This is a genomic window from Streptomyces sp. NPDC101191, from assembly GCF_044767915.1.
GTDB lineage: Bacteria > Actinomycetota > Actinomycetes > Streptomycetales > Streptomycetaceae > Streptomyces.
Map to the genome: position 1 here is coordinate 1,023,764 of NZ_JBIWOU010000002.1, position 54,575 is coordinate 1,078,338.

Consider the following 54,575-nt stretch of genomic DNA (forward strand, 5'->3'; position numbering starts at 1 on the left):
TACGCGGGTTCGGGCGGCGAGGCCCGGCCGGGGGCGGCGACGGTGGTGCTCACGGGCGGGGTGCGGACGCCGTCGGACGCGCTGGTGGGGCCGGTGGCCGACCAGGCGATCCGTTCGCTGCACTTCGACGCGCTGTTCCTCGGGGTGCACGGCGTCTCGGTGGAGGCGGGCCTGTCGACGCCGAACCTGGCGGAGGCGGAGACGAACCGGCGTCTGCTGTGCTCGGCGCGGCGGGTGGTGGTGGTCGCGGACCACACCAAGTGGGGCACGGTGGGCCTGAGTTCGTTCGCGACGCTGGACGAGGTGGACACCCTGGTGACGGACCGGGGGCTGTCCCTGCCGGTGCGCGAGGAGATGGCCGAGCACCTGCCGGGACTCGTGGTGGCGGGCGAGGAGGGCGCGGACGGCGCCACGGAGGAGGCGGAGTGAGCCGTTTCCGGGTGGAGCGCGCCGTGGGCCTGCCGCCCGCGGAGGTGTGGCGGCGGCTCACGGACTGGCCCGCGCACGGCGCCCAGGTGCCGTTCACCCGCACCACGGTGCTGACGGCGGGGCCGTCCGGCGTCGGGACCCGGTTCTCGGCACGGACGGGTCCGGGCCGCCTCGCGTTCGAGGATCCCATGGAAGTGGTGCGGTTCGAGCCGCCCGAGCCGGGCCGGCCGGGCGTGTGCCGGCTGGTGAAGCACGGCCGGGTGGTGCTCGGCTGGGCGATGTTCGAGGTGGCCGGTGAGGGCTCGGGGAGCCGGGTCCGGTGGACGGAGGAGCTGCGGCTGCGGGGCGTGCCCGGGCTCTTCGACCCCGTCCTCGCGGCCGCGGGGCGCGTGGTGTTCGGCCGGGCGCTGGACGGACTGCTGCGCAACTGACGGTTCGTCAACTACGGTGTAAGGGACCACGATCCGTCCGACGGAAGGTACGGCCCATGGCACGCCGACTCCGGCCGGTGGAGCTCGACTTCACCGACTCCGCGCCCCTGCGCCTGGTGTTCAGCACCGAACTGGCCGCTCCGCCCACGGCCGTCTACCGGTCGCTCGCGGTCGAGCTGGCCAGCACGCCCACGTGGTTCACGGCCGTCACGGCCGCGGCGCCGATCGACGGCGGCGCCGGCCGGACGATACGGCTGCGGGGCGGGGTCGAGTTCCGCGAGACGATCCTGGCGACCGACCCGGCCACCCGCTACGCCTACCGGGTCGACGAGACCAACGCGCCCGGCTTGTCGGCCCTTCTGGAGGAGTGGGCCCTCTCCCCCGCCGGGGCCGGCACGCAGGTCCGCTGGACCATGGCGGTCGACGGCAACGGCCCCTGCCGCATGGCGATGCGACTGGCCCGGCCGGGCGTCGGCCGGTCCTTCCGGGGCGCGATGCGCAATCTGGACCGGCGGCTCACTCCGGCCAGACTCCCGTCGCCAGGAACCGGTCGATAGTGGCGGCGTACGGCGCGATGTCGAGGCCCTGGGAGGCCAGCCAGTCGTCGGAGTAGTACTTGTCGAGGTAGCGCTCCCCGCCGTCGCAGATCAGGGTGACGACGCTGCCGCTGCGCCGCTCGGCGACCATCTCCGCGACGATCTTCAGCGCGCTCCACAGGCCGGTGCCCGTGGAGCCGCCCGCCTTGCGGCCGATGGCGCCCTCCAGGGCGCGGACGGCGGCCACGCTCGCCGCGTCCGGCACCTTCATCATGCGGTCGATGGCGCCGGGGACGAAGCTCGGCTCCATGCGGGGCCGGCCGATGCCCTCGATCCGCGAGCCGCAGTCGCTGGCGGCGTCCGGGTCGTGGTGGGTCCAGCCGTCGAAGAAGCAGGAGTTCTCCGGGTCGGCGACGCAGACGCGGGTGTCGTGCTGCATGTAGTGCACGTAGCGGGCGATGGTCGCGGAGGTGCCGCCGGTGCCGGCCGTGGCGACGATCCACGCGGGCTCCGGGTAGCGCTCCAGCTTCAGCTGCTCGTACATCGACTCGGCGATGTTGTTGTTGCCGCGCCAGTCGGTGGCCCGCTCGGCGTACGTGAACTGGTCCATGTAGTGGCCCCCGGTGCGCGCGGCGAGCGCGGCGGCCTCCTCGTACATGGTGCGCGAGTCGTCCACGAAGTGGCACTGGCCGCCGTGGAACTGGATCAGGCGGCACTTCTCGGGGCTGGTCGTGCGGGGCATGACGGCGATGAAGGGGACGCCGATGAGCTTGGCGAAGTACGCCTCGGAGACGGCGGTCGAACCGCTGGAGGCCTCGATGACGGGGGCGCCGGGCCGGATCCAGCCGTTGCAGAGGCCGTAGAGGAACAGCGAGCGGGCGAGCCGGTGCTTGAGGCTGCCGGTGGGGTGGGTCGACTCGTCCTTGAGGTAGAGGTCGATGCCCCAGCTGTCCGGAAGCGGGAAGCGCAGCAGATGGGTGTCGGCCGAGCGGTTGGCGTCGGCGTGGACCTTACGGACGGCTTCCTTGAGCCAGGAGCGGTACTCGGTGTCGCTGCGGTCGACGTCGACGGTGGCCATCGGGCTTGCGGTGCTGGTCATGCGTGCGTGCCTCTTCTCGTGCTGCCCAGGGGGTTGCCCACGGGGGTGCCCACCCTTCGACAATACCGCTCTCACCTGGGCAAACGTTCTCTTTGGGGGGCCATAGGGATCCCTTGCAGACGCCCCGTGGGGATCCCTCGCAGACGGCGTGGGCAGGGGGTGGGCAGGCCGTTTCCGCGCCTTCTTCGGAGCGCGTCCCGCGCGCTCGCGGCGCCGGTCCGGCGAGGACCGGGGCGTCGCCTCCCGGTGCGGCTCCCCGGACGGATCCCGGTGCACGTCGGGCGCTGTTGCGGTGCCGTTCTGGTGCCGCGGCCCCGGGCCCGGCACACTGGGGACAGGCAGCCTGCGCGAAGGGGGCGGAGCACCATGACGGAGCCCGAGTTCACGGCCACCGGGGTACGGATCGACCGCTGGCCGCGGTCGCTCACCCGCGCGGGCGAGGTCCGCATCGAGGACGGCCGCCTGTCCCTGCTGACCAGCTACGGCAGCGAGATCGACAGTGCGCCGCTGGGCACGGTGCGGGCGGGCCGGCCCTGGTTCGCGAAGCCGGACGAGGCGGTGGCGACGGTCAACGGCACGCGCTACCGGATTTCGGGCTCGGGCCGGCTGCTCGACGTCCTGAAGAGGGCGACGACGAAGCCGACGCCACGGCCCTGAACCGACGTCCGGCACGCCCCCGACCTGGGGCGCGTCGCCGCGAGTTGCAGCACTGTCACCCCTGGTTCACCCTGGAACCACCTCACCGAGGGTTTACCGGCGGTGACGCTGCGAACCAGCCACCGTCCTGCTACACCGCATGACAGATCCGAATCTCCGTCTTCTTGACCTACTTCGGGGAGTCGCAGCCGTGATCAGCGAGCCCAGCAGGTATTGCACGGTGGAGCTCCAGGCCCTGCCGTCGCGGATCGGTCAGGTCCGCAGAATCGTTTCGGCGCATCTGCGCCACTGGCAGCTCGACGCCTTGGTCGACCATGCCACGCTCGGTGTCACCGAGCTCCTGACCAACGTTCACCGGCACGCCCAGCCCGACAAGATGTGCACCGTCGAGGTGGAACTGCTGCTCGACCGTCTCACCGTGTCCGTCCGCGACAACGATCCGCGGATACCGGACGTGCCCGAACCCGACGACGCGGACCCCGAGTTCGCCACGTCGGGCCGGGGCCTCGCCATCATCCAGGCGATGAGCGAGAGCTGGGGCGTCCGCCCGCACGGGGACGCCGGGAAGGCGGTCTGGTTCACCCTCCAGGCGCCGCCCTCCCCCGTCGCCGTCGTCCCCCACGCCCTCACGGCGTACGGCGCCACGACCGACGGCCCCCTCGTGGGAGCGGGCCGTGCGGGCGGACCGAGTCTGGTCGACTCGCTGGCGGGCTGACCGCGTCGGACCCCGGATCCGATCCTCCGGATCCACGATCCGACGGGCGGCGCCGTGCCCTCACTCCGTCGCGATGGCCCGCAGCACGTCCAGGCGGGCCGCCCGCCGGGCCGGGCGCCAGGCGGCGACCGCGCCCGCGGCCAGGCCGATCAGCGCGACGGCCGCCAGCTGGACCGGAGGCAGCGCGAAGCTGAACGCGCCGTCCGAGGCGCCGTCGGAGGCGCGCACCAGGACCCAGCCGAGGAAGCCGCCGAGCAGCAGTCCGCCGGTGGTGCCGAAGGCGGCGACCAGCACGGACTCCCAGCGGACCATGGCCCGCAGCTGGGACCTGGTCTGGCCGACCGCGCGCAGCAGGCCGAGCTCGCGGGTGCGCTCGTGGACGGCGAGGGTCAGCGTGTTGGCGATGCCGAGCAGGGCGATCAGCACGGCGAGGGCGAGCAGCGCGTAGACGAGCGTCAGCATCATGTCGATGCCGGCCGCCGAGGACGCCGCGTACTCGTCGCGCGTCTGCACCTCCGGACTGCCGTACCGCGCGGCGACGCCTTCGACGGCCGCCTTGCCCGCGTCGGCCGCGACGCCGTCCCTGAAGCCGACGGCGACGAGCCGGTCGGTGTCCTGGGTACGGTGCGGGGCCCAGGCCTCGCGGGTCACGACGTAGTCGCCGGCCAGGTCGGCTCGTTCGTACACGGCACGGACGGTGAAGATGCGCCGGGTGCCGTCGGTGAAGGCCAGTTCGGCCGTCCGTCCCGGCGTGAGCCCGTAGCGCTCGGCCTCGTCGTCGGCGACCGCGATCCCGTTCGTACCGAGCCCGGCCAGCGAGCCGCGTACGGCCCCGAGGTCGAAGGTGCGGGCCAGCGCGACCGGGTCGGTGACGGTGAGGGCGCGGCCCCGGCCGTCGACCTCCGCGAGCCCCTTGCCGAGCCCCACGGCGGTGTCCACCTCGGGCAGCTCGGCCACGGCGGGGGCGAGGCGCGGGCTGAGCCCACTGCCGCCCGCGCCGAACGACGGCGCGCTGACGGCCACGTCGCCCGCGAAGGAACGGGAGACCGTGTCGTCCATGGTCGCCTTGAGCGAGGCGCCGAAGACGGTGAAGAGCGAGACGACGGCGACACCGATCATGAGCGCCGTGGCGGTGGCCGCGGTCCGGCGGGGGCTGCGCAGCGCGTTGCGGCGCGCGAGCCCGCGGTTGGCGCCGCGCAGCGGACCGCCGAGGACCCGGATCGCGTACGAGGAGGCCACCGGGCCCAGGACGACGAAGGCGGCGAGGGCGAGGACCGCGCCGGTCCCCGCGAGCCACAGCGACGGCGTGGCCAGGACGCCCACCAGGACCAGGCCCACGGCCAGGGCGAGGAGTCCGGCGCCGGCCGCGGTACGGGTGCGGGAGGCGGCCGGGTCGTCGACGGCGGTCTCGCGCAGCGCGGCGAGCGGGGCGGTTCGCCCGGCCCGGACGGCGGGGAGCAGGGCCGAGCCGACGCAGACGGCGAGCCCGACGCCGAACGGCAGGGCCAGCGAGGCCCCGCTGATCACCAGGTCGCCCTCGGGGAAGGCGAAGCCGACGGCCGGGAACAGGGCCTGCAGCCCGGCCGCGATGCCGATGCCGCCGAGGAGTCCGGCCGCGGAGGCGAGGACCGCGACGGCGACGGCCTCGGCCAGCGTCATGGTGACGACCTGGCGGCGGGCGGCGCCCAGAGCGCGCAGCAGGGCGTTCTCACGGGTGCGCTGGGCGACGACGATGGCGAAGGTGTTGTGGATGGAGAAGACGGAGACCAGCAGGGCGACCCCGCTGAACACCAGCAGGAAGGTGGTGAACAGGGTGAGGAAGCGGCCGGAGATCATGTCGTTGCTCTCGTCGGTGGCCTGCTGTCCGGTGATGGCCTCGACGCCCTCGGGGAGGGCGGGGCCGAGCGCGGCGACCAGTTCGCCCTGGGAGGTGCCGGGGCCGGCCCTGACGAGGATGTCCGTCGCCCCTCCGGCCTTCGGGGTCAGGTACTTCTCGGCGTCGGCGCGGGTCAGCCCGGTGTAGGTCACCTGCCCCATGCCGTCCGCACCGCCGAAGGTGGCGAGGCCGACGACGGTGACCCGCAGGGGGTCGGGGGTGCGCAGGACCGTGGTGGAGCCGAGGGTGAGGCCGCCGGTCTCGGCGGCGCCCCGGTTGACGACGACCTCGCCGCTCCTCTGCGGGGCGCGGCCCTCGGCGAGGGCGTACGGATTGAGTTCCGGGTCCTGGATCCAGTTGCCGGCGAGCGTGGGCGGCCCCTTGCCGCCGATCGGCCGGCCGTCGGCGCCGACGAGCTGGCCCGCGCCCTCGACGCGGGGGACGGCGGCGGCCACGCCGGGGACCTTCGCGAGGCGCTCGGCGAGGGCTGCGGCGACGGGGCTGCGGGTGCCCTGGCCCTCCCCCGCGACCGTCACCACGCTCGTGCTGCGCACGACGGCGTCCGTGCCGCTGTTGGCGTTGCCGAAGAGCGTGTCGAAGCTGCCCCGGAGGGTGTCACCCATGACCAGGGTGCCGGTGAGGAACCCGACGCCGAGCAGGACCGCGGCGAAGGTGCCCAGGAAGCGGCGCCGGTGGGCGCGCAGGGAGGCGAGGCCGAGGCGGAGGGTGCTCATGTTCACCGCTCCCCTTCCGTGGTGCCGGCTCCGGAGCCGGCACCGGCTCGGGCGGTGGGGCCGGCCTCGGCCTCGGATCCGGCTCGGGCGGTGGAACCGGCTCGGACGGTGGACCCGGTTTCGGCCGCGGCTCCGACTCGGACGGTGGACCCGGTCGCGGTCCCGGCTCCGGCACTGGCACTGGCACTGGCTCGGACGGTGGACCCGGTCGCGGCGGCGGCGCCGGTGGGCGGGATGTCCTCGCTCCTGCTGTCGAGCGATTTCATCCGGTCCAGGACGAGCTCGGCCGTCGGCCGGAGGAGCCGGTCGACCAGGCGCCCGTCCGCGAGGAACACGACCTCGTCGGCATGGGCGGCGGCCACGGGATCGTGGGTGACCATGACCACCGTCCGGCCCGTCCTCCGTACCGTGTCGCCGAGCAGCCGCAGCACTTCCTCGCCCGAGCGGGAGTCCAGGTTGCCGGTGGGTTCGTCGGCGAAGACGACGTCGGGGCTGCCGGCGAACGCGCGCGCGACGGCGACCCGCTGCTGCTGGCCGCCGGACAGCTCGCTCGGCCGGTGGTGGAGCCGGTCGCGCAGCCCCACCGTGTCGACGACGCTGTCGATCCAGGCCCGGTCCGGGGCGGCGCCCGCCAGGTCCAGGGGCAGGGTGATGTTCTCGGCGACGGTCAGCGTCGGCAGCAGGTTGAAGGCCTGGAAGACGAAGCCGATGCGCTCGCGCCGCAGCAGGGTGAGGCGCCGGTCGTCGAGCGCGGACAGATCGGTGTCTCCGACGAGGGCGGAGCCCGAGGTCAGCGTGTCGAGCCCGGCGGCGCAGTGCATGAGGGTCGACTTGCCGGAGCCCGAGGGACCCATGATCGCGGTGAAGCGGCCGGCCGGGAAGGCGACGCTCACCCCGTCCAGGGCCCTGACCTCGGTGTCCCCGCGGCCGTAGACCTTGACCGCGTCGACGACCCGCGCGGCGGCCGGCAGCTCTGTGGTGGTGGTCATCGGCGGCGCCCCTTGTCATCGGTCCTGCGGCCGAACTGCTCCTCCAGGACGGTCAGCCGCCGCCAGTACTCGTCCTCGTCGATCTCGCCCGCGGCGAAGCGGTGACCGAGCAGCGCGATCGGCGATTGCTCGTCGACGCGTGGGGCGCCGGGGCCGCCGAAGCCGCCAAGGCCACCGTGCCGGCGCCGGCCGAAGCGGCGCAGGGCGGTGACCACGGTGACGATCACGACTGCCCAGACGAGCGGGAAGAAGAGGATCCACGGGCCGGGACCCGCGTGGGCCAGGGTGTTCATCGTCGGTCAGCTCCTCTGGTGGTGGATGCTTCGAGACTCCTCCGACGGGGGCCCCGAGTCGTCGTACGGCCAGCGGCTTCGCGCGTACGCCGGCGGGAGTAGGAAGCCGGCCCGGCACCTGCTCCTCGACGTTGTACCTACTGGTATGTACAGTGATCCACATGAGCGCGAACGCGTCCGAGCGACTGATCGAGGCCACCCGCGAACTGCTGTGGGAGCGGGGTTACGTCGGCACGAGTCCCAAGGCGATCCAGCAGGCGGCCGGGGTGGGCCAGGGCAGCATGTACCACCACTTCGACGGCAAGCCGGACCTCGCCCTCGCCGCGATCCGGCGCTCCGCCGACGAGCTGCGGGCCGCCGCGGAGCGGGTGCTCGGCGGAGAGGGATCGGCGTACGCCCGGATCGAGGCGTATCTGCTGCGCGAGCGCGACGTGCTCCGCGGCTGCCCCGTCGGCCGGCTGACGATGGACCCCGACGTCATCGCGAGCGCCGAGCTGCGCGCCCCGGTCGACGGGACGCTCGACTGGCTGCGCCGCCGGCTCGCCGGAATCGTCCAGGAGGGCCTCGACAGCGGGGAGTTCACCGGTCCGCTGAGCGCGGACGAGCTGGCCTCGACCGTCGTCGCGACGGTCCAGGGCGGCTATGTGCTGGCCCGCGCCTCCGGCTCCCCCGCCGCCTTCGACACCGCCGTGAGCGGTCTGCTCGCCCTGCTCGCCCCCCGTACCGCCCGCTGACGCCCCGAGGAGTCCCGCTCATGCACGCCATGCAGTACGACATCACGCTGCCCACGGACTACGACATGCGGATCATCCGCGAGCGGGTGGCCACCCGGGGGCATCTCCTGGACGCCTTCCCGGGTCTGGGCCTCAAGGCGTACCTCATGAGGGAGCGCGCGGACGGATCCCCGGTCAACCAGTACGCGCCGTTCTACCTGTGGGCCACCGCCGCCGGGATGAACGCGTTCCTCTGGGGCCCCGGGTTCCAGGGCATCGTGAACGACTTCGGCCGGCCGGTCGTCCAGCACTGGACTCCCGTCGCGTACGAGGAGGGCCCGGCGACCGCCGCTCCCGCGCGCACCGCCACCCGGCACCGGCAGCACCTGCCCGAGGGCGCACCGCCCGCCGAGGCGGTCACGGAGGCGCTGGCCCGGCACACCCGCGAGGCGACGGCCGACGGCGTGGTGGCGAGCGCGCTCGCCGTCGACCCGCGCCACTGGGAGCTGCTCACCTTCACGCTGTGGGCGAGCCCGGAGGCGCCGGCCGCGGCGGCCGCGCCGGGCGAACGCTTCCAGGTGCTGCACGTGTCCCAGCCGGGCCGGGCGGGGTTGCCGGCGGGCCGGCTGTGGTGAACGGCGGTGGAGAGGGAGCCGGTGGGGCCGGTGGTGCCGGTTCGGCGCGAGGCGTGGTGGTGACGGCTCGGCGCGAGGCGCGGTGGTGACGGCTCGGCGCGCTCGGCAGGGTTGACGGCTCGGCACACGTGGGCGGCAGGTCAGCGCGCGTGGCCGGCGCCGGGTCGGGCCGGGCCGGGCGGGCAGAGGGTCGGCGCGTGGACGCCTTCGGCTCGGCCCGGGCGGGCAGAGGGTCAGCGCACGTGGCCGGCGATGACGCGGGCGCAGTCCAGGGATTCCGTACGGGAGGTGTCGACCTCCAGGTCGTAGACCACGCCCTCGTGGACGAGCTCCGCCTGCTGCGCGGCCATGCCCGGTGTACGGTCGCCGCGGGCGATCTCGCGGCCGGCGGCGACCGCGCTGTCGCAGCGCACCCCGACCCACAGCACGTCGATGCCGTCGAGGACCTTGCGCCAGCGCTCCTGCGAGGCCGCTCCGCCCAGGAACACCTCGTCGACGACGATCCGGGCGCCGGCCCGGGCCATCGACGCGATGCCCTCCAGCCAGGCCGCCTCCAGGGCACGGAACTCCGCCCCGACGGTCACGCCGCCGTCCTCCCCGAACTCTATGCCGCCGTCCCCGTCCCGCAGCTTCGCGGGCAGCGCGTCCACGAAGTCGTCGACGCCGAAGGCCAGCCACGGGTCCGGGAGCACGGCCTGCAGACAGCGCACCATGCCGGACTTACCGGAGCTGGAGCCGCCGTTGAGAATGATCATTCGGGTCGTCACCGCGCCAGAGTAGGCGGCGCGGTCACGGCTCGCACCGGGATTTCAGCTCACCGGCACCAGGGTCAGATACGCGATGCCCAGCACCGAGCGGTAGCCCAGCCACTGGGAACGCTGGCGGTCGACGCGCGCGCGGGTCTCCGCGGCGAGAGGGTGGTCCGGGTGGGCGGCGAGCCAGACTTCGACGTCGTGCCGGTAGCCCGACTCGAACTCCTCCCACTCCTCCGGGCTCGCCGTCTCGATCCAGGCGGGCCGGAATCCCGCCTCGATCGCGAGGTCAACCAGGCCGTCGAGCGTCAAGTGGTCGTCGACACGGGCACCGGGCCACATCCGGGCGAGTTCGGCATCCGTGGGCGTGTGCTCCCAGAATCCCTCACCGAACAGGACTCGGCCCCCGGGCCGTACCAGACGGCGCAGTTCGCGCAGGACGACGGCGGGGTCGTACGGGAGGTCGGGGTCGCACAGCGCCTGCCCGGAGCCAAGGCACAGGACGGTGTCGGCGGGGCCGCGGGTCGTCCCGAGCCCGGACTCCTCGACGTACACGACCCGCTCCGCGAGCCCGCGTTCGGCGGCGAGGCGGCGGCCGAGGGCGAGGTCGTCACCGTTGATGTCGATACCGAGGCCGCCGGCGCCGGGCGCGGCGTCGAGCACGCGCAGCAGCAACTCGCCCCATCCGCAGCCGATGTCCAGCACCGAGCGGGGCGAGGCGGCGGCGAGCCGCGCGACGACCCGGCCGGCGCGGTCCTCGGAGAGCGGACCGTGGAAGACGAGTCCGGAACCGAGGCGCGGCGGAAGATCGGCGGTGCCGGACGAGCCGGATGATCCGGTGGTGGCGGCGGAAGAGGTCGGGGCGGAGCTCGTCTCGGTCATATGGTCGGACCCTAGTCGGCTGCGGGCGCCCCGCCCAACGCATTTAGCGGATCGTCGAGGACCGGCTGCCAGGCGAGTTCGGCGGCGCCGACCAGGCTGTTGTGGTCCAGGGTGCAGGGGAGGATCGGCACGCCGCCGCTGCGGCCCCACAGGCTGCGGTCGGCGACCACGGCGCGCAGCCGGCCCGGATCGGCGTCCAGGAGCTCGCGGTGAAGGCCGCCGAGGATGATCCGGTCGGGGTTGAGGATGTTGACGAGCCCGGCAAGACCAAGGCCGAGCCGGTCGATCAACTCCTCGGTGGCCGCACGCACTCCGGGGTCGTCCGGGTGGTCCCGGAGCAGGTCGCGGGCCTGCTGGAGGAGGGAGACCTCGGGGCCGGGCGCGCGGCCGGCGACGGTGAGGAAGGCGAGCGGGTCGGTCTCCACGTCGAGGCAGCCGCGGGAGCCGCAGTGGCAGGGACGCCCCTCGGGGTTGACCGTGAGATGGCCGACTTCGAGCGCCAGCCCCGAACTTCCGGTGTGCAGGCGCCCGTCGAGCACGAGCGCGCCGCCGACGCCGCGGTGGCCGGTGGCCACGCACAGCAGGTCCCTGGCGCCGCGGCCGGCGCCGTGGCGGTGCTCGGCGAGGGCCGCGAGGTTGACGTCGTTGCCGGTGAAGGCGGGCCCTTCGATGCCTGCGGCGCGGACCTGCTCGGCGAAGATCTCGCGGACGGGCGCGCCTGCGGGCCAGGCGAGGTGCAGCGGGTTGAGGGCGGTGCCCTCGGGCTCGGCCACGGCTGACGGCGCGGCGAGTCCGGCGCCCACGCAACGGCGCCCGCTGGCGCGCAGCAGCGCGGCCCCGGCCGCGACGACCTCCCCGAGGACCTGCGCGGGGTCGGCGGAGACGGTGACACAGCCGGGTGCGGTGGCCTCGATGGTGCCGCCGAGCCCGACGAGCGCGGCACGGAAGCCGTCGGCGTGGACCTGGGCGGCGAGGGCGACGGGTCCCTTCTCGTGTACGGCGAGGCGGTGCGAGGGACGGCCCTGCGAGCCGGCGGCCGCGCCGGGATTGGAGTCGACCCGGATGAGCCCGAGCGCCTCCAGCTCGGCGGCGACGGCTCCGGCGGTGGCCCGCGTGACCCCGAGCTCGGCGGTCAGCACGGCACGCGTGGGCGCCCTCCCGGTGTGCACCAGCTCCAACGCGGGTCCGAGCGCGCTGCGCCCCCTGTCCAGCCGTGTGCGGGTCGTCGTCGCCTTGCCGTTCATGTGGGCGAGTCTCCCATGATCGGCCCACCCCAGGCTCCGGGCACCCGGCTTTGGCCGGGTCCGGTAGCGGGGGTGGCCGGGTCCGATCGCGCGGGTGGGGAGGCCGGTCACGGGCGATGGACAGGTGCGGTAGCGGGGGTGGCCGGGTCCGATCGCGCGGGCGGGCAGGCCGGTCACGGGCGGCGGGCAGGCCGGTCACGGGCGGTGGACGGGTCCGGTCACGCGCGGTGGCCGAGTCCGATCGCGTGGCGGGCAAGCCGGTCACGGGCGGTGGACGGGTCCGGCAGCGGGGTGGCGGGGTCCGATTGGGCGGGTGGGCGGGTCCGGTCACGGGCAGTGGCCGGAGGTTGTCCCGGGTGAGCGGCCGGGAACCGGGCGCGGTCGGCGGCCGGCAAGGCCGCGGCAGGTGGCTGGGACCGGGCGCTGTGGACGGCCGGGCAGGGCCGCGGCAGGTAGCCGGGACCGGACGCGCTCGACGACCATCGGCAGGGCCCGCGGTGGTAGCGGGGCCGGATGTGCTCGACGGCCGGCAGGACTGCGGCAGGTGGCTGTACCAGACACGCTCGCCGACCGGCAGGACCGGCAACAGGCGGCCGGGCCGGACGCGGTGGATGCCCGGGCGTCGCGTGGTCGACGGCCGGATCCGGTTACGGGAGGACGGGTCCCGCTTGCTGGGACAGGCGGCTCCCGGGAGCGGGGAGGGCCTGCACCCGCGACCGGAAGGTCCATGCGTGCGGGGAGCCGCCCGCCGCCGGGATCGCCGGCTCCCGCGGGAGCGAACCGCCCGCCGCCGGGCCTCTCGGCTCGCCCGCCCCGCCGCGGGCCCCTCGGCTCGGCCGCCTCCCCGCCGGATCACGAAGGCCCAGCCGCGCCGAGGCATGGCCCCTCCGAGACCCAGCCCCGGGCCTCGGCCGCAGGTGCCGGTCGCGGGCAGGGCCCTCCGTACGGACCCCTGGGCAGCCCGCTGTCCCCTCCCCGGGAGCGCGAGCCACGGGCCACCACTGGGCGCCGCAATCCGTGCCGGGCCGACGGCCCGCCCGTACCCCCGCCTTGAATCCGACGCCCCCGCACCCCTATCCTGAGTTTGTGCCGCTACTAAACAAAGTACGGACGGCCGCCGTATCAGGGGGATCCCGCGGAGACACCGCTTCCCTCTCCCTGGCCCGCCTCCGCCTCGCCCTGACCCTGTTCTTCGCTCTCGACGGCTTCCTCTTCGCCGGCTGGGTGGTCCGCATCCCCGCCATCAAGGAGCAGACCGGTGCCTCCGCCGGCGACCTCGGGCTCGCACTGCTCGGGGTGTCCGCGGGTGCGGTGGTCACCATGACCCTGACCGGGCGCCTCTGCAGGCGCTACGGCAGCCATCCGGTCACCGTCGCCACCGCCGTCCTGCTCTCCCTCTCCCTCGCCCTGCCGGCACTGACCCGCTCCCCGCTCGCCCTCGGGCTGGTCCTGCTGCTCTTCGGTGCCGCGTACGGCGGGATCAACGTCGCCATGAACAGCGCCGCCGTCGACCTCGTCGCCGCACTCCGCCGGCCCGTCATGCCGAGCTTCCACGCCGCCTTCAGCCTCGGCGGCATGCTCGGCGCCGGTCTCGGCGGGCTCGTGGCCGGAAGCCTCTCGCCGACCGTGCACCTGATCGCCCTCACGGGCGCCGGGCTGCTCCTGACGGCCGCCGCCGGCCCCGTACTCCTCCGGCACCCCTCACCCGCTCCGCCCGAGCAGCTGCGCGCCGAGGCCCCGGGCGAACGGCCCGCCGGGTCACGCCGGGCCGTTCTCGTCTTCGGCGTGATCGCGCTCTGCACGGCCTACGGGGAGGGCGCGCTCGCCGACTGGGGCGCTCTGCACCTCGCGCAGGACCTGCACGCCCACCCGGGCATCGCCGCGGCCGGGTACTCGCTCTTCGCCCTCACCATGACCGCCGGCCGGCTCTCCGGCACCGCTCTGCTCGAACGGCTCGGCCAGACCCGCACCGTCGTCGTGGGCGGCCTCACCGCCGGCGCGGGCATGCTGCTGGGGGCGCTCGCTCCCACCGTGTGGGCCGCGCTCCTCGGCTTCGCCGTGACCGGCCTCGGGCTCGCCAACATCTTCCCCGTCGCCGTCGCCCGCGCGGGCGCACTGGCCGGTCCGAGCGGCGTCGCGACCGCCTCGACCCTCGGCTACGGCGGCATGCTGCTCGGCCCGCCGTCCATCGGCTTCCTCGCCGACTGGTTCTCGCTGCCCGTGGCCCTCACCACGGTCGCCGTCCTCGCCGCCGGCGCCGCCGCGATGGGCTACGCGTCCCGCAACACCGGCGTGCGCGGCACGAGTTGAGATCGGCCCAGGCACTGGCGCGTCGACCGGGGCGCGCCGGTCCGCGCGAGGCCACCGCACGGGCGGCACGCGATAATCCGACACCATGGACACCTTGAGCATCGACACGCACATCGACGCGCTCGACGCGGCGGGCAAGGCCCTCGCGGACGCCGCCGCCACGGCCGGGCCCGACGCGAAGGTCGTGACCTGCCCCGGCTGGCAGGTCCGCGACCTGCTGCGGCACACCACGATGGTGCACCGCTGGGCCACCGCCCACATCGCCGAGGGCCACGCCTCCCCCCAGCCCGACGGGGGTGAGCCCGACCTCGACGGCGACGAACTCCTCACGCACTTCCGAGAGGGGCACAGCCTGCTGGTCGACGCCCTGCGCGCCGCTCCGGCGGACCTGGACTGCTGGACCTTCCTGCCCGCGCCCTCGCCGGCGGCGTTCTGGGCGCGGCGCCAGGCGCACGAGACGACCGTGCACCGGGCCGACGCCGAGTCCGCGCTCGCCGCGGGCCCCGGCCCGGTCGACCCGGCGATCGCCGCCGACGGCGTCGACGAACTCCTCGCTGCCTTCCACGCCCGGGACCGCAGCCGGGTGCGCTCCGACGTGCCCCGTACGCTCCGGGTCCGCACCACCGACACCGGCGACGTGTGGACCGTACGGCTGTCCCCGGACGCACCGCGGACCGAGCGCAACGCGGACGGGCCGGCCGACTGCGAGATCAGCGGACCCGCCGACCGGCTCTACCTTGCGCTGTGGAACCGCCTGCCGCAGGAGGCCGTGACGGTCACCGGTGACACGTCCCTGGCCCGGCTGTGGCGGGAGAACTCCGGCATCGTCTGGTCGTAGGCGCTCCGGTCCGCCCTCCGGGTGACCGGCTCAGCCCAGCCAGCCAGGGCGCACCAGGCCCGACTCGTAGGCGAGGACGACGAGTTGGGCCCGGTCCCGGGCGCCGAGCTTCACCATGGTGCGGCTCACGTGGGTCTTCGCGGTGAGGGGGCTGACGACCAGGCGGCGGGCGATCTCCTCGTTGGACAGGCCGATGCCGACCAGGGCCATCACCTCCCTTTCCCGCTCGGTGAGTTCGTCGAGACCGCCGGCCCGCGCGGGCGGCTTCGAGCGGGCCGCGAACTCCTCGATGAGCCGCCGGGTCACCCCGGGCGACAACAGCGCGTCACCGGCCACCACCGCGCGCACGGCGCGCAACAGCTCCTCGGGCTCGGTGTCCTTGACGAGGAAGCCGGAGGCGCCGGAGCGGATGGCCTCGAAGACGTACTCGTCGAGTTCGAAGGTCGTCAGCATGACCACCTTGACCGCGCCGAGTTCCGGGTCGGCGGTGATCAGACGGGTGGCCGCGAGACCGTCCAGGTGCGGCATCCGGATGTCCATCAGGACGACGTCGGGGTGCAGTTCGCGGACCTTCGCCGCGGCCTCCTCGCCGTCCGCCGCCTCGCCCGCCACCTCGATGTCCGCCTGCGCGTCCAGGAGCGCGCGGAAGCCGGCCCGTACCAGCGACTGGTCGTCGGCCAGCAGGACCCTGATCAGGGGAGCCGCCGGGTTCACGGGCCTTTCGGGGCTCTCGGGGCTCTCGGGGCTCGCAGGGCTGTCGGGGCTCACGAGGACTCCTCCGGTCGTGCGGCGGGCGGTTCGGCGTTGCGTGGACCGGGCCCCTCCCGCCGTACCGGCGGTTCCTCCGCCCTTGCCGGTGTCTCCCCCGGCCGTGCGGACGGCTCCTGCGGCCGCACGGGGAGCACCGCGTGCACGCGGAAGCCGCCGTCCGGCCGGGTGCCCGCCTCGATCGTGCCACCGAGCGCGGCGGCCCGCTCCCGCATTCCGGCGAGGCCGTTGCCGCTGCCGCCCGCGTCGTCGCCGGTGGCCGGACCCTCGTCGTCGATCCGGAGGTCGAGCGCGGCGGAGCCGTAGCCGAGGACGACCAGGGCCGTCCGCGAACCGGAGTGGCGCACCACGTTGGTCAGGGCCTCCTGCACGATCCGGAAGGCGGCGAGCTCCGTGCCGGGCGGGAGCCGTCGGCGGCGCCCCTCGGTCTCCGTCCGCACCGTCAGCCCCGCCGCGGCGGCCTGGTCGACCAGTTCGGGCAGCCGGTCGAGGCCGGGCGCGGGCGCGCGGGGCGCGTCGCCGGGCGCCCGCAGCGTGTCGAGCACCTGCCGCACCTCGCCCAGGGCCTCCTTGCTGGCCGCCTTGATCGTGGTGAGCGCGGTACGGGCCTGGCCGGGGTCGGAGTCGAGCAGGGCGAGGCCGACACCGGCCTGGACGTTGATCACGGAGAGCGAGTGGGCGAGGACGTCGTGGAGCTCGCGAGCCATCCGCAGCCGCTCCTCGTCGGCCCTGCGGCGCTCCGCGGCGGCCCGCTCGGCACGCTCCCTGGCCCACTGCTCGCGGCGGACCCGGACGAGTTCCGAAGCGGCGAGGATCGCCACGACGAAGCCGGCGACCGGGATCTCCTGCCCCCAGGAGGCGGCACCGTCGCCGTCCGGCGGCAGGTAGCGGTAGAGCCAGTGGGCCAGCACGAGATGCCCCGCCCACAGCAGTCCGAGCGCCCACCAGGCGGCCCGCCGGTGCCCGTGCACGACGGCGGCGAAGCAGGCGACGGCGACGAGGACGAAGACCGGTCCGTACGCGTAGCCCGCCGCGAGGTACCCCAGCGTCACCACCGCCACCCCGAACACCACCGGCACGGGACGGCGGTGCCGCAGGAGCAGCGGCGCGGCACCGAGCAGCAGCAGGACCCGGCCGAGCGTGTCGAGCGCGAGCCGGTCGGGCTGGTTGCGGGCGGCGAAACCGCTCCCGACGAGCACGAAGGCGGTGATCAGGGCCGTGGACCGCCAGGGCAGTCCGCCACCGGGCTCCCGCGCGGCCCACCCCCAGGGGCCCCCGCGCCACGGGCCCCCGCGCCACGGGCCCCCGTGCCCGGACCGGCCGGACACCCCTCGACCGTGCCGGGTCCGGGCGTGCCCGGACCCCGCCCGCCCGTGCGTGCCCGGCCCGGCGTCACCGCGTACGGCGTCGCCCTGCCGGGACTCACCGCGTACGGCCCCACCGCGTACGGCGTCGTGGGCGCTGTCCCCTCGGCGCCACGGCCCCCGGCGTCCCGGGGTTCCGTCCGGCCCGGGGCCCGGAGTCCTGGTCGCCTCTTCGTCCATGCGGCCACGCTAGACGGGGCGTGGTCCCGAGGGCGTCAGCCGGGCGGGGTGGTCGCCCGTACTCCCCCGGGAGTACGGGCGCGGAGGCCGAGGACAGACGGGGTACGCCACGGACGGCCGAGCCGAACGCCCGCGCCGGAACGCCCCGCTTCGCCGAGCGGTACGGCCCGGCCGAGCGGTGACCCCCGCGCCGAGCCCCGCCCTCACGGCTTCGGAAACAGTCCCACGTCCCGCCCCAGCCGTTCCGCCGCCGACGTGAAGAACGCCTCGCGGTCCTCGACGACCCGGTTGAACTGGCCGAAGACCTCGAAGGAGATCAGGCCGAAGAGCTGGGCCCAGGCCGAGACGAGGGCGACGGAGAGGGCCGGCGGGAGGTCGGGGCCCAGGTCGGCGGCCAGGCGGGCCGCTTCGTCGGTGAGCGTGGCCGGGAGCGGCGGCGGGGCGACGCCCTTGTCCCGGTAGGCGGCGCGGGCGATGGAGACGAGGAGCAGACCGGTGCGGGAGGCGGGGCCGACGGTGTCCTGCGGGGCCGTGTAGCCGGGGACCGGCGAGCCGTAGATGAGGGCGTACTCGTGCGGATGGGCGACGGCCCAGGCGCGGACGGCGCGGCAGACCGCGGTCCAGCGGGCGAGGTGGGCGCCGGGGGCAGCGGTCTCGGCGGCGGCGTGGGCCTGTTCGGCGGCGGCGCCGACGGCGTCGTACGCGTCGATGATGAGCGCGGTGAGCAGGTCGTCGCGACTGGGGAAGTACCGGTACAGCGCGGAGGAGACCATGCCGAGCTCCCGGGCGACGGCGCGCAGCGAGAGCTTGGCGGCGCCTTCGGCGGCGAGCTGTCGGCGGGCCTCGTCCTTGATGGCTGCGGTGATCTCGATGCGGGCGCGGGCGCGGGCTCCCTGGACGGTGGTCATGGTGAGCAGTCTGCCACGTTTCGGAGCACCGCACTAAAACGAGAGCGCTGCTCTTGCCCGAGAGCACCGATCCGTGCACACTGTTCTCAAGCGAGAGCACCGCTCACGGTTTGGAGCGACGCTCACCAACAGTCTGCTCCAGGAGGCCCCGATGTCCGCTCAGCCGTCCGACCGCTCCGCCGCCGGCCCCGCTCACGTCATGAAGCCCGGTTGGTTCACGGTCAACGTCCTCAACCGCGCCGTCGCCTGGATGACCCGCCGCGGCATCAGCGTCTGGGGCTCCCGCGTCCTCGCCGTCCGCGGCCGCAAGAGCGGCGAATGGCGCCGCACCCCCGTCAACCTGCTGACGGTGGACGGCGCCCAGTACCTCGTCGCCCCTCGCGGCCACGTCCAGTGGACCCACAACATGCGCGCCGCCGGCGGCGGCGAGCTCCACCTCGGCAAGCACGTCGAGCCGTTCACGGCGGTCGAGATCGCGGACGACGACAAGCCCGTCCTGTTGCGCGCCTACCTCAAGCGCTGGAAGGCCGAGGTCGGCGTGTTCTTCCAGGGCGTCGGGCCGGACTCGACGGACGAGCAGCTGCGGGCCGTCGCGCCCAAGCACCCTGTCTTCCGCATCGTCCTCACCCCCACCGACGCGTGAGGGCGGTACGGATGCCATCCGTACCGCCCTTCAGGAGGCCCTCAGGACCGGTCGCGCGACCGGCCGCTCGACCGGCTCAGGAGGCTTCCGGCACCTGCCGGTCGGCGCCTTCCCCGGCCCCGGCCCTGGGCTCGGCCCCGGGCTCGGCACCGGCCCCGGGCTCGGCACCGGCCACTCCGTCCTCCGCCTCCAGGGCGGCGGCCTCCGCCGCCGCGTCCTCCTTGCTCGGCGCGACGCCGCGGCCTGCCGGGCCCACGCCCGCGGACGTGTCGATCCGGCGGTCCAGCAGGTCGAGGGCGCGGTGCGCCAGGCCGTTGCCACGGACCAGGCCGGCCAGCGTCGTCGATCCCCGTGTGATGTCCGTGAACGCCTTCCACGCGGGCCGCACGCCCGTGATCGTCGCGTGCAGCAGCCCCGGGCGCCGCTCGAACACCGCGAGCATCCGGCGGCCCACGGCCATCTCGACGCCGAGCCCGGCCTTGATGGCGAAGGCGTAGTTGAGCGCCTGCCGGCGCGCGTCGACCGCGTCGCCCGCCTCGGCGATCCGGACCGCCCACTCGCCCGCGAGGCGGCCCGAGCGCAGCGCGAAGGAGATGCCCTCGCGCGTCCAGGGCTCGAGGAGACCGGCCGCGTCGCCGCAGACCAGGACCCGGCCGCGGGAGAGCGGCGAGTCGTCGGTGCGGCAGCGGGTCAGATGCCCGGAGGAGACGGACGGTTCGAAGCCGGCGAGACCCAGCCGCGCGACGAAGTCCTCCAGATAGCGCTTGGTGGCGGCGCCCTCGCCGCGCGCCGAGATGACGCCCACGGTCAGCGTGTCGCCCTTGGGGAACACCCAGCCGTAACTGCCCGGCAGCGGACCCCAGTCGATGAGGACGCGGCCCTTCCAGTCCTCCGCCACCGACGGCGGGACGGGGATCTCCGACTCCAGCCCCAGGTCGACCTGGCCGAGCTTGACCCCGACGTGCGCCCCTATGCGGCTCGCGCTGCCGTCGGCACCGACGACCGCGCGGGCAAGGACCGTCTCGCCGTCGGCGAGGACGACGGCCACCGTGCGGCGGTCCGGAACCGCCGCACCGTGCTGCTCGACGCGGCTGACGGTGACTCCGGTGCGCAGCTCCGCGCCCGCCTTCTGGGCGTGCTCGACGAGCTGGGCGTCGAACTCGGGCCGGTTGATGAGCCCGAACAGCATGCGGCGGGAGCGCCGCGTGCGGGCGAAGCGCCCGTTGTTCTGGAAGGTGACCGCGTGCACGCGGTCCTGGAGGGGCAGTTCGAAGCCGGGCGGCAGCGCGTCGCGCGACGGGCCGATGATGCCGCCGCCACATGTCTTGTAGCGGGGCAGCTCGGCCTTCTCCAGGAGCAGCACCCGGCGTCCGGCCACGGCCGCCGCGTAGGCCGCCGAGGCCCCGGCGGGGCCGGCGCCCACGACGACCACGTCCCACACCGGCCGGCCCTCGTCCGGGCCCACCGCCCCCGCTCCAGCCTCTGCCGCTCCGGCGTCTGCGTTCTCGCTGCTCACGATGTGCTTCTGCTCCTGATCCGACCGGTGGTTCCTGCTCTGCACGCATCCTACGGCTCGGTAGCAGGGCCCGGCCGTGTCGCCCCGCGCCGTAGGATCGGCCATGCGTTCGCCGTACAACCGATACACGGCGTCGTCCTGACAACGTCGCACCCACCAGGAGCGTGCCCATGACCGCGAATCCGATCGCCGAGACCGTCGCATCACTGATGCCCCGCGCCAAGGCGGAGCTGACGGAGCTGGTGGCCTTCCAGTCGGTCGCGGACGAGGCGGTCGCCCCCCGCAGCGAGTGCGTGGCCGCCGCGAACTGGGTGGCCGACGCGCTGCGCGCCGAGGACTTCCAGGGCGTGGCGCTGCTCGACACCCCCGACGGTTCGCAGTCGGTGTACGGCGTGCTGCCCGGCCCGGCCGGCGCCCCGACGGTTCTGCTGTACGCGCACTACGACGTGCAGCCGATGCTCGTCGAGTCGGCGTGGGTGACCCCGCCCTTCCGGCTGACCGAGCGGGAGGACGGGCGCTGGTACGGGCGCGGCGCCGCCGACTGCAAGGGCGGTTTCGTGATGCACCTGCTCGCGCTGCGCGCCCTGAAGGCGAACGGCGGGGTGCCGGTCACCGTCAAGGTGATCGTGGAGGGCTCGGAGGAGCAGGGCACGGGCGGCCTCGAGCGCTACGCGGAAGCCCACCCCGAGCTGCTCGCGGCCGACGCGATCGTCATCGGCGACGCGGGCAACTTCCGGGTCGGCCTGCCGACCGTGACGGCGACCCTGCGCGGCATGACCATGATCCGGGTCACCGTCGACACGCTGCAGGGCAATCTGCACTCGGGGCAGTTCGGCGGTGCCGCGCCGGACGCGCTGGCCGCGCTGATCCGGGTCCTGGACTCGATGCGGGCCGAGGACGGCTCGACGGTCATCGACGGGCTGCCGGCGGACGCGGAGTGGGAGGGCCTGCAGTACCCGGAGGCCGACTTCCGCAAGGACGCGAAGGTCCTCGAGGGGGTGGACCTGCCGGGCAACGGCACGGTCGCCGACCGGATCTGGGCGCGGCCCGCCGTGACCGTCATCGGCATCGACTGCCACCCGGTGGCGGGTGCCACGCCGTCGATCCCGGCGACCGCCCGCGCGCAGATCAGCCTGCGCGTGCCGCCCGGCCAGGACGCGGCGAAGGCCACGGAGCTGCTGTTCGCGCACATCGAGAAGCACACGCCGTGGAACGCCCGGGTCAGCCTGGAGCAGGTCGGCCAGGGCCAGGCCTTCCAGGCGGACACGTCGAGCCCGGCGTACGTCTCGATGGCCGAGGCGATGAAGGTCGCGTACCCGGGCGAGGAGATGCAGACGGCCGGCATGGGCGGCTCGATCCCGCTGTGCAACACGCTGGCCACGCTGTACCCGGAGTCGGAGATCCTGCTGATCGGCCTGAGCGAGCCGGACGCGCAGATCCACGCGGTGAACGAGTCGGTGTCGCCGCAGGAGCTGGAGCGCCTGTCGGTGGCCGAGGCGCACTTCCTGCTCAACTACGCGCGCTCCAAGGCGTAGTTCCCCGGCCGTCACGCTCTGGGCGGAACTCGCCCAGAGCGTAGACGGGCCCCCAGGGGCGGTCCGCGGACGTACGTTCGCGGCATGGACCTCGTAGAGATCACTCCCCGGCTCCACATGCTGCGCTTCTCCGTCGGCCAGGCCTATGTATGGCGGGACGACACGGAGCTGACCCTCGTCGACGCCGGCTGGGCGGGCACGGGCGACGAGATCGTGACGGCGCTGCGCGGCGCGGGTCTCGACCCGTCCCGCATACGCCGGATCGTGCTCACCCACTGCCACCGCGACCATGTCGGCTCGGCGCAGGAGCTGGCCGACCGCTTCGGCGCGGAGATCCTGGCGCACACCCTGGACGCCCCCGTCGTCCGGGGCGAACTCCCGGTCCCCGCACCGGATCTGCTGGACTGGGAGAAGCCCCTGTACGCGCACGGGCTCACCGTCCCCGAGGCGTCGCCGACCAGGGTGGACCGCGAACTCGCGGACGGCGAGGAGCTCGGCTTCGGCGACGGCGCGGTGGCGGTGCACACGCCCGGGCACACGCCCGGTTCGCTCGCGGTCCATCTCCCGCGCCACGGCGTCCTGTTCACGGGCGACACGGTGGCCTCGGTCCCGGACGTCATGTTCGGCGTCTTCCACGTCGACCGCGCCGAGGCCCTGGCCTCCATGCGCCGCCTCGCCGCACTCCGCCCCTCGGTGCTGTGCTGCGGGCACGGGGAACCGGTGACCGAGGACGCGGCGGAGCGGCTGGCCGCGGCCGCCCTGCCCGGACCTGCCTAGACTCCTCAAGATCCCTGGTCGCAGCGGCCGGGGGTATCAGGGGAGGGATCCGATGAGGACAGCGGTCAAGGCCGCGGGCGCACTCGCGGCCGCGGTGCTGCTCTGGAGCGGTATACCGGCGGGCGCGGCACAGGCCGTGGGGGCCGCCGGGAGCCCGGGGGCCGCCGGGAGCGCCGTGGCGACGTCCACGGCGCCGTATCCGGGCGAACTCCGCGTGGTCAGCTGGAACATCTGCGGCGAGGCGGGCAGCCCGCGCGGCTCGGCCGGCTACTGCGCCTACCGCAACGAGCCGGCGGCGAAGACGGAGCAGGTGGCCCAGCTGGTCGCCGAGCAGCAGGCGAACGTCGTGATGCTGCAGGAGGTCTGCGGCTACGACGAGGCGGTTCCGGAGGCCCAGCGGCGACCCAACTGGGCCAAGAGCCACATGGCGTTGCTCAAGACCCGGCTCGGAGCCGGCTGGTCCTTCGCCCATGCGGTGGCCAACCGGGAGTCGGACCTGGACTCGGACTGCCGCGGGACCGCACTGGGCGGCGACGTCGGTGTGCTGCTGGCGGTGAAGGGGACCTTCGACGGCCCCGTGGAGCGGGTCGAGACGGTACCGGCCGAGCTGTCGGCACGCAGACTCCCGCTGCTGTGTGCGCGGATGACCGGCTACGCCGACAAGCTGTGCACCACGCACCTGATCCCGGGCGCGGCGGCGGTCGCCCAGCGTCAGGCCGAGTTCGTACGCGACTACCTCGCGCAGTCCCAGCCGGCCGGCGCGGTGCTCGGCGGCGACTTCAACCGCAGCTCGACCGCGGCGGAGCTCGCGCCCCTCACCGCCACCATGAACCGCTGCGTCAACAGCGACCACACCTACCAGTACTGGGACGCCGCGGCGGCGACTCCGAGCGTGCACCGGCTGGACCACCTGTTCGTGACGAAGCGCACGCAGGGGGCACGGTTCGTGAACTGCGCGGTCGACCGGACGCGTATGGACACGACGCAGAACACGGGCACGGAGGTGACCGACCCGCCCAACGGCTGGTCCGACCACGCACCGGTCATCGGCTACCTGCGCCCGGCCCCGGTGCCCGGGGACATGACCGGCGACGCCCGTCCGGACCTGGTCGCCGTGGACGACGCGGGCCGGCTGCGGCTGTACCCCGGCGACGGCACGGGTGCCCTCGGCTCGTCCACCCAGATCGGAAGCGGCGGTTGGGCCGGCGCGTCCGTCACGCACCGCGGCGACTGGACCGGCGACGGCCTGGAGGACCTGGTCGCCCGGGTCGGCGGTGAGCTGCGCGTGTACGCCAACCGCGGCGGCGGCCTCCTCGCCGCACCGGTGGTCGTCGCCGCCGTGCCGGCGACGGCCCGGGTCGTCGGCGCCGAGGACCACACCCACGACGGTCACCCCGACCTGGTCGTCACCTACGACGACCGGCTGTGGCTGTACGCGGGCGTGCGCGGCGCGACCCCCGGCGTGGCGGCGCCCGTGCAGATCGGCAGCTCCGGCTGGAACGTCATGACGCTCACCGCCCCGGGGGACGCCGACCGCGACGGCCGCACGGACCTGATCGCCCGGGACACCCGCAACGGTGACGTGTGGCTCTACCGGGGCCGGGACGACGGCGGTTTCGGCAGCCGCACCCTGTACGGCCACGGCTACGGCACCGTCAACCGGCCCCTCCTCGCCGGGGCCGCCGACGCGAACGGCGACGGCGTGGCGGACCTGTGGGCCACCACCGACGAGGGCACCGGCACGCTGATGTTCTACGCGGGCGGCACGAACTCCGACGGCGACCCGTCGGACGGTTCGCGCACGACAGTGGGCCTGAGCAGCTGGAACACGATCCGCGCGATCGCCTAGGTACAAAAGAGAGACGGCTTGGCGGCGGACTCGGCGGGCCGGAGCCCTGAGGGCCTGTCCCGGCCACCGGGGCCGGGGCGGGCCGGTCCTCGGGGCCGGGGCGGGCCGGTCCTCGGGGCCGGGGCGGAAGCAGCTCGGCTGCCCGTCCCCGGCCGACCGCTCACCGGCCGGTCGACCGACCGTCCGGCCTCCTGGGCCTCGGCCCACCCACCGCTCCCGGGCCCTCAGCCCACCGGCACGCCCGCCTCCAGGTTGAGCACCGTGCCCTGTTCGCGGGCGCGGAGGGCCCAGTGGAGGCGGGTGAAGCGGACCGGGGGGAGGAGGTCGGCGGCCTCCTCCTCGGTGACGAAGCGCCAGGCGCGGAGTTCGGCGCCGGGGAGGAGCAGCCGGGCGGCGTCGGCGGTGCCGAGTCGCCCGCCGTCGAAGAGGAGGCGGAGGCCGCCGTAGCCCGGCGGCTGGGGGCGTTCCCAGTCGACGAGGAGAAGGCGGGGGACGGTGTCGAGTTCGAGCCCGATCTCCTCGGCGACCTCGCGTATCCCGGCGCGGGCGGGCGCCTCGCCGGGTTCGACCACACCGCCGGGAAACTCCCAGCCGGGCTTGTACGTCGGGTCGACGAGCAGGAAGCGGTCCTGTTCGTCGAAGAGCAGGACGCCGGCCGCCAGGGTCTCGCCAGTGGGTTCGGGGGTCTGGACGATGCCGCAGGGCGCGGCGTGGCCCGCCGCGACGGCTTCGGCGATCGCCCGGGCGGCCTCGGCGGCGGTGAGCGCCGAGGTGTCGACGGCGTACGCGTCGGCGGCCAGCCAGCCGTCGAGGGCGTCGCGGAAGGGGCCGACGTGGTCGAGGCACCAGCGGCGGACGCGTTCGGCCGCCTGGGCGGGGGTCTCTCCCGACATGTCGGCGTAGGCCTCGGAGCCCGGCTCCCCCGCCACCCCGCCACCGGCGCCCGCCTCGGCGGCGAAGGCGGCCCGGCTGTCGATGCGGCTACGCAGGATCGTTTCGTCGGGAGCGAGCACGACGTGCCGCACCTCGATCCTGCGGGCGGCGAGGGCGCCGAAGACCTCGTCCCGGTAGTCCTGCCGGATCAGGGTCATCGGGACGACGAGCACCCCGCCGACCTCGGCGAGCATCGCGGCGGCCGCGTCCACGACCAGACGGCGCCAGATCGGCAGGTCCTGGAAGTCGGTGACCTCCGAGAGACGTTTCTGCGGAAGCAGTCGGCAGACGGCGCCGCCGACCAGTTCGGGGTCGTACAGGGTGCTGTTCGGGATCAGATCGACCAGCTCGCGCGCGGTGCTGGACTTCCCCGCGCCGAACGCACCGTTGATCCAGACGATCACGATTCCCCCTCTTCGGTTGCCCCCAGTGGACTGCCCGCACCACCCTGCCACGGAAACCCTCCGGTGGAAGAGGTCCGGTCGCAGCAGCGGGCAGCGGAACCGGGGCACGCCCCCGGCGCGTAACACATCCCGAGCCGTCGTCGTTGGAAACGGCGAGCACGAGGGGATGCGGAGATGGACCGAACGGTTCTGGAGTGGTTTCCGGCGGGAGGCCCTCGCGGCAGCCTGCCCGCGGAGGAGTTCGCCCACGCGCGGCGGGAGGAGGGCCTCCCCGCGCGCGTGGTGATGGATCTGGCGGCCGACGCCTTCCTGGTGATCGTGGAACAACGGAGGTCGGACACGGTGCCGGGCTGAACGGCGCGCGCGGGCGCCGGGCAGCGGGCGTCCTGAGCAGGACGCAGGGGTGCGGGCCGCGCGGCCCGCACGGTGCCGGGGAGCCGGCGTGGGCCATAGTGCCGGGCAGCGGGCGCCGGACGCCGAGTGCCCGGGGCAGCGCGCGCCGGACGCCGAATGCCCCGGGCAGCGCGCCTCGAACGCCGAATGCCCCGGGCAGCGCGCGTCGGGCACCGTGCGGCGGCTACCCTGCTCGCGATGCGCCCGCCCCGGCGGCCTCAGCCCCGCGGCGTCGCCGCGGCCGCCGCGCCCAGGAGCCCCGCGTCGGTGCCCGTACGCGCCGGAACGACCTGGAGCTCCCGCACGAAGGACAGCGTGGCGTACGAGCGGAGACTGCGGCGGAGCGGCGCGAAGAGGACCTCCCCGGCGCCCGCCACTCCCCCGCCGACGACCGCGATGTCGATCTCCACAAGGGTGGCGGTCGCGGCGATCCCCACCGCCAGGGCCTGGGCCGCGCGCTCGAACGACGCGACGGCCACCGGGTCTCCGGCGCGGGCGGCGACGGCCACCGCGGCGGCGGAGGTGTCGCCGTCGGGGCCTGGGCGCCAGCCGTTGTCCAGGGCGCGACGCGCGATGTGCGGGCCGCTGGCGATCCGCTCCACGCAGCCGCGTCCGCCGCAGGCGCACGGGTCGCCGTCCAGGTCCACGCTGATGTGGCCGATGTGACCGGCGTTGCCGGTGGGGCCGGGATGGACCCGTCCGTCGAGGACGAGACCGCCGCCGACGCCGGTGGAGACGACGAGACACAGCGCGTTGTCGTGGCCGCGCGCCGCACCCTGCCAGTGCTCGGCCGCCGTCATCGCGACGCCGTCGCCGACGAGGGTGACGGGCCGTCCGCCGCTCGCCCGGTGGACCCGCTCGACCAGCGGGAAGTCCCGCCAACCGGGCACGTTGACGGGGCTGACGCTGCCGGCCACCGCGTCGACGGGACCTGCGCTGCCGATGCCGACGGCACCCGCCGAGGCCCACAGCGGCGATCCGGCCAGCTCGTCGAGGACCGCCGTCACCGCCCCCATCACCGTCTCGCCGTCCTCCCGCGCGGGCGTGGGCCGCTGGGTCCGGACGCGGATCCGGCCACCGCCGTCGACCAGCGCTCCGGCGATCTTGGTGCCGCCGATGTCGAGGGCGACGACGAGCTCAGTGTGCATGGGCTCCGGGTCTCTGTGGGGACAGCGTGTGTGGGCTACAGTCTTCCCGCCTCTGACAACGTTGTCCAGGGCCTATGCTCGACAGCAACGAGATCGATACGCAAATGAGCGCGCCAGCGCACACCCGACGGAGGAACCGCACACCGTGGCCGACATCGCCCGCCGCCCCGAACATCGTTACGGCAATCGGCCCACGATGAAGGACGTCGCCGCCCGGGCGGGCGTCGGACTCAAGACCGTCTCACGGGTCGTCAACGGCGAGCCGGGCGTCACGCCCGACACCGAACGGCGGGTCCAGGAGGCCATCGACGCGCTCGGTTTCCGCCGCAACGACAGCGCGCGGGTGCTGCGCAAGGGACGTACGGCTTCGGTGGGTCTGGTCCTGGAGGATCTGGCCGACCCGTTCTACGGTCCGCTCAGCCGCGCCGTCGAGGAGGTCGCCCGGGCGCACGGGGCGCTGCTCATCAACGGCTCCAGCGCCGAGGACCCGGACCGGGAGCAGGAGCTGGCGCTCGCGCTGTGCGCACGGCGCGTGGACGGACTGATCGTCATCCCGGCGGGCGGTGACCACCGTTACCTCGAGCCGGAGATCAGGGCGGGCGTCGCCACCGTCTTCGTCGACCGGCCGGCGGGCGGGATCGACGCGGACGTCGTGCTCTCGGACAGCTTCGGCGGAGCGCGGTCCGGGGTGGCCCACCTGATCGCGCACGGGCACCGCCGGATCGGCTTCATCGGCGACCGGCCCCGTATCCACACGGCGACGGAGCGCCTGCGCGGCTACCGGACCGCGATGGAGGACGCGGGCCTGGACGTGGCCGAGGAGTGGGTGGCGCTCGGCCCGACCGACCCCGAGCGGGTGGCGGAGGCGGTCGGGGCGATGCTCTCCGGGCCCGAGCCGGTGACCGCCCTCTTCGCGGGCAACAACCGCGTGACGGTCACCGCCGTGCGGACCCTCGCGGGCCGGGACCGGCCGGTGGCCCTCGTCGGCTTCGACGACATCGAGCTCGCCGACCTGCTCGGCATCACGGTCATCGCCCAGGACGCGGCCGCGCTCGGCCGGACGGCGGCGGAGCGCCTGTTCCGGCGCCTCGACGGGATCGACGAGGCGCCGGCGACGGTCGTGCTCGGGACCCGGCTGATCGCCCGCGGCTCGGGCGAGATCCCGCCCGCTGGGTGACGGACCCGCGGGCGACGACCGGACGCCCCCCGTACGACGGCCTGACCGGGGATTTTCCCGAGGCCGCCGAGCTGCGCCGGTCCGGCTGCCTGGCCCCGTGACCGGGCCGAGCGTCGACCGGCGGCCGGACGGGGGCCGGACGGGGGCCGGACGGGCCGACATCGCGGACGCCCGTCCGCTCATCCGCCCGCGCAGCCCCCCGTCAGCCCGCTCATCCGCCCGCACAGCCCCCGTCAGCCCGCCCTGCCGCCCCGTCAGCAGACCGGCAGGCCGGGAACAGGCTGGTCGTTGTCGCCGCCCTTGAGGTAGACCACGCTGAAGTACACGTTGGTGTTGCCGCTGTCGTCGTCGGTCCTGGCCCACCAGATGTTGGTCCACTTGCCGTACGTCTCGCGCCGGCCCAGGTCGACCTGGCAGTAGAAGTAGTTCGCGCCGGCGTTCAGGATGCCCATCTCGCCGCCGTCGTGACGGTACGTCTTCTCCGTGCGCCACACCTGGCACTCGTACTTCCCGCCGCCCTGCGAGGTACAGCTGCCGGCCGGGGGTCGGGGTGCCGTACCGCCGCCGGTCGCGGCCGAACCGCCGGTCGTGCTTCCGCCCGTACTCCCCCCGCTGCTGCCGCCGCTGCCGCCGCCCGTCGTCGTGCCGCCCGCGGCGCCGCCCGGCACGGGCGCCTTCGACGGCGTCGAGGGCGAGGGAGTGGGCTTCCCCGACTCCTTCACGTCGTCCTTCTCGGCGTCGGCGGACGCCGAGGGGCTCCCGCTCGCGGTCTTCCGGCTTCCCGGGGCGCCCGGGTCGAGCACCCGCCCGGGGTCGGCGCTCGGGCTCGTCGGCGACTGCCCGCCGGCCAGCTGCCCCTGCTCCGCGCCGCCGTCCCGGTCGAGGAGGGCGTACGTCACGCCACCGCCGGCCAGCAGGACGGCGGCGACCGCGGCGGCGACGAGCGCACCGGAACGCCTGCGTGCCGTCCCGCCGTGCGCACCGGACGCCCGGGTCGGCGCGGACGGTCCGCCGTACCCGGCGGGTCCTGCGGACAACGGGACCGTTCCCGGCCCCTGCACCGGATGCCCGAGGGGCTGCGGCGCCGGCGGTACGGCCGGGCCGAATCCCGGCGGGCCGTGCGGTACGGCGTCGAGCTCGGTCGGCGCCCACGCCTGGGGCGTACCACCGGGCGGCGCGCCCGGGACGGGGGCCCCGGCGACGTGCGGCAGGCTCCCCCCGCCCGGCGCCGGCACGGCCGGGGCCGGTTCGTCGCGCCCCTCGGCCACGGCCGTGAGCAACCGTGCCGCCGTGCGCGCGTCGGGGCGCTGGGCCGGGTCCTTGTGCAGGAGCAGGCGGAGCACCGGGGCGAGGGGGCCCGCGCGGTGCGGTTCGGGCAGGGGCTCGACGACGATGGCGTTGAAGGTCTGCCACGTGGAGGTGCGGCGGAAGGGCGCGCTGCCCTCGACGGCCGCGTAGAGGGTGGCGCCCACCGCCCAGACGTCCGAGGCGGGACCGGGTTGATGGCCCTGGGCGCGCTCGGGGGCGAGGTAGTCGAGCGAGCCGACGATCTCGCCGCTGCGGGTCAGGTGGGTGGCGGAGCCGTCGCCGGGGTCGTCCATGGCCGCGATGCCGAAGTCGGTGAGGACGACGCGCCCGGACCGGTCGAGCAGGATGTTGCCGGGCTTCACGTCTCGGTGGAGCACGCCGACGTCGTGCGCCGCGGCGAGCGCCTCCAGGACGGCGGCGCCGATCCCCGCGGCCTCCCGCGGGTCGAGGGCGCCGCGATCGCCGAGCACACCGTCGAGCGAGGGCCCGTCGACGAGCTCCATGACGATGACCGGGCGGCCCTGATGGTCGGTCACGTCGTGGACGGCGACGACTCCCGGGTGCCGGACCCGGGCCGCGGCCCGGGCCTCGCGCTGCATCCGCAGCCGCAGGTCCTCCAGTTCGGGACCTGACGCGTCGTTGTAGGCGCGCAGTTCCTTGACGGCGACCTCACGGCCGAGGACCTCGTCGACCGCGCGCCAGACGACTCCCATGCCGCCGCGCCCGAGTTGCCGCACCAATCGATAGCGGCCCGCCAGCCGCTCGTACTCCCCCGATGACACCGATGCCCCGTTCCCTGTCGGCTGCGTTGGACGCGTACAGAGTACGGGGCGGCGGATGTGGCCCGTGGGAGCCGTCCGTCTACGGGGCGGTCGCCGTCAGGTCGCCGCGGCGGGGGGCCGCGAAGCGGTCGAGGTCCGCGCGGGTGAGGCCGGTGAGGGCGTCGACCTCGGCGGTGTCGAGGGCGCCGCAGTCGATGCCGCGCAGCAGGTAGGAAGAGAGGGCCTTGGCGGTGGCGGGCTCGTCCATGACGTCGCCGCCGGCCTGGTTCGCGTAGGCGGAGAGGCGCTTGGCGGCGGCCTGGAAGCCCTCGCGGTAGAAGGCGAAGACGGCGGCGTAGCGGGTGGGGATGTGCCCGGGGTGCATGTCCCAGCCCTGGTAGTAGGCGCGGGAGAGGGCGCGCCGGGTGAGGCCGTAGTGGAGCTTCCAGGCCTCGTGGACGTGGGCGGTGGAGCCGACCGGGAGGATGTTGGTGGAACCGTCGGAGACGCGTACGCCGGTGCCGGCGGCGGCGACCTGCATGATCGCCTTGGCGTGGTCGGCGGCCGGGTGGTCGCTGGCCTGGTAGGCGGCGGAGACGCCGAGGCAGGCGCTGTAGTCGAAGGTGCCGTAGTGGAGGCCGGTGGCGCGGCCCTCGGCGGCGTCGATCATGCGGGCGACGGTCGCGGTGCCGTCGGAGGCGAGGATGGCCTGGCTGGTCTCGATCTGGATCTCGAAGCCGAGGCGGCCCTCGTCGAGGCCGTGGGCCTTCTCGAAGGCCTCGACGAGGCGGACGAAGGCGGTGACCTGCTCGGGGTAGGTGACCTTGGGCAGGGTGAGGACGAGGCCGTCGGGCAGGCCGCCGTGCTCCATGAGCCCGGTGAGGAAGACGTCGGTGGTGCGGATGCCGCGGTCGCGTACGGCGGCCTCCATGCACTTCATCCGGATGCCCATGTACGGGGCGGCGCTGAGGTCCGCGTAGGCCTCGGTGATGATCCGCGCGGCGCGGGCGGCGTCGTGGTCCTCGTCCGTGCCGGCGTAGCCGTCCTCGAAGTCGACGCGCAGGTCCTCGATGGGCTCGCGCTCCAGCTTGGCGCGGACGCGGCCGTAGACGTCCTCGGCGAGGTCGTCGGAGAGGCCCAGGACGCCCGCGAAGGTGGCGGCGTCGGGGGCGTGCTCGTCGAGGGCGGCGAGCGCCTGGTCGCCCCAGGAGCGGATGGTGCCGGCGTCGAAGACGTTGCCGGGTACGTAGACGGTGTGGACGGGCTGGCGGGTGCCGGGGTCTCCCGGGTAACGACGGTCCAGCTCGGCGTCCACGGTGGCGAGGGAGGCGCTGATGCCCTCGCTGACCGCGCCCGCGAGGCTCGTCGACACCTTCTCCTGCTGACCCATCCCAGATCCTCCTGTTTTCCGCTGCACGGAATCAACAATCCGTATAGCGAAGTTAGTAGGCTGCCTCCGCTTGCGTCAATGGGTGTCCGTCCCCGGGTGGAACGGCCGGGGGCCGCGCGGTGAAGATCACCACGCGGCCCCCGGGACCGTACGGATGCGCAGGTCGGACGGATCAGCCCTTGCGGGCCTTGACCTCGTCGGTCAGCTGCGGGACGACGTCGAAGAGGTCGCCCACCACGCCGTAGTCGACGAGGTCGAAGATCGGGGCCTCGGCGTCCTTGTTGATGGCGACGATGGTCTTCGAGGTCTGCATACCCGCACGGTGCTGGATCGCACCGGAGATGCCGGAGGCGATGTACAGCTGCGGCGAGACCGACTTGCCGGTCTGGCCCACCTGGTTGGAGTGCGGGTACCAGCCGGCGTCGACGGCGGCGCGGGAGGCACCGACGGCGGCACCGAGCGAGTCGGCGAGCGCCTCGATGATCGCGAAGTTCTCGGCGCCGTTGACACCACGGCCACCGGAGACCACGATCGCGGCCTCGGTCAGCTCGGGGCGGCCGGTCGACTCGCGCGGGGTGCGGGCGGTCACCTTGGTGCCGGTGGCCAGCGCGCCGAAGGAGACCGTGAGGGCCTCGACGGCGCCGGCGGCCGGGGCGGCCTCCACGGGGGCCGAGTTCGGCTTGACCGTGATGACCGGGGTGCCCTTGGAGACACGGGACTTGGTGGTGAACGAGGCGGCGAACGCGGACTGCGTCGCGACCGGGCCCTCGTCACCGGCCTCCAGGTCCACGGCGTCGGTGATGATGCCGGAGCCGATGCGGACGGCGAGGCGCGCGGCGATCTCCTTGCCCTCGGCGGAGGACGGGACCAGGACGGCGGCCAGGGAGCCGGCGGCGGACACGGCCTCGTACGCGGCCTGGAGCGCGTCCACCTTCGGGACGACCAGGAAGTCGGCGAACTCGGGGGCGTCGGCGGTCAGGACGCGGGTGGCGCCGTGCTCGCCGAGGACGGCGGCGGTGTCGCCGGCGCCCTTGCCCAGCGCGACGGCGACCGGCTCGCCGATGCGGCGGGCGAGGGTCAGCAGCTCCAGGGTGGGCTTGCGAACGGCTCCGTCGACGTGGTCGACGTAGACGAGAATCTCAGCCATGGGACTTCAATCTCCTGCGGAAGAAACGGGGACGGCCTGAGGGGACGGCGCGGTTCGCGCGAGCCCTTAGATGAACTTCTGGCTCGCGAGGAACTCGGCGAGCTGCTTGCCGCCCTCGCCCTCGTTCGTGACGATCGTGCCCTTGGTGCGCGCGGGACGCTCGGTGGCCGAGTCGACCTTGGTCCAGGCGCCTTCCAGACCGACCTCTTCGGCCTCGAGGTCGAGGTCCGACAGGTCCAGGGACTCCACCGGCTTCTTCTTGGCGGCCATGATGCCCTTGAAGGACGGGTAGCGGGCCTCGCCCGACTGGTCCGTCACGGAGACGACGGCCGGGAGGGAGGCCTCCAGCTGCTCCGAGGCGGAGTCGCCGTCACGGCGGCCGGTCACGACGCCGTCCTCGATCTTGACCTCGGAGAGCAGCGTGACCTGCGGGACGCCCAGGCGCTCGGCCAGGATCGCCGGGAGGACACCCATGGTGCCGTCGGTGGAGGCCATACCGGCGATGACGACGTCGTAGCCGGTCTTCTCGATGGCCTTGGCGAGCACCAGGGAGGTGCCCATGACGTCGGTGCCGTGCAGGTCGTCGTCCTCGACGTGGACGGCCTTGTCGGCGCCCATGGACAGCGCCTTGCGCAGGGCGTCCTTGGCGTCCTCGGGACCGACCGTGAGGACGGTGACCTCGGCGTCGTCCGCCTCTTCGGCGATCTGCAGGGCCTGCTCGACCGCGTACTCGTCGAGCTCCGAAAGGAGGCCGTCGACGTCGTCGCGGTCGACCGTCAGGTCATCGGCGAACTTCCGGTCGCCAGTGGCGTCCGGCACGTACTTCACACAGACAACGATCCTCAAGCTCACGCCGGCTCTCCTACTGCATCGTCATAACTGGGCTGCGGTGTTGCTCGCAGCATAGGCGCCTGAAGGGCGGGTTTCCGGTCGGGGCGTCCGAAGCCCCGACCGAAATATTACTCGTCAGTACACCCAGTTCGTTACCAGTGAGCAAGCGCTCAGCCGTGTGACCTTGCCAACGCCCTGACGAGGGGCGCGTACGGGAACTCTCAGTCGCGCAGCGCGTTGAAGCGTCCCTGGTGGTACAGCAGGGGACGGCCCACGCCGTCCGGGTCGCCCGCGACGACCTGAGCGATGACGATGCGGTGGTCACCGGCCGGTACGCGGGCCACCACCCGGCACACCAGCCAGGCGAGGACGCCGTCGAGCACGGGCACGCCCTCGGGTCCCCGGCTCCAGCGGGTGGGGGCGGCGAAGCGGTCGGTGCCGCTGCGGGCGAAGGTGGCGGCCAGCTCCTGCTGGTGCTCGCCGAGTATGTGCACACCGATGTGCTCGGCCTCGGCCACCACGGGCCAGCTGGAGGACCCGGTGCCCACACCGAAGGAGATCAGCGGCGGATCGGCGGCGACGGAGTTGAGCGAGGTGGCGGTGAAGCCGACCGGCCGGTCCCCGTGCGCGGTGACGACCGCGACGCCGGCGGCGTGCTGCCGGAAGACGGAGCGGAGGAGGTCGGGAGAGCCGGGCCGGGGTGCGCCGACGGAGGGGAGGGAGGGAATCGTCGTGAGCGTGCGGAGCTCGGGCGAGACCGTCATGGAGTTGTCCTTCTGCGGTGGCGGCGGGAGAGGAGTGTCGGGTTCGTCAGACACCCGGACAGCGCGCGCTCGCGTTGCGGGCCAGGTCCACGTGGGCCCGGCCGAAGAGAAGGAGTTCTGAGGGCACTACGCCAGACTGACGATCGTTGACGTGTGCAGTCAAGTGCGTACCGGGATGTGGGAGATGTGTCACCGCGTCAGGGACCGTGCGGCGCACCGGGTCAGACCGCCCGTCCGAGCGCCGCGATGACGTCAGCCCTGCGGGGCTGCCCCGACGCCCGGCGGACGATCCGTCCGGCCCGGTCGAGGACGAGCACCGTGGGCGTCCGGACGATGCCGAGTTCACGGACGAGATCCAGCCGCTCCTCGGCGTCGATCTCGACGTGTCCGACTCCGTCGACCATGGCGGCCACCTCGGCGAGGGTCCTGCGGGTGGCCCGGCAGGGCTGACAGAAGGCGGTGGAGAACTGGACCAGGGTGGCCCGTTCCCCCAGCTCGGCGCCCAGCGCCGCCGCACCCAGGACCTCGGTCATGCCCACTGCCTCCTCGCGTACGTCCACACGGGGTGCAGCGTCCCACGGCACCGTTCGATTCCCGCCACGAACACCGGGAGTGACGAGAATCTCCCCGTACGAAGCCGTCAGGACTGGTCACGAGCCCCCACATGGGGCACGATCTGCCCAAAGCCGAAAACCTACGGCTGCGTAACTTCGCCGGGAGAACCCTCCCCAGGCACAGACGAAGGGGTTCCTCCCAGATGGCAGAGCTCGTCTATCGACCGGTCATCGGCGCCGCCAGGACCATGTTCAAGGCGCTGGACCTGAAGATCGACACTCAGGGTTCGCAGAACATCCCCCGCGTGGGCGGGGCGGTGATCGTGAGCAACCACATCAGCTATCTGGACTTCATCTTCACCGGTCTGGCCGCACTGCCGCAGAAGCGCCTGGTGCGATTCATGGCGAAGGACTCGGTGTTCCGGCACAAGGTCTCCGGCCCCCTGATGCGAGCGATGAAGCACATCCCGGTGGACCGGGCCCAGGGCGAGCACGCCTACGAGCACGCGCTGAAGGCGCTGCGGGCGGGCGAACTCGTCGGCGTCTTCCCCGAGGCGACCATCTCGCAGTCGTTCACGCTCAAGAGCTTCAAGTCGGGTGCCGCCCGCCTCGCCCAGGAGGCCGGGGTGCCGCTGATCCCGATGGCCCTGTGGGGCACCCAGCGGATCTGGACCAAGGGCCGGCCGCGCAACTTCAAGCGCAGCCACATCCCGATCACCATCCGGGTCGGCGAGCCGGTGGAGGCCCCGGCGGACCAGTACGCCGGGGCGATCACCCGGCGGCTGCGCGAGCGGGTCCAGGAGCTCCTGGAGGCCGCTCAGCGCGCGTACCCCGTGCGCCCCAGGGACGCGAGCGACACCTGGTGGGTGCCCGCGCACCTCGGGGGCACGGCGCCGACTCCGGAGGAGATCAAGGCCCGGGAGCAGTAGGCCCCGCCACCCGGGGCGACCGGACCCCGCGGCGAAACGTCTCTCCGGCCGTCACTCCGGGTCGCGGACGGTGATCCGTGCCCCGGGGCTCACCTTCCGCAGCGCCTCGGCGAGCTCCTCGCCCGCCGCGCGCAGCTCGTCCGGCGTCATCGGCTCCAGCGACTCCAGCAGGAAGAGCGCGTCGGTGGTGGCGTCGTCGATGCGGGTACGCGGGCCCTGGCGCCAGTTCCAGCGACGGCAGGTGACACCCGCCTCGTCGCACCAGACCACTTCCCCGGGCTCGGGGTGCTCCACGGTCTCCGCACCACCGGAGACGGTGACGAAGTCCTCCTCGCCGGTGGCCCGGACGAGCCGCATCCCGCCCTGGATCCTGTCGAGGTCCTCGCCCCCGACCGGGATCAGACGGGCCACGCTGACCGCGTTGTAGGCGTCGACGATCCGGTTGATCCGGGGCAGCCCGCCCGCCGCGCCGTCGGCGAGCGCCCGCCTGGCGAGCGCCTCCGCCGAGTTCCGGGTACGGGACGGCTTGGCGCCGAAGGCGGTGTACGCGGCGCGCCAGGCGGCGACGTGCGGGTCCTGGTCCGTGGTCCGGCCGTCGAGGCGCTCGGCGAGCCGGCGGGCCGCCTCGTCGAGCAGCGCCGCGCTGGTGGCGTCGCTGGGCCCGTTGACGAGCCCGCGGGCCTCGACGGCGAGGTGGGTGAAGCCGGGCACGAGGGCGCGGACCTCGTCGGAGACGGTGAGCGTCAGGGTCATGATCCGCCGTTCGGGGTTCGGAGTTCGCCGGGAAAGATCTTCCAGAGGTGGGGCCGGTCGGCAGCCGCCCGCAGGGCGCTCAGCACCACCGGATGCGGTTCAGCATAGAGCACCGGATAGTCCACTTCATTAAACTCCGGACGTACGGGCCAGGCCAGCCGCTCCCCGTCCAGCGAGAACTGCGCGTCGACCCCGGCCTTGTTGCCCCGCGGGTCCTGCCGGGCCCAGCCGGAGCGCCCGGGCAGCTTCACGGCGACGAGGCCGTGCACCATCGGGTCGGCACCGTCCTCGGTGAGCCGCTGATAGCAGAAGGCCGCGGGAAGGGAGCGCGCCCGCAGGAGGGCGGCGAGGGCGTGCGACTTGGAGACGCAGATGCCGTTGCGCGTGGCCAGCACGTCGGAGGCGCGCCAGGGGACGCGGAGATCGCCCGAGTCGGCGGAGTGCGGAATGGTGTCACGCACGAACTCATAGGCGACCTTGACGTATGAGTATGCGTCGGAATGCGCACCCCAGAGCCGGTCGGCGGTCTCCCGCACGAGCGGATGGGTGTGGTCGACCACCTCGTCGGCGGCCAAGTACGCAGTGATGTCGGGGTTCTGCTGGACGAGTTCCATGCGCCCGGAGCATAGGAATGCGACCGGACGGGGTCAATTCTTTTCCGTCCGGTCGCATACTCATGCAATTAGCGAGGAGGCTAGCGCGCCATCTCTTCCTTCAGCGCCTGGAGGAAGGCGTCGACGTCGTCCTCCTTGGTGTCGAAGGAGCACATCCAGCGCACGTCGCCGGCCGACTCGTCCCAGAAGTAGAAGCGGAAGCGCTCCTGGAGGCGGCGGCTGACCTCGTGCGGCAGCCGCGCGAAGACGGCGTTCGCCTGGACCGGATAGAGGATCTCCACGCCGTCCACGCCCCGCACACCGGCCGCGAGGCGCTGGGCCATCGCGTTGGCGTGCCGCGCGTTGCGCAGCCACAGGTCCTTGGCGAGCAGCGCCTCCAGCTGCACCGACACGAAGCGCATCTTGGACGCGAGCTGCATGGACAGCTTGCGCAGGTGCTTCATGTGGCTGACCGCGTCCGGGTTGAGGACGACCACGGCCTCGCCGAAGAGCATGCCGTTCTTCGTGCCGCCGTACGAGATCACGTCGACGCCCACCGCGTTGGTGAACGCGCGCATCGGCACGTCGAGCGACGCGGCCGCGTTGGCTATGCGGGCGCCGTCGAGGTGCACCTTCATGCCCTTGGAATGGGCGTGCTCCACGATGGCCCGGATCTCGTCGACCGTGTAGACGGTGCCGAGCTCCGTGTTCTGGGTGATCGAGACGACCTGGGGCATCGCCCGGTGCTCGTCCTCCCAGCCCCATGCCTGCCGGTCGATCAGCTCGGGGGTGAGCTTGCCGTCCGGGGTGGGCACGGTGAGCAGCTTGAGGCCGCCCATGCGCTCGGGTGCGCCGCCCTCGTCCACGTTGATGTGCGCGCTCTCGGCGCAGATCACCGCGCCCCAGCGGTCGGTGAGCGCCTGCAGCGCGGTCACGTTCGCCCCCGTCCCGTTGAAGACCGGGAAGGCCTCGGCCGAGGGGCCGAAGTGGCTGTGCATGATCCGCTGCAGGTGCTCGGTGTACTGGTCCTCGCCGTAGGCGACCTGGTGGCCGCCGTTGGCGAGGGCGATGGCCGCGAGGACCTCGGGGTGCGCGCCGGCGTAGTTGTCGCTGGCGAAGCCCCGGACCGACGGGTCGTGGTGACGACGGGCGTCGGTCACGGGGCCCAGGGCCGAGGTCACGGCTTGGGGGTCAGCCACAGGCGCTGTCCATTCACTTCCTGCGCGGGCCGGTCCCAGAGTCCGGCGACGGCCTCGGCCAGTTCCGTGACGTCGGTGAAGCCCGCGAACTTCGCATTCGGGCGCTCGGCACGCATGGCGTCGTGCACCAGTGCCTTGATCACCAGGATCGCAGCCGCCGCCTGCGGGCCGTCGTCGCCCCCCAGCTTGCGGAACGAGTCCGCCATGGCGAGCGTCCACGCCTCGGCCGCCGCCTTGCCGGCGTTGTACGCGGCGTTGTTGGCCTGCGGCTTGTGCGCGCCGACCTGGCTGATCAGCGCGTAGCGGCCGCGGCCGCCGCTGCGCAGCAGCCCGTCGTGGAAGGCGAGCGAGGTGTGCTGGACCGTGCGGATCAGGAGCTTCTCCAGGAAGTTCCAGTCCTTGAGGTCGGTCTCGACGAAGGAGCTGCTGCCGCGCCAGCCACCGACGAGGTGGACCAGGCCGTCGATCCGGCCGAACTCCTTCTCGGTCTTGGCGGCCCACTCCTTGGTGGCGTCCAGGTCCAGGAGGTCGACGGTGTCGCCGGTGACCGTGGCGCCGCCGTGCGCGTAGCGGGCCGCGTCCACGGCCTCGACCAGGCGCGCGGGGTCGGCGTCGGAGGCGACGACGGTCGCGCCCGCCTCGGCCAGGCGCAGGAGGGTGGCCCGGCCGGCCGGGCCGGCCGCGCCCGCGACCGCGATGACGGCTCCGTCCAGCGCCCCGCCGTTACCGTTACCGATCATCGTCGCCTCCCGCTCAGTCGCCTGTGCCGCCTCGTTCGGCTCTGCCGTGTCGGTCACGCGGCGGCCTGCCCGGCCCGCGCGGCGCCGGCGGCGGTGATGCCCTTGGTGGAGGCGATCACGGCCTTGAGCTTCTTCGCAAGGGCCTCATAGAACATGCTGAGCGGAAACTCGTCCGGAAGCACGTCGTCCACGAGCTTGCGCGGCGGCAGCGTCAGGTCCAGGGCGTCGGGACCCTTCGCCCAGGTGGAGCCGGGGTGCGGCGCCAGGTAGGTGGAGACCAGCTCGTAGGCCTTGAACCAGTGCACGAGCTTCGGACGGTCGATGCCGTCGCGGTAGAGCGTCTCGATCTCGGCGCAGAGCTGGTTGGTGATCTCCGGAGCGCGCTTCCAGTCGATCTTCAGCTTGTTGTCGGTCCAGCGGATCACGTCGTGCTTGTGCAGGTACGCGAAGAGCAGCTGGCCGCCGAGACCGTCGTAGTTGCGGTTGCGGTCGCCGGAGAGCGGGAAGCGGAACATGCGGTCGAAGAGCACCGCGTACTGCACGTCACGACCGTGCTCGTTGCCCTCGGCCTCGAGCTTCACGGCCTCCTTGAAGGCAGTGAGGTCGCAGCGCAGCTCCTCCAGGCCGTACATCCAGAACGGCTGGCGCTGCTTGATCATGAAGGGGTCGAACGGCAGGTCGCCGTGGCTGTGGGTGCGGTCGTGGACCATGTCCCACAGGACGAAGGCCTTCTCGCAGCGGTCCTGGTCGTCGACCATGGCGGCGATGTCCTCGGGCAGCTCGATGCCCAAGGTGTCGACAGCGGCCTCGGTGACCTTGCGGAAGCGGGCGGCCTCGCGGTCGCAGAAGATGCCACCCCAGCTGAAGCGCTCGGGGGCCTCGCGGACGGCGATGGTCTCCGGGAAGAGGACGGCCGAGTTGGTGTCGTAGCCGGCCGTGAAGTCCTCGAAGGTGATGCCGCAGAACAGCGGGTTGTCGTAGCGGGTGGCCTCCAGCTCGGAGAGCCACTCCGGCCACACCATGCGCAGCACGACCGCTTCGAGGTTGCGGTCCGGGTTGCCGTTCTGGGTGTACATCGGGAAGACGACCAGGTGCTGGAGCCCGTCCTGGCGGTTCGCCGCCGGCTGGAAGGCGAGCAGCGCGTCCAGGAAGTCCGGGACCTCGAAGCCGCCCTTCGCCCACTTGCGCAGGTCGGCGACGAGCGCGTGGTGGTAGTCGGCGTCGTGCGGGAGCAGCGGGGAGAGCTGCTCGACCGCGGCGGCGATGCGCTCGACGGTCTGCTCGGCGTGGGCCAGGGCCGGGGCGCCCTCGGCCGAGAAGTCGATGGAGCCGTCCGCGCTCTGCCAGGGGCGGAGCTCCTCCACGGCATTCTTGAGCTCGGGCCAGGCAGGGTGTTCGATCACCGGAGTGTCGGCGGATATCCCCCCACCGGTCACGTCCTGCACAAGAATTTCCGTCATGCCTCTTCCTCCACAGGAGAACCTCGCGTCAGCACAACGTAACCATGGCCGGATCTCTCCCACAAGGGGGGAAGGAAAAATTCTCCTGTGATACCCCCCATGGGACCGACAATTTTCCTGCGAGGTGGGGTTTGAGGCCGAGAAATACGGTGTTCCGCGCGGCAGCTTCCCGTTTCGTCCCCAGCTACTAGGCTGCGCCCCGAGCCGCGTCCTGGCCCGGCGGAGCCGGACCGGACCCCGACGGAAGCGAGAAGATCTTGAGTTTCCTCACCATCGGTCATCGCGGAGTCATGGGCGTCGCGCCCGAGAACACCCTGCGCTCCTTCGTCCGGGCCGAGCAGGCCGGCATGGACGCCATCGAACTCGACCTCCACCTCAGCAAGGACGGCGCGCTCGTCGTCATGCACGACGCCGACGTGGACCGCACGACGGACGGTACCGGGCCGATCTCCGGCAAGACCCTCGCGGAGCTGCGCCAGCTCGACGCGGGCGACGGGGAGCGGATCCCCGTCTTCGAGGAGGTCCTGGCGGCGGTGCGGGCCCCGATCCAGGCCGAGATCAAGGACGTCGCCGCGGCCCGCGCGCTGGGCGAGGTGATCGGCGCGCGCGATCTGACCGGGCGGGTGGAGGTGCTCTCCTTCCACGACGAGGCGCTCGCCGAGATCCGGGAGCTGGTGCCGGGCGTGCGCACCGCGCTGGTGGCCGACCACCGTCAGTCCGACGTGGTGGACCGCGCGCTGGCCGTCGGCGCCTCGGCGCTCGTCCTGAACATCCGGCACCTCACCCAGGCCACCGTCGAGCGGGCGCACGCGGCGGGCCTGCGGGTGATCGGCTGGGTGGTGAACACCCAGGACGACCTGCGGCTCGTCCGGGCCCTCGGCCTCGACGGGGCGACCACCGACCGCCCGGAGATCCGGCGCACGGGGCGCTTCACGGCCTGAGCGCGGTCGGACGGAAGAGCGGCAGGCCGGTGCGGGCCCGCCGGTACACCGGTACGCGTCGCCCCGGACGCTGCGAACGGACCGGCGGTGCGAACGGACCGGCGGTGCGGACCGGCCGGCGGGGCGGACCGGCCGGCGGTGCGGACGGTCCGCGGGATCGATGCGGCGGGACCGATGGCGCCGGCGGGTCGGCGGCGTCGGTGCGGCCGGGCGTGCGGCCGGGCCGGCAGGTACGGCGGATGCTTCCTCAGGCGAGTTCCTTGACCAGGAGCTCGAACTCCAGGTCGTCGCGCTGCGGCACGCCGAAGCGCTCGTCGCCGTACGGGAAGGGCGTCGTCCGGCCCGTACGGCGGTAACCGCGGCGCTCGTACCAGGCGATGAGCTCCTCGCGCACCGAGATGACGGTCATGTGCATCTCGCGCACGTCCCACAGCTCCCGCACCCGGCGCTCGGCCTCGGTGATGATCTGCCGGCCGAGGCCCGCGCCCTGGAGCTCGGGGCTGACGGCGAACATGCCGAAGTAGGCGGCCTCGCCGCGGTGTTCCAGCTGGCAGCAGGCGACGAGCGCGCCGTCCAGCTCCACCGCCATCAGCCGGCTGCCCGGTGTGGTGATGACCGACGCCACGCCCTCCGCGTCCGTGCGCTGACCCTGCAGGATGTCCGCCTCCGTGGTCCAGCCGGCCCGGCTGGAGTCGCCGCGGTAGGCCGACTCGACGAGCGGGACGAGTGCCGGGACGTCGTCCAGGACGGCGTCGCGGTAGGTGATCCGGCCGGTCTGCTGGGTCGCGGCGGTGTCCATGGCGTGGGGGCTCCCCTCGGGCGCTGGCGATCGGCGGGCGCGATCGGGCACGAGCCTAACGCGCTCCCCGCACTCCCCCCTCGTACACCCGTGCGCGCCCGGATGTTCGCGTGGCCGCGGCGGGCAACGGGCATGCACCCCGGGTCGGGTCCGCGAGGAGGGGGTGTGCGGCGTGCACGGACCGGCTCTGTCCGGGTGGTTGCTGGTGGTGCTCTGCGCGGCGAGCGGTGCGTACTGCCTGCTGCGCGTGCGCGGCAGCGCCGGTGCGGAGCGCAGGGCGGCCGGCGGCGAGGCCGTGATGGGCTTCGGCATGGCAGCCATGGCGCTGCCCGCGGCGGCGCTCACCGAGCCGAGGTGGAGCTGGACGCTGTACGCGGGGGTGTTCGGTCTCGCCGCGCTGCAGGCGCTCGGGTACGCGGTGCGGCACGGTGGGCACCATCTGCACCATCTGGTCGGCTCGCTGGCGATGGTCTACATGGCGGTGGCGATGGCCGCCGCCCCGGTCGCGCACGGGGGACACGGCGCGGGGCACGGCGGCGTCGCCGCCACCGGGGGCATACCCGTGCTGACGGGGGCGCTGCTCGCCTACTACGGGGTCTACGTGCTGCGTTCGGGCGCCCGGCTGGTGCCGGTGGCCGGCCCCGCGGGCCCGGGTGACGCGCCGCGGGCCACGGCCGCGGGCCCCGAGCTGACGCTGGTGTGCCGGCTGTCCATGGCGCTCGCCATGCTGGCGATGCTCCTCACGCTCTGAGGGACCCGTGCTGCGGGACCAAACCGTGGCGTACGTCACTTGCTCCGCAAGGGCATACCCCGGGCTGGTACCGCGCTCATAGGGTGGCGACATGTTGGTCTCCCTCGCGCTGCTCGCGCTCGGCGTCCTGACCGCCGTCGTGGCTCCGCGGCTTCTGCCGCGGGCCGACTGGGCGGAACGGGAACCCGTGGTGGCGCTGTGGGTGTGGCAGTGCGTCGTGGCCACGGTGCTGCTGAGCTTCGCGCTGTCCATGACGTTCAGCGCGGCGGCGGCCTGGCAGGCGGTGCGGGGCCCGGTCTTCGCGTCGGCACCGAGCGCGGTGATCGAGGCCTACGAGCTGGGCACCAATCGTCCGTGGTCGGCCGTGCTCGCCGTCCTCCTCGCGGCCGGAGGGCTGTGGTCCGGGGCGATGCTGGGCCGGGAGATCGGCCAGGCACGGACGCGCCGCAAGCAGCGCCGCTGTGAACTCCTGGTGCGGGCTCCGCTGTTGCCCGGCGAGGAGGTCTCCGGCAGCGGGCGCCTGGTGGTCCTGGAGGGCGAGCGCGCCGACGCCTGGTGGCTGCCCGGCGGGACACCCCGCCTGGTCATCACCACGGCCGCCCTGCGCCGCCTCAAGGGCCGCCAGCTCGACGCGGTGCTGGCACACGAGCAGGGACACGCCCGGGCCCGGCACGACTGGCTGCTGCACTGCGGGGAGGCGCTCGCGGGCGGATTCCCGGGGGTGCCCGTCTTCGCGGCCTTCCGCGGCGAGATGCACCGGCTGGTGGAGCTCGCGGCGGACGACGTGGCCTCGCGCCGCTTCGGGCGTCTGACGGTCGCGCTCGCCCTGGTCGAACTCAACGAGGACCGTGGGGTTTTCGGCCCGGGCCCGGCCCCGGACGGCGACCTCCCGCAGCGGGTGAACCGGCTGCTCACGGCCGCGCCCCGGCTCAGCCCGGGACGCCGGCTGCGCCTGACGGCCGCCGCGTCGCTCGTCCCGGTGATCCCGGTCCTCGTGGCCTTCGTCCCGGCGCTGACCGCGCTCCCGTAAGGAGACACCAGGGCCCGGGCGCACGGCACGGAATGCCCGTCGGGCAGGATCGACGCATGCGCATCTCCGCCGTCGTGTCCGGCGCCCTGACCGTGCTCCTGCTCGTCCTGGTCGCCGTGGGCTGGACGCCACTGCTGTCCTTCGACCGGGACCTCGCCGACGCGCTGCACCGCAGCGCGGTGGCCGAACCCGGCTTCACCCACCTGAACCGGATCCTGACGGACTGGGTCTGGGACCCGTTGACCATGCGCGCGCTCGCCACGGCGGGGGTCCTGGTGCTGTGGTGGCGCCGGGAGCGGCTGCTCGCCCTGTGGGTCGCCGTCACCACCCTGGTCGCCTGGGGCCTCCAGCAGGGCCTCAAGGCCGCCGTGGGACGGGAGCGGCCGCGCTGGCCCGACCCGGTCGACTCGGCGCCGTACGCGGCATTCCCGTCCGGTCACGCGATGGCGGCCACCGTCACCTGCGGGCTGCTGCTGTGGGTGCTCGCGCTGCACTGGCGGGCGTCCTGGCGCGGCTGGGGCACGCTCGCCGGGGTGGCCGTGGTGTCGGTCGTCGGGGTCGGCTGGACCCGGGTCTACCTGGGCGTCCACTGGGCCTCGGACGTACTCGGGGGCTGGCTGCTCGGCTGGTGCTGCGTGGCCGTGGCGATCGTCACGTACCGGCGCTTCGGCGTCGGCGGGAGGGATCGGGACGGAAAGCCCGCCGGAGGCAGAATGGGAGAAACGCGATGAAGCCGCCTGTTCTGGACGATCCCCCGCGTCGCCCAGAACAGACGGCATGTCCCGCCTTCGGCCACGAGGGCACGACGGCAGGACGCGCTGAGTATATTGGCTGCGAGCCAGTCAACGCAGGAGTCCAGCATGTCCCCGCGTAGCGCATCGGTCAATGAAGAGCTTCGGAGACGCTCGCGCGAGCGGATTCTGGCGGCCACGGTGGAGCTGGTGTCCGAGCGGGGATACGAGGCCACGACGCTCGGGGACATCGCCGAGCGGGCCGGTTCGGCGCGCGGGCTGATCTCGTACTACTTCCCCGGCAAGCGGCAGCTGCTGCAGTCGGCCGTGCACCGGCTGATGCACCTCACGCTGGAGGAGGCGCTGGAGCGCGAGCCGCGGACCGAGGACGGCCGGGAGCGGCTGGCGCGGGCGATCGACGCGATCCTGGGGCTGGCGGCGGAGCGGCCGGTCCTCATGCGGACGCACATGGCCGGCATCCTCCAGGCCGAGGGCTTCGTGCAGTGTCCCGAGCAGCAGCGGCTCGCGGCCCTGCTGCGGGACACCGTGGAGCGTTACGGCTCCACCGACGTGGCCCGCGACTATCCGCTGCTGCGGGCCCTGCTCATGGGCGCGGTGTTCGCACAGCTGCTCCCGGGGGCGCCGATGCCGACGGCCCGGCTGCGGGCCGAGCTGTTCCAGCGGTACGGGCTCGGCTGGGAGCTGGGCACGCCGCCGGACGGGGGTCCGCCCGACGGCACGCCGGAGCTCCGTGCGCCGTTACCGGACCGGTCGGTCCGGGTGCCGGATCAGTCGTCGGCGTCCCGGTCGCCGCTGTGGTCGCCGGACGAGGAGCCGCCCGCGCGGTCGAAGTCGTCGAAGTAGTCCGGCTGTGTCTGGACGTTGAGCTCGTCCATCCGGATCCGGGCCGCCTTGTCGGTGCGCTTGTCGGTGAGCTTCAGGACGTCGAAGCCCTTGACGAGGTCGTTCGAGAAGATGTGCCCGTTGTAGTAGTAGGCGGACCAGGAGCCGCCGCCGACGAGGGTGGTCGCGGAGATCGGGCCGCGCTCGAAGTACGCGATCTCCTTCGGCCGCCGGGAGTCGGTGAAGTCCCAGACGGACACGCCGCCCTGGTACCAGGCCTGGACCATGATGTCCTTGCCCTTGACCGGGATCAGCGAGCCGTTGTGGGCGACGCAGTTCTCGGTGTCGGCCTGGTGGCGCGGGATCTTGAAGTAGCTGCGGAAGACGAGCTTGCGCTTGTCCCCCTTGCCGACGATGTCGTAGATGCCGTCCGCGCCGCGGTTCGGGCCGACGGCCTCGTTGCAGGTGGCCGCGCCGCCGCCGCCGAGTTCGTCGGTGAAGACGACCTTGTCGGCCTTCTGGTTGAAGGTCGCGGAGTGCCAGAACGCGAAGTTGACGTTGTCCTGGACCTGGTCGATCACCCGGGGGCGCTCGGGGTTCTTGATGTCGAACAGGATGCCGTCGCCCATGCAGGCGCCGGCGGCGAGGTCCTTGCCGGGGAGCACGGTGATGTCGTGGCAGCCGGTGGTCTTGGAGACCCCGGGGTTGGTGGGCGCGCCGGGGTTGCCGCCGCCGTCCGGGCCGCTGCCCGGGAAGAGGACGGGGAATCCGACGACCTTGGCCTGTTCCGGCGCGTCCCGCGGCACCTTGATGACCGAGATGCCGTCGTGCGGCGGCTGGCAGTCGGGGAACGCGGCACTGGGCGAGTACGAGGAGACGTAGACGTACACGTCCTTGCGCTTGGGCACCAGGGTGTGGGTGTGGGAACCGCAGTTGGTCTCCACGGCGGCGACGTACCTCGGGTTGGCGATGTCGCTGATGTCGAAGATCTTCATGCCCTCCCAGGACGACTTGACCGAGGCCGGCTGGGGAACGCTGGCGCAGGAGTCGTCGCTGCGGGAGGAGTCGGTGGAGAGGAACAGCAGGTTCCCGGAGACGGACACGTCGTTCTGGGAGCCCGGGCACAGCACCTGGGTCACCGTCTTCGGCGCCCTGGGGTCGCTGATGTCGAAGATCCGGAAGCCGTCGTAGTTGCCGGCGAAGGCGTACTTGCCCTGGAAGGCCAGGTCGGAGTTGGTGCCCTTGAGGGCGTCCTTGGGGATGTTGACGAGGTGTTCGATGTTGGGACTGTGGACGATCTCGTCCACGCCGGGTATCTCACCGCTCGCGATCGCGGCGCGGGCGTCGGCCGCCTGCTCCGCGCTGACGGTGCCCTGCACCGAGACGTCGCCCGGGTCGGGTGTGGCGGCCGCGGGTCCGGCGGCGAGCATTCCGATCAGCAGGCCGACGGCGGCGGTCGCCACACCCAGGCCTCTGATCCGTGCACGCGGGGTACTCGTGGTACGCAACGAAGTCACTCCGTCCTCTCTGGATTCCGTTCACAGCTGAACGACGGATGGACCTCGGCAGTATCTTCCTTAGCGTGCACATCTCAACAGATGGCAACACACAAGTCATGAAGATTCTCCGAAAAGTCGCCGTCGCACGAGTGGCCGGAGTTGCTCAAGTGCCCGTGGAGGAAGCCTTGTTGAACCGCCGCCCCCTACGCCGCACCGCCGTCGCCCTGCTGACCGTCGCCGCCGTACTCGCGCTGGGCGCCTGCGAATCGGGGGCGGAAGCGGGCAGCACGGCCCCCGAGGCAGGAGGTCCGAGCGGGCCGGCGATCGTGGCCCCGGGCAGGCCGGGCGAGCCCGCGAAACGCGTCTCCCCGGAGGAGGCGGCCCGGCTCATGCCCGACGAGAAACCGAACGGGTCCGACTTCCGCTACGTCCAGATGATGATCGAGCACCACCGCCAGGCGCTCACCATGACCGCCCTCGCCCCGCAGCGCGCCGCGTCCCCGCAGGTGAAGCTGGTCGCGGCACGGATCGCGGCGGCACAGGGCCCGGAGATCGGCGCGATGCAGGGCTGGCTGAAGAACAACGGCGGTGCGCGCCCGATGGCCGGCCACGACCACCACGGCATGCCCGGCATGGCCACCGAGGCCCAGCTCGCCGAGCTGAAGGCCGCCAAGGGGAAGGCCTTCGACTCGCTCTTCCTGAAGTTGATGATCACCCATCACCAGGGGGCGGTGACCATGGCGGCGGAAGCGCTCAGCCAGGGCAACAACGTCCTGGTGGAGGAGATGGCGAACGACGTCATCGCCCAGCAGACGGCGGAGATCAACCGGATGCGGTCGCTGTAGGGCGGGGAAGCCGTCGGGGGCGTCCAGCGGGGCGGGCGCCCGCGACGGGGAGGGGGCGGACAGCGGGAAAGGGCCTCCGGGGCCGGGGGCGGCGGGCGGGAGCGTCCGTGTGCCGGGGGCGTCTGGCGCGCCGGGGGTCCAGTGCCGGGAGGCGTCCGGCGGGGCGGAAGCGTCCGTGTGCCGGGGGCGTCCGGCGCGCCGGGGGTCCAGTGCCGGGAGGCGTCCGGCGGGGCGGAAGCGTCCGTGTTGCCGGGGGCGTCCAGGGGGGGCGAGGGCGCGTCCGGCGGGGCGGGCCTGACCGTGCACGCTCCCGGCGCGCGCCCCCTCCCCCGCCGGCCCCGCCGGTGCCATGCTGGAGGTCTCCCGGCGGGAAGGGGTGCGTTCGTGTTCCGTGTCGCCGTCGTCGGTTCCGGACCGAGCGGGGTCTACACGGCCCAGGCCCTGATCGGCCAGAGCGCCGTGCCCGACGTACGGGTGGACGTGCTGGACCGGCTGCCCTGTCCGTACGGGCTGGTCCGGTACGGGGTGGCGCCGGACCACGAGAAGATCAAGTCGCTCCAGGGGAACCTGCGCACGGTCCTGGAGGACGAGCGCGTCCGCTTCCTCGGCGACGTGGAGGTGGGGGCGCGCGGGCTCACTCCGGCCCGGCTCCTGGAGCTCTACCACGCGGTCGTGTACTGCGTGGGCGCCGCGCGCGACCGGCGGCTCGGGGTGCCGGGAGAGGAGCTGCGCGGCAGCTTCTCGGCGACGGAGTTCGTCTCCTGGTACAGCGCCCATCCGGACGCCGTCCAGGACGGTTTCGGCCTGGACCGGCCCGGCGCCGTGGTCATCGGCGCGGGGAACGTGGCCGTGGACGTGACCCGGCTCCTGGTCCGGCGACCGGACGAGCTGCGGCCGACCGACATCCCGCAGGGCGCCCTGAGCGCGCTGGCCGCGAGCGGGGTGCGCGACGTGCACATGGTGGCGCGCCGCGGGCCCGGGCAGGCCCGGTTCACCACCAAGGAGCTGCGCGAACTCGGCACGCTCCCGGACACCCGGGTCCTGGTCGACCGGACCGACCTCGCGCTCGACCCGGCGTACGACGATCCGTCCGGACTCCCCGCCGTCAACCGGCGCAACCTCGACGTCGTCCGGAGCTGGTCGGCGGGCGCCGCCCTGGGCGCGCCGACCACGCGCTCGGTCCGGCTGCGGTTCTTCCTCCGGCCCGTGGAGATCCTCGGGGACGCGGACGGGCGGGTCGTGGCTGTGCGCTTCGAGCGCACCGAGCCCGACGGGACCGGCGGGGTGCGGGGCACCGGGCGTTACGAGGAGATCCCCGCCGGCCTCGTGCTGCGGGCGGTCGGCTACCGGGGCGTCCCGCTGTCCGGTCTCCCCTTCGACCCGGCGCGCGGCACCGTTCCGCACGCTGCGGGCCGGGTGCTCCGCGATGGGACGCCGTCGCCGGGTGAGTACGTGGCGGGCTGGATCAAGCGCGGCCCCGCGGGCGTGATCGGCACCAACCGCCCCTGTGCCAAGGAGACCGCCGCCTCCCTGCTGGCCGACGCGGCCGGCCTCACGGACCGCGACGTCGCCCCCGACCCGCTGGTCGCGCTGCGTGCCCTGGGCCACGAGCCGGTGCCCTGGACGGGCTGGCTGATGATCGAGCGCGCCGAGGCGGCCCTGGGCGGCTCACTGGGGCGCGGACCGGTGAAGATCCCGGACTGGGCGGGGCTCCGTGGCGCGGCGCGGGTGGCCTCGGCGCCGGCGGGTCGTCCGATCGGCTGACCCCGGGGTCGACCGGGCGGGGCGGGAGGAGGGGCCGGCGGGTTGACCTGCCGAAGCCGGTCGCGGCACCACGATGGATGACAGAGCGGGACGGCACGGAGCCTCCCGGGAAGCAGACGACCATAGGGAGTCGTCCATTCCTCCTCACCGGCGGCGCTCCCGTCACCGCCCGGGGCGCCCCGGTCGCGGGCATCGACGTGGCCGGGCCCCCTCCGGCGACCCCGACGAGGTTCGCCCGGGCCGGCGCCGCCGTCCCGAACAACTGACGCATCGCGACCGGCCGTCGCCACACCCCGCCCCCTGACGTACCGAGGAGCCCCCATGACCGCCGCCGACCTCCGGCTGCTCGCCTCCGCCCGTCAGGGGGACACGGAGGCCCTGCGCGCCGCGCTCGACGCCGGGGCGCGGGTCGAGGCCCGCGACCAGGAGCTCCGCTCGCCGCTGCTGCTCGCCGCCCTGGGCGACCACGTGGAGGCGGCGCGGGTGCTCGTCGCGGCGGGGGCCGACGTGAACGCGCAGGACTCCCGGCACGACAGCGCGTGGCTGGTGACCGGCGTGACCGGGAGCGTCGCGATGATGCGGGTCCTGCTCGCGGCGGACCCGGCACCCGACCTGACCCTGCGCAACCGCTTCGGCGGGATCAGCCTCATCCCCGCGGCCGAGCGCGGCCATGTGGCCTACGTGGGGGCCCTGCTCCAGGAGACGGCGATCGACGTCGACCACGTCAACGACCTCGGATGGACGGCGCTGCTGGAGGCGGTCATCCTCGGCGACGGCGGGCGCGCCCAGCAGAAGGTGGTGGCCCTGCTGCTCGCGGCGGGCGCGGACCGCGAGCTGGCGGACAGCCGGGGGACCACCGCCCTGGAACACGCCGAACAGCGCGGCTTCGACGAACTCGCCACCCTGCTGCGGGCCCGTTGACCCATCCCCGGGGCGCCCTCGGGCGGAGTCCAGGAGCCGCCCCAGAGCTGCCGCGAGGCGCCCGTACTCCTCGGGTCTGTTGGAGATCTGGGCGCTGATCCGGATGCCTCCGCCGCCCGCCCCTCGACCGCGCCGGTGGCGAAGGGCTCCTGACGTCGCGTTTCCGGACCCCGCCGCGAGCCCGGCACGGTCCGGAAGACCTGCCCCGGTCCGGAAGACCTGCCCTGGTCCGGAAGAGCCGCCCTAGTCCGGGCGTGGCCCGTCGCCCAGACGGTGCGCCTGGGCGGTGGCGGCCTCCAGGACGCTGTCGAGGAGGCCGGGGAAGAGCGCGTCGAGGTCGGCGCGGCGGAGGCTGTTCAGCTTGGCCGTGCCCTGGTAGGTCTGCCGGACGACGCCGCTCTCGCGCAGCACGCGGAAGTGGTGGGTGCTGGTCGACTTCGTCACCGGAAGGGCGAAGTACGAGCAGCTGAACGCCTCGCCCGTGCCCCCGCGCGCCATGGCGCACACGATCCGCAGGCGTACGGGGTCGGACAGCGCGTGCAGCACGGGTCCGAGCCGGATGTCCTCCCGGGCGGGGTGCTCCAGGACCCGGGGACTGGTCGCGGTCGTCACGGCTGCGGCTCCACGCGCTCGGGGGACGGATGCGCCCATTGTACGAGCGTCCCGGCGCCGGACGGGCCCTCCGGGCCGGCCGGGTCCGGGCCGCAACACGCCTCCCACCTGGGGCGGAGGTCACTCCGGGGGCCGTTGTCAGTGGCCGGGTGCAGACTGGCCGGTATCCGCGACAACGGCGTCCTGGAGGTGTCGGCATGACCGACGTGCTACTGACCGTAGGGACCCGCAAGGGTCTGTTCATCGGCCGCGGGCGAGACGGCCGATGGGAGTTCGACGATCCCCACTTCCCTGCGCAGGCGATCTACTCGGTCGGCATCGACACCCGCCGCGGCAGCCCGAGAATCCTGGTCGGCGGGGACAGTTCGCACTGGGGCCCCTCTGTCTTCCACTCCGACGACCTGGGCGCGAGCTGGGCCGAACCGTCCGCGCCCGCGGTCAAGTTCCCTCAGGACACGGGGGCTTCCCTGGAGCGGGTCTGGCAGCTCCACCCGGCACCCGCCCACTCGCCCGACGTCGTGTACGCGGGGACGGAGCCGGCCGCGCTGTTCCGGTCGGCGGACGGCGGCGTGTCCTTCGAGCTGGTCCGTCCGCTGTGGGAGCACCCGACCCGGGACAAGTGGGTGCCCGGCGGCGGCGGCGAGGCGGTGCACACCGTCGTCACCGACGCGCGCGACCCGGAGCTGGTGACCGTCGCGGTGTCGACCGCCGGCGTCTTCCGCTCCCGCGACGGCGGAGCGAGCTGGGCACCCGCCAACCAGGGGGTCTCGGCGGTGTTCCTGCCGGACCCGAACCCGGAGTTCGGCCAGTGCGTGCACAAGATCGCCCAGGACGCGGGCGACCTGGACCGGCTCTATCTCCAGAACCACTGGGGGGTGTTCCGCAGCGACGACGCCGGAAGCCGCTGGACCGACATCGGCGGCGGACTGCCCTCCGACTTCGGTTTCGCCGTCGCCGCGCACCCCCACCGGCCCGACACCGCCTACGTCTTCCCCCTGAACGCGGACTCCGACCGGGTCCCCGCCGAGCGACGCTGCCGGGTCTACCGCACGACGGACGCCGGGGCGACCTGGGAGCCGCTCACGAAGGGCCTCCCGGAAGGCGCCCACTACGGCACGGTGCTGCGCGACGCCCTGTGCACGGACGACGGCGACCCGGCGGGCGTCTACTTCGGCAACCGCAACGGCGAGGTGTACGCGAGCGCCGACGACGGGGACAGCTGGCGGCTCCTCGCCGACCACCTGCCGGACGTCCTGTGCGTACGGGCGGCGGTGATCAGGTGAGCGGGGCCGGCGGGGAGACTGCCGGCCCCGTCCTGACGGGGCGCGCTCGGCGGGGCTGCGCCCGGGGCCGGGACCCGCGCACGGCGGGGCTTGTGCCGCTCGCGCCCGCGACCGCGCACGGGCGAGGCTCGTGGGCGCTCGGGGTGCTGCGGGTCACGGGTTCTACGGTCCTGTGCGGGCCTCCGGCGGCGCCGCGCGAGGGAGGTGCCCGTCCATCGGGAGCCGGTAGAGGGTGAATGCGCGGCCGATCACCGGCTGGGCGACGTTGCGGACGCGGACTCCGCCGGCCGTCATGCCGTGTTCCGTACCGAGGTGTGCGTGACCGTGCACGGCCAGGTCGGCGCCCTCGGAATCGATCGCCTCGGCGAGCAGATAGCTGCCGAGGAACGGGTAGATCTGCAGCGGCTCGCCCGCCAGCGTGTCGGGCACGGGCGAGAAGTGGGTCAGTGCGATGCGCACGGCACACCCGGCCGCCGACAGGTCGCCGAGCGCACCGGCGAGGCGATCGGCGCTGCGCCGGGTCGTCCGGACGAACGCCTTCATCTCGGGTTCCCCGAACTCGCCCGCACTGGCCCCGACGAAGCCTCCGCAGAAGCCCTTCGTGCCGGCGACGCCGACCTTGTGCCCGGCCACGGGAAGCACGGTCGCCGTGCCTTCCAGGACGGTGACGCCCGCGTCCTCCAGGACACGCCCCAGCTCCGCCTCCTGGCCCGAGTGGTAGTCGTGGTTGCCGAGGACGGCCACCACGGGCACACCGGCCTCCGCCACCTCCTCGGACACCACCACGGCCTCCTCGGCCGTACCGTGCCGGGTCAGGTCGCCGGCCAGGAGCAGCAGGTCGGCGCATTCCGGCAGAACGGAGAAGGCAGGCTTCAGGAGGCCTCGGCAGTCCGGGCCCAGATGGATGTCGCCCACGGCCGCGACCCGTACGACCGGGGTCTCCGACGGGGCGGTCATGACAGTTCTTCCAGCCGGTCCGGCGCGTCCGCGCAGGCCACGGCGAGGTCGCCGAGGACCGTGAACCCCGCGAGTTCCCCGCGGGCGAGCCGCAGGATCTCGTCGCGCACGGCGGCCGTGGGCACGGTGCCGGTCAGCAGCACGGCACTGCCCCGCTGCTCCACGTGCACGCCGAGCTCGGCCAGGTCGTCGCCCGCGAGACGCGCGACCAGCCGAGCGAGGCGGTACTCGTCCTCGTAGGCGGCGGAATGCTCACTCATCGTCCGGCTCTCCTCTCGCATCGTCCGGCTCTTCCCTGGCCTCGCCCGGCTCTCCCTTCGCCTCGTTCGCCTCTCCCCCGGCCTCGCCCCGCTGTCCCCTCGCCTCGCCCGCCTCTCCCCTCGCTTCGCCCGGCTCTCCCCTCGGGGCGGCCGCGTCCCCGTCGATCACGTCGAGCAGTTCG

54 protein-coding genes and 1 pseudogene (2 of these 55 running past the window's edge) are annotated in these 54,575 nt (G+C 73.7%); 25 read left to right on the forward strand and 30 right to left on the reverse strand.

Annotated features, from left to right (window positions below; translation table 11 throughout):
- The 3 genes in view from ACIRQF_RS11425 to ACIRQF_RS11435 are tightly spaced (at most 56 nt apart) and all read left to right on the forward strand, a layout consistent with a single transcriptional unit that may run on beyond the window.
- A protein-coding gene (locus tag ACIRQF_RS11425) for a DeoR/GlpR family DNA-binding transcription regulator (RefSeq protein WP_376631383.1) crosses the window boundary here: on the forward strand, window positions 1-429 show its 3' portion. Its footprint begins 423 nt before the window's first position; the window shows 429 of its 852 coding nt (coding positions 424-852); its start codon lies off the left edge, out of view; it ends in the stop codon at window positions 427-429.
- Window positions 426-860, forward strand: coding sequence for an SRPBCC family protein (locus ACIRQF_RS11430; protein WP_382478796.1), 435 nt, complete (start codon window positions 426-428; stop codon window positions 858-860). Before ACIRQF_RS11425 ends, ACIRQF_RS11430 begins: the two co-directional genes overlap by 4 nt.
- A gap of 56 nt (window positions 861-916) precedes the next feature.
- On the forward strand, window positions 917-1,417 hold the full coding sequence (locus ACIRQF_RS11435; RefSeq protein ID WP_404091103.1) for an SRPBCC family protein: 501 nt from the start codon (window positions 917-919) through the stop codon (window positions 1,415-1,417).
- Here the strand turns inward: ACIRQF_RS11435 and ACIRQF_RS11440 are convergent.
- Window positions 1,377-2,495: a PLP-dependent cysteine synthase family protein gene (locus ACIRQF_RS11440; RefSeq protein ID WP_404091106.1), complete on the reverse strand. Its 1,119-nt coding sequence runs from the start codon at window positions 2,493-2,495 to the stop codon at window positions 1,377-1,379. The genes ACIRQF_RS11435 and ACIRQF_RS11440 overlap by 41 nt on opposite strands.
- A 366-nt stretch (window positions 2,496-2,861) precedes the next feature.
- Here ACIRQF_RS11440 and ACIRQF_RS11445 point away from each other — a divergent pair, with 366 nt between their 5' ends.
- A complete protein-coding gene (locus ACIRQF_RS11445; RefSeq protein WP_376631390.1) occupies window positions 2,862-3,152 on the forward strand; it encodes a hypothetical protein in 291 nt (96 codons plus the stop codon).
- Between the two features lie 190 nt (window positions 3,153-3,342).
- The gene (locus ACIRQF_RS11450) at window positions 3,343-3,867 is read left to right on the forward strand and encodes an ATP-binding protein (protein WP_376631392.1); all 525 of its coding nucleotides are present in this window, start codon (window positions 3,343-3,345) and stop codon (window positions 3,865-3,867) included.
- A gap of 60 nt (window positions 3,868-3,927) precedes the next feature.
- Here the strand turns inward: ACIRQF_RS11450 and ACIRQF_RS11455 are convergent, their stop codons facing one another.
- From ACIRQF_RS11455 to ACIRQF_RS11465, 3 genes and pseudogenes are all read right to left on the reverse strand, one after another.
- Window positions 3,928-6,477 carry an FtsX-like permease family protein gene (locus ACIRQF_RS11455; protein ID WP_404091109.1) on the reverse strand — a complete coding sequence of 850 codons (2,550 nt, stop codon included), beginning with the start codon at window positions 6,475-6,477 and terminating at the stop codon, window positions 3,928-3,930.
- A 251-nt stretch (window positions 6,478-6,728) separates the two neighbouring features.
- Window positions 6,729-7,466: pseudogene (locus tag ACIRQF_RS11460) on the reverse strand (ABC transporter ATP-binding protein); the annotation flags it as partial.
- Window positions 7,463-7,759 carry an SHOCT domain-containing protein gene (locus ACIRQF_RS11465; RefSeq protein ID WP_404091112.1) on the reverse strand — a complete coding sequence of 99 codons (297 nt, stop codon included), beginning with the start codon at window positions 7,757-7,759 and terminating at the stop codon, window positions 7,463-7,465. The pseudogene ACIRQF_RS11460 and the gene ACIRQF_RS11465, both read right to left, overlap by 4 nt.
- Window positions 7,760-7,920: 161 nt before the next feature.
- On the opposite strand from ACIRQF_RS11465, the gene ACIRQF_RS11470 reads away from it, so the two are divergent.
- Together ACIRQF_RS11470 and ACIRQF_RS11475 are read left to right on the forward strand one after the other, a co-directional pair.
- Window positions 7,921-8,493, forward strand: coding sequence for a TetR/AcrR family transcriptional regulator (locus ACIRQF_RS11470; RefSeq protein ID WP_404091115.1), 573 nt, complete (start codon window positions 7,921-7,923; stop codon window positions 8,491-8,493).
- Between the two features lie 20 nt (window positions 8,494-8,513).
- Complete coding sequence (locus ACIRQF_RS11475; protein WP_382478807.1) at window positions 8,514-9,107, forward strand: DUF4865 family protein; 594 nt, start codon at window positions 8,514-8,516, stop codon at window positions 9,105-9,107.
- 233 nt (window positions 9,108-9,340) lie between these two features.
- Here ACIRQF_RS11475 and cpt read toward each other — a convergent pair whose 3' ends face one another.
- The 3 genes from cpt to ACIRQF_RS11490 are packed head-to-tail and all read right to left on the reverse strand — an operon-like array spanning window position 9,341 to window position 11,985.
- Window positions 9,341-9,862: a chloramphenicol phosphotransferase CPT gene (cpt, locus tag ACIRQF_RS11480; RefSeq protein WP_376631986.1), complete on the reverse strand. Its 522-nt coding sequence runs from the start codon at window positions 9,860-9,862 to the stop codon at window positions 9,341-9,343.
- 54 nt (window positions 9,863-9,916) lie between these two features.
- Window positions 9,917-10,741 (reverse strand): class I SAM-dependent methyltransferase, encoded by an 825-nt coding sequence (locus tag ACIRQF_RS11485; protein ID WP_404091118.1) that lies wholly within the window; start codon window positions 10,739-10,741, stop codon window positions 9,917-9,919.
- A gap of 11 nt (window positions 10,742-10,752) precedes the next feature.
- Window positions 10,753-11,985 (reverse strand): ROK family protein, encoded by a 1,233-nt coding sequence (locus ACIRQF_RS11490; RefSeq protein ID WP_376631403.1) that lies wholly within the window; start codon window positions 11,983-11,985, stop codon window positions 10,753-10,755.
- Window positions 11,986-13,071: 1,086 nt separating this feature from the next.
- On the opposite strand from ACIRQF_RS11490, the gene ACIRQF_RS11495 reads away from it, so the two are divergent.
- Together ACIRQF_RS11495 and ACIRQF_RS11500 are read left to right on the forward strand one after the other, a co-directional pair.
- Window positions 13,072-14,295, forward strand: coding sequence for an MFS transporter (locus tag ACIRQF_RS11495; RefSeq protein WP_404091122.1), 1,224 nt, complete (start codon window positions 13,072-13,074; stop codon window positions 14,293-14,295).
- A gap of 94 nt (window positions 14,296-14,389) precedes the next feature.
- The gene (locus ACIRQF_RS11500; protein WP_404091781.1) at window positions 14,390-15,133 is read left to right on the forward strand and encodes a maleylpyruvate isomerase family mycothiol-dependent enzyme; all 744 of its coding nucleotides are present in this window, start codon (window positions 14,390-14,392) and stop codon (window positions 15,131-15,133) included.
- 30 nt (window positions 15,134-15,163) lie between these two features.
- On the opposite strand, the gene ACIRQF_RS11505 is transcribed toward ACIRQF_RS11500, so the two are convergent.
- The 3 genes from ACIRQF_RS11505 to ACIRQF_RS11515 all read right to left on the reverse strand — a co-directional run bounded on the left by ACIRQF_RS11505 (window position 15,164) and on the right by ACIRQF_RS11515 (window position 18,353).
- Window positions 15,164-15,829 carry a response regulator gene (locus ACIRQF_RS11505; protein WP_376631989.1) on the reverse strand — a complete coding sequence of 222 codons (666 nt, stop codon included), beginning with the start codon at window positions 15,827-15,829 and terminating at the stop codon, window positions 15,164-15,166.
- Between the two features lie 68 nt (window positions 15,830-15,897).
- Complete coding sequence (locus ACIRQF_RS11510) at window positions 15,898-17,229, reverse strand: sensor histidine kinase (protein ID WP_404091125.1); 1,332 nt, start codon at window positions 17,227-17,229, stop codon at window positions 15,898-15,900.
- A 419-nt stretch (window positions 17,230-17,648) separates the two neighbouring features.
- Window positions 17,649-18,353, reverse strand: a complete 705-nt coding sequence (locus ACIRQF_RS11515) for a TetR/AcrR family transcriptional regulator (protein ID WP_376631409.1) — start codon at window positions 18,351-18,353, stop codon at window positions 17,649-17,651.
- 151 nt (window positions 18,354-18,504) lie between these two features.
- Between ACIRQF_RS11515 and ACIRQF_RS11520 the strand changes: the two genes are divergently transcribed.
- Window positions 18,505-18,996, forward strand: coding sequence for a nitroreductase family deazaflavin-dependent oxidoreductase (locus ACIRQF_RS11520; protein ID WP_404091128.1), 492 nt, complete (start codon window positions 18,505-18,507; stop codon window positions 18,994-18,996).
- 76 nt (window positions 18,997-19,072) lie between these two features.
- Here ACIRQF_RS11520 and ACIRQF_RS11525 read toward each other — a convergent pair whose 3' ends face one another.
- Entirely contained in the window at window positions 19,073-20,512 is a 1,440-nt protein-coding gene (locus tag ACIRQF_RS11525) for a geranylgeranyl reductase family protein (RefSeq protein ID WP_404091130.1), read from the reverse strand.
- Between the two features lie 170 nt (window positions 20,513-20,682).
- Between ACIRQF_RS11525 and ACIRQF_RS11530 the strand changes: the two genes are divergently transcribed.
- From ACIRQF_RS11530 to ACIRQF_RS11540, 3 genes are all read left to right on the forward strand, one after another.
- Window positions 20,683-22,047 (forward strand): dipeptidase, encoded by a 1,365-nt coding sequence (locus ACIRQF_RS11530; protein WP_404091133.1) that lies wholly within the window; start codon window positions 20,683-20,685, stop codon window positions 22,045-22,047.
- Window positions 22,048-22,131: 84 nt separating this feature from the next.
- Window positions 22,132-22,824 carry an MBL fold metallo-hydrolase gene (locus ACIRQF_RS11535; RefSeq protein ID WP_404091136.1) on the forward strand — a complete coding sequence of 231 codons (693 nt, stop codon included), beginning with the start codon at window positions 22,132-22,134 and terminating at the stop codon, window positions 22,822-22,824.
- A gap of 52 nt (window positions 22,825-22,876) precedes the next feature.
- Window positions 22,877-24,673, forward strand: a complete 1,797-nt coding sequence (locus ACIRQF_RS11540) for an FG-GAP-like repeat-containing protein (RefSeq protein WP_404091139.1) — start codon at window positions 22,877-22,879, stop codon at window positions 24,671-24,673.
- Window positions 24,674-24,897: 224 nt separating this feature from the next.
- On the opposite strand, the gene ACIRQF_RS11545 is transcribed toward ACIRQF_RS11540, so the two are convergent.
- Window positions 24,898-26,010: an NUDIX domain-containing protein gene (locus ACIRQF_RS11545; protein WP_404091142.1), complete on the reverse strand. Its 1,113-nt coding sequence runs from the start codon at window positions 26,008-26,010 to the stop codon at window positions 24,898-24,900.
- Between the two features lie 174 nt (window positions 26,011-26,184).
- Between ACIRQF_RS11545 and ACIRQF_RS11550 the strand changes: the two genes are divergently transcribed.
- A complete protein-coding gene (locus tag ACIRQF_RS11550; RefSeq protein ID WP_376631422.1) occupies window positions 26,185-26,364 on the forward strand; it encodes a hypothetical protein in 180 nt (59 codons plus the stop codon).
- Between the two features lie 257 nt (window positions 26,365-26,621).
- Here ACIRQF_RS11550 and ACIRQF_RS11555 read toward each other — a convergent pair whose 3' ends face one another.
- Window positions 26,622-27,551, reverse strand: a complete 930-nt coding sequence (locus ACIRQF_RS11555; protein ID WP_404091145.1) for an ROK family protein — start codon at window positions 27,549-27,551, stop codon at window positions 26,622-26,624.
- Window positions 27,552-27,696: 145 nt separating this feature from the next.
- On the opposite strand from ACIRQF_RS11555, the gene ACIRQF_RS11560 reads away from it, so the two are divergent.
- A complete protein-coding gene (locus ACIRQF_RS11560; protein ID WP_376631425.1) occupies window positions 27,697-28,728 on the forward strand; it encodes a LacI family DNA-binding transcriptional regulator in 1,032 nt (343 codons plus the stop codon).
- Between the two features lie 254 nt (window positions 28,729-28,982).
- Here ACIRQF_RS11560 and ACIRQF_RS11565 read toward each other — a convergent pair whose 3' ends face one another.
- From ACIRQF_RS11565 to ACIRQF_RS11590, 6 genes are all read right to left on the reverse strand, one after another.
- Complete coding sequence (locus ACIRQF_RS11565; RefSeq protein WP_404091148.1) at window positions 28,983-30,818, reverse strand: protein kinase; 1,836 nt, start codon at window positions 30,816-30,818, stop codon at window positions 28,983-28,985.
- Between the two features lie 79 nt (window positions 30,819-30,897).
- Window positions 30,898-32,187, reverse strand: a complete 1,290-nt coding sequence (locus tag ACIRQF_RS11570) for a DUF6986 family protein (RefSeq protein ID WP_376631429.1) — start codon at window positions 32,185-32,187, stop codon at window positions 30,898-30,900.
- 172 nt (window positions 32,188-32,359) lie between these two features.
- Window positions 32,360-33,334, reverse strand: a complete 975-nt coding sequence (locus ACIRQF_RS11575) for an electron transfer flavoprotein subunit alpha/FixB family protein (RefSeq protein ID WP_382478833.1) — start codon at window positions 33,332-33,334, stop codon at window positions 32,360-32,362.
- Between the two features lie 66 nt (window positions 33,335-33,400).
- Window positions 33,401-34,186, reverse strand: coding sequence for an electron transfer flavoprotein subunit beta/FixA family protein (locus ACIRQF_RS11580; protein WP_376631433.1), 786 nt, complete (start codon window positions 34,184-34,186; stop codon window positions 33,401-33,403).
- Between the two features lie 200 nt (window positions 34,187-34,386).
- Window positions 34,387-34,929 carry a flavin reductase family protein gene (locus ACIRQF_RS11585; protein WP_376631435.1) on the reverse strand — a complete coding sequence of 181 codons (543 nt, stop codon included), beginning with the start codon at window positions 34,927-34,929 and terminating at the stop codon, window positions 34,387-34,389.
- Window positions 34,930-35,150: 221 nt separating this feature from the next.
- Window positions 35,151-35,462, reverse strand: a complete 312-nt coding sequence (locus tag ACIRQF_RS11590) for a TlpA family protein disulfide reductase (protein ID WP_382478835.1) — start codon at window positions 35,460-35,462, stop codon at window positions 35,151-35,153.
- Between the two features lie 224 nt (window positions 35,463-35,686).
- Here ACIRQF_RS11590 and ACIRQF_RS11595 point away from each other — a divergent pair, with 224 nt between their 5' ends.
- Complete coding sequence (locus ACIRQF_RS11595) at window positions 35,687-36,412, forward strand: lysophospholipid acyltransferase family protein (RefSeq protein ID WP_376631438.1); 726 nt, start codon at window positions 35,687-35,689, stop codon at window positions 36,410-36,412.
- 51 nt (window positions 36,413-36,463) lie between these two features.
- Here the strand turns inward: ACIRQF_RS11595 and ACIRQF_RS11600 are convergent, their stop codons facing one another.
- From ACIRQF_RS11600 to ACIRQF_RS11620, 5 genes are all read right to left on the reverse strand, one after another.
- Window positions 36,464-37,165, reverse strand: a complete 702-nt coding sequence (locus ACIRQF_RS11600; RefSeq protein ID WP_404091154.1) for a B3/4 domain-containing protein — start codon at window positions 37,163-37,165, stop codon at window positions 36,464-36,466.
- Complete coding sequence (locus tag ACIRQF_RS11605) at window positions 37,162-37,779, reverse strand: transglutaminase family protein (RefSeq protein ID WP_404091156.1); 618 nt, start codon at window positions 37,777-37,779, stop codon at window positions 37,162-37,164. Before ACIRQF_RS11605 ends, ACIRQF_RS11600 begins: the two co-directional genes overlap by 4 nt.
- A gap of 80 nt (window positions 37,780-37,859) precedes the next feature.
- Complete coding sequence (locus tag ACIRQF_RS11610) at window positions 37,860-38,939, reverse strand: threonine aldolase family protein (protein ID WP_376631991.1); 1,080 nt, start codon at window positions 38,937-38,939, stop codon at window positions 37,860-37,862.
- Complete coding sequence (locus tag ACIRQF_RS11615) at window positions 38,936-39,697, reverse strand: SDR family NAD(P)-dependent oxidoreductase (RefSeq protein ID WP_376631443.1); 762 nt, start codon at window positions 39,695-39,697, stop codon at window positions 38,936-38,938. Before ACIRQF_RS11615 ends, ACIRQF_RS11610 begins: the two co-directional genes overlap by 4 nt.
- A gap of 53 nt (window positions 39,698-39,750) precedes the next feature.
- Complete coding sequence (locus tag ACIRQF_RS11620) at window positions 39,751-41,157, reverse strand: DUF6421 family protein (RefSeq protein ID WP_382478844.1); 1,407 nt, start codon at window positions 41,155-41,157, stop codon at window positions 39,751-39,753.
- A gap of 257 nt (window positions 41,158-41,414) precedes the next feature.
- Between ACIRQF_RS11620 and ACIRQF_RS11625 the strand changes: the two genes are divergently transcribed.
- Window positions 41,415-42,098, forward strand: a complete 684-nt coding sequence (locus ACIRQF_RS11625) for a glycerophosphodiester phosphodiesterase (RefSeq protein WP_404091160.1) — start codon at window positions 41,415-41,417, stop codon at window positions 42,096-42,098.
- Window positions 42,099-42,345: 247 nt separating this feature from the next.
- Here ACIRQF_RS11625 and ACIRQF_RS11630 read toward each other — a convergent pair whose 3' ends face one another.
- The gene (locus ACIRQF_RS11630) at window positions 42,346-42,897 is read right to left on the reverse strand and encodes a GNAT family N-acetyltransferase (RefSeq protein WP_376631449.1); all 552 of its coding nucleotides are present in this window, start codon (window positions 42,895-42,897) and stop codon (window positions 42,346-42,348) included.
- A gap of 172 nt (window positions 42,898-43,069) precedes the next feature.
- On the opposite strand from ACIRQF_RS11630, the gene ACIRQF_RS11635 reads away from it, so the two are divergent.
- From ACIRQF_RS11635 to ACIRQF_RS11650, 4 genes are all read left to right on the forward strand, one after another.
- Window positions 43,070-43,648, forward strand: coding sequence for a DUF5134 domain-containing protein (locus ACIRQF_RS11635; RefSeq protein WP_404091163.1), 579 nt, complete (start codon window positions 43,070-43,072; stop codon window positions 43,646-43,648).
- 91 nt (window positions 43,649-43,739) lie between these two features.
- Window positions 43,740-44,678 carry a M56 family metallopeptidase gene (locus ACIRQF_RS11640; RefSeq protein ID WP_382478852.1) on the forward strand — a complete coding sequence of 313 codons (939 nt, stop codon included), beginning with the start codon at window positions 43,740-43,742 and terminating at the stop codon, window positions 44,676-44,678.
- A 56-nt stretch (window positions 44,679-44,734) separates the two neighbouring features.
- A complete protein-coding gene (locus tag ACIRQF_RS11645) occupies window positions 44,735-45,409 on the forward strand; it encodes a phosphatase PAP2 family protein (protein WP_404091166.1) in 675 nt (224 codons plus the stop codon).
- Window positions 45,410-45,538: 129 nt separating this feature from the next.
- On the forward strand, window positions 45,539-46,273 hold the full coding sequence (locus tag ACIRQF_RS11650; RefSeq protein ID WP_404091169.1) for a TetR/AcrR family transcriptional regulator: 735 nt from the start codon (window positions 45,539-45,541) through the stop codon (window positions 46,271-46,273).
- Here the strand turns inward: ACIRQF_RS11650 and ACIRQF_RS11655 are convergent.
- Complete coding sequence (locus tag ACIRQF_RS11655) at window positions 46,198-47,769, reverse strand: LVIVD repeat-containing protein (RefSeq protein ID WP_404091172.1); 1,572 nt, start codon at window positions 47,767-47,769, stop codon at window positions 46,198-46,200. The genes ACIRQF_RS11650 and ACIRQF_RS11655 overlap by 76 nt on opposite strands.
- A 170-nt stretch (window positions 47,770-47,939) precedes the next feature.
- On the opposite strand from ACIRQF_RS11655, the gene ACIRQF_RS11660 reads away from it, so the two are divergent.
- The 3 genes from ACIRQF_RS11660 (at window position 47,940) to ACIRQF_RS11670 (ending at window position 51,281) form a co-directional block, all read left to right on the forward strand.
- The gene (locus ACIRQF_RS11660) at window positions 47,940-48,596 is read left to right on the forward strand and encodes a DUF305 domain-containing protein (RefSeq protein ID WP_404091175.1); all 657 of its coding nucleotides are present in this window, start codon (window positions 47,940-47,942) and stop codon (window positions 48,594-48,596) included.
- Window positions 48,597-48,980: 384 nt separating this feature from the next.
- The gene (locus ACIRQF_RS11665; RefSeq protein ID WP_404091178.1) at window positions 48,981-50,360 is read left to right on the forward strand and encodes an FAD-dependent oxidoreductase; all 1,380 of its coding nucleotides are present in this window, start codon (window positions 48,981-48,983) and stop codon (window positions 50,358-50,360) included.
- Window positions 50,361-50,681: 321 nt separating this feature from the next.
- A complete protein-coding gene (locus ACIRQF_RS11670; RefSeq protein ID WP_404091181.1) occupies window positions 50,682-51,281 on the forward strand; it encodes an ankyrin repeat domain-containing protein in 600 nt (199 codons plus the stop codon).
- A gap of 243 nt (window positions 51,282-51,524) precedes the next feature.
- Here the strand turns inward: ACIRQF_RS11670 and ACIRQF_RS11675 are convergent, their stop codons facing one another.
- A complete protein-coding gene (locus tag ACIRQF_RS11675) occupies window positions 51,525-51,893 on the reverse strand; it encodes an ArsR/SmtB family transcription factor (protein ID WP_382478862.1) in 369 nt (122 codons plus the stop codon).
- A gap of 197 nt (window positions 51,894-52,090) precedes the next feature.
- Here ACIRQF_RS11675 and ACIRQF_RS11680 point away from each other — a divergent pair, with 197 nt between their 5' ends.
- Window positions 52,091-53,176, forward strand: a complete 1,086-nt coding sequence (locus ACIRQF_RS11680; protein ID WP_376631465.1) for a WD40/YVTN/BNR-like repeat-containing protein — start codon at window positions 52,091-52,093, stop codon at window positions 53,174-53,176.
- A gap of 162 nt (window positions 53,177-53,338) precedes the next feature.
- Here ACIRQF_RS11680 and ACIRQF_RS11685 read toward each other — a convergent pair whose 3' ends face one another.
- The 3 genes in view from ACIRQF_RS11685 to ACIRQF_RS11695 are tightly spaced (each overlapping or abutting the next) and all read right to left on the reverse strand, a layout consistent with a single transcriptional unit that may run on beyond the window.
- Window positions 53,339-54,133: a metallophosphoesterase gene (locus ACIRQF_RS11685; RefSeq protein WP_404091185.1), complete on the reverse strand. Its 795-nt coding sequence runs from the start codon at window positions 54,131-54,133 to the stop codon at window positions 53,339-53,341.
- Window positions 54,130-54,393 carry a hypothetical protein gene (locus ACIRQF_RS11690; RefSeq protein WP_376631469.1) on the reverse strand — a complete coding sequence of 88 codons (264 nt, stop codon included), beginning with the start codon at window positions 54,391-54,393 and terminating at the stop codon, window positions 54,130-54,132. The genes ACIRQF_RS11685 and ACIRQF_RS11690 overlap by 4 nt, the downstream gene beginning before the upstream one ends.
- Window positions 54,386-54,575 carry the end of a hypothetical protein gene (locus ACIRQF_RS11695; protein ID WP_404091188.1) on the reverse strand. The gene runs 614 nt beyond the window's last position, so only the last 190 of its 804 coding nucleotides appear in the window; its start codon lies beyond the right edge, outside the window; its stop codon occupies window positions 54,386-54,388. The genes ACIRQF_RS11690 and ACIRQF_RS11695 overlap by 8 nt, the downstream gene beginning before the upstream one ends.

Coding starts and splice junctions, on each gene's coding strand:
- ACIRQF_RS11485 (WP_404091118.1), bottom strand. CDS start 10,741: ATGACCGAGACGAGCTCCGCCCCGACCTCTTCCGCCGCCACCACCGGA.
- ACIRQF_RS11685 (WP_404091185.1), bottom strand. CDS start 54,133: ATGACCGCCCCGTCGGAGACCCCGGTCGTACGGGTCGCGGCCGTGGGC.
- ACIRQF_RS11570 (WP_376631429.1), bottom strand. CDS start 32,187: ATGGGTCAGCAGGAGAAGGTGTCGACGAGCCTCGCGGGCGCGGTCAGC.
- ACIRQF_RS11615 (WP_376631443.1), bottom strand. CDS start 39,697: ATGATCGGTAACGGTAACGGCGGGGCGCTGGACGGAGCCGTCATCGCG.
- ACIRQF_RS11690 (WP_376631469.1), bottom strand. CDS start 54,393: ATGAGTGAGCATTCCGCCGCCTACGAGGACGAGTACCGCCTCGCTCGG.
- ACIRQF_RS11470 (WP_404091115.1), top strand. CDS start 7,921: ATGAGCGCGAACGCGTCCGAGCGACTGATCGAGGCCACCCGCGAACTG.
- ACIRQF_RS11590 (WP_382478835.1), bottom strand. CDS start 35,462: ATGACCGAGGTCCTGGGTGCGGCGGCGCTGGGCGCCGAGCTGGGGGAA.
- ACIRQF_RS11575 (WP_382478833.1), bottom strand. CDS start 33,334: ATGGCTGAGATTCTCGTCTACGTCGACCACGTCGACGGAGCCGTTCGC.
- ACIRQF_RS11440 (WP_404091106.1), bottom strand. CDS start 2,495: ATGACCAGCACCGCAAGCCCGATGGCCACCGTCGACGTCGACCGCAGC.
- ACIRQF_RS11605 (WP_404091156.1), bottom strand. CDS start 37,779: ATGGAACTCGTCCAGCAGAACCCCGACATCACTGCGTACTTGGCCGCC.
- ACIRQF_RS11530 (WP_404091133.1), top strand. CDS start 20,683: ATGACCGCGAATCCGATCGCCGAGACCGTCGCATCACTGATGCCCCGC.
- ACIRQF_RS11620 (WP_382478844.1), bottom strand. CDS start 41,157: ATGACGGAAATTCTTGTGCAGGACGTGACCGGTGGGGGGATATCCGCC.
- ACIRQF_RS11630 (WP_376631449.1), bottom strand. CDS start 42,897: ATGGACACCGCCGCGACCCAGCAGACCGGCCGGATCACCTACCGCGAC.
- ACIRQF_RS11455 (WP_404091109.1), bottom strand. CDS start 6,477: ATGAGCACCCTCCGCCTCGGCCTCGCCTCCCTGCGCGCCCACCGGCGC.
- ACIRQF_RS11435 (WP_404091103.1), top strand. CDS start 917: ATGGCACGCCGACTCCGGCCGGTGGAGCTCGACTTCACCGACTCCGCG.
- ACIRQF_RS11475 (WP_382478807.1), top strand. CDS start 8,514: ATGCACGCCATGCAGTACGACATCACGCTGCCCACGGACTACGACATG.
- ACIRQF_RS11650 (WP_404091169.1), top strand. CDS start 45,539: ATGTCCCCGCGTAGCGCATCGGTCAATGAAGAGCTTCGGAGACGCTCG.
- ACIRQF_RS11680 (WP_376631465.1), top strand. CDS start 52,091: ATGACCGACGTGCTACTGACCGTAGGGACCCGCAAGGGTCTGTTCATC.
- ACIRQF_RS11515 (WP_376631409.1), bottom strand. CDS start 18,353: ATGACCACCGTCCAGGGAGCCCGCGCCCGCGCCCGCATCGAGATCACC.
- ACIRQF_RS11550 (WP_376631422.1), top strand. CDS start 26,185: ATGGACCGAACGGTTCTGGAGTGGTTTCCGGCGGGAGGCCCTCGCGGC.
- ACIRQF_RS11600 (WP_404091154.1), bottom strand. CDS start 37,165: ATGACCCTGACGCTCACCGTCTCCGACGAGGTCCGCGCCCTCGTGCCC.
- ACIRQF_RS11555 (WP_404091145.1), bottom strand. CDS start 27,551: ATGCACACTGAGCTCGTCGTCGCCCTCGACATCGGCGGCACCAAGATC.
- ACIRQF_RS11670 (WP_404091181.1), top strand. CDS start 50,682: ATGACCGCCGCCGACCTCCGGCTGCTCGCCTCCGCCCGTCAGGGGGAC.
- ACIRQF_RS11585 (WP_376631435.1), bottom strand. CDS start 34,929: ATGACGGTCTCGCCCGAGCTCCGCACGCTCACGACGATTCCCTCCCTC.
- cpt (WP_376631986.1), bottom strand. CDS start 9,862: ATGATCATTCTCAACGGCGGCTCCAGCTCCGGTAAGTCCGGCATGGTG.
- ACIRQF_RS11540 (WP_404091139.1), top strand. CDS start 22,877: ATGAGGACAGCGGTCAAGGCCGCGGGCGCACTCGCGGCCGCGGTGCTG.
- ACIRQF_RS11645 (WP_404091166.1), top strand. CDS start 44,735: ATGCGCATCTCCGCCGTCGTGTCCGGCGCCCTGACCGTGCTCCTGCTC.
- ACIRQF_RS11595 (WP_376631438.1), top strand. CDS start 35,687: ATGGCAGAGCTCGTCTATCGACCGGTCATCGGCGCCGCCAGGACCATG.
- ACIRQF_RS11490 (WP_376631403.1), bottom strand. CDS start 11,985: ATGAACGGCAAGGCGACGACGACCCGCACACGGCTGGACAGGGGGCGC.
- ACIRQF_RS11640 (WP_382478852.1), top strand. CDS start 43,740: ATGTTGGTCTCCCTCGCGCTGCTCGCGCTCGGCGTCCTGACCGCCGTC.
- ACIRQF_RS11520 (WP_404091128.1), top strand. CDS start 18,505: ATGTCCGCTCAGCCGTCCGACCGCTCCGCCGCCGGCCCCGCTCACGTC.
- ACIRQF_RS11535 (WP_404091136.1), top strand. CDS start 22,132: ATGGACCTCGTAGAGATCACTCCCCGGCTCCACATGCTGCGCTTCTCC.
- ACIRQF_RS11445 (WP_376631390.1), top strand. CDS start 2,862: ATGACGGAGCCCGAGTTCACGGCCACCGGGGTACGGATCGACCGCTGG.
- ACIRQF_RS11465 (WP_404091112.1), bottom strand. CDS start 7,759: ATGAACACCCTGGCCCACGCGGGTCCCGGCCCGTGGATCCTCTTCTTC.